The following is a 57,671-nucleotide window of genomic DNA, read 5'->3' on the forward strand; positions in this document are numbered from 1 at the left end:
AATTTCCCGTTTATAATCTTCTCCGTAGACAATTTGGACAACGCCAAGGCGGAGAATTAAAACTGAAAATAACAAGAACACAACAAAAAACAACATATTCAACCGAAAAGGAACTTGGGTCTTTTTCTTTTTCTTCTTTTTATTATCCAATGTGAAACACACTTCCCTTACTAATCCTTACTCATCGTTCTAATATTAAAAGAAAAACGATTAGAATACCACTAAAAAAGCTATTTCTTCGCGAGGTAATTAATTCAAACAGTAAGCATAAAAAAAAGAGGTCTTAAGCCTCTTTTCTTTGCGGCAGGTTCAGTCGAACACGCCTAATGAACAAATAAATCAGTGAGTGCCCCGCCCCTAAGGCTAGGAAAAGAATTGGAAGTCCTTGCTTTGCGTCCATCATTTTTACCATTAACATAAATAGAAGTATGGAAACAACTCTTCCGGAATTAAGAAAAATTTCTCGAACCACTATGTATTCGATTCTCATTTCCGCTGCTTTCCATCCGCTCCCAATTACATCATATGTAATAGAAAGGTATGGTACAAGGAGCAGCGGATAAGCAATGGCTATTGTAGCTGCATAAATAAGTAATTTTGTATACGTAACATCAAAGGCAATTAGAAAAATAGCTCCGTACAGCATCAACCCACCAAGAAGGATTGATTTTAAACGCTGTTCTTTCTTGATTAACCTTGAAACAGCAAAATAGGCAAGAAAAGACACACCCGAATTAATAAGTCCATAGGTTCCTAACGCCATTTCAGTCCCAGTCGAAAGAAAGACAAGCACTGAAATCATGAAGGCAAATATCCCTTCACGGAGTCCTTGGAAAAAATGCGCATTCGTCACCATTCTCCAATTTATACTGTGTTTTCTCTCAGTGAGAATTCGTTTAAAACAGTATTTTCCATTTGCAGGTCTTCGCTTTAGTGAAAAGCTTAAGAATACAGCCAAGGCAAACAGCCCTAATGAAATTCCAAAAACGATGGAATAGCCGCTGAATTTTTCTAATCTTGAAATGATAAAGCCGGCAGCAAATGGTCCAATCATTCCACCAGCAGACGTAAGTATCCCGAGAAAACCATTAAAAAAGTCTCTCGTTTCAGGTTCTGTAATTTCAAATGTTAAGACATTAAAGGCGAGCCAATAGAATCCATACCCCATTCCTAGTAGTGCACCAAGAATTAATAAATATTTAGATGCAGATGCCCCAAATGCCAAAACACTTAAATAAAAAAGGGCGAGAAAGATGACTCCGATCCTTAATACGATCACTCTGTCTATCTTTTTTGCCCATCTGCCGGCAAGAATAAAGGTAAAAGGCTGCGCTACAGTCACAGCTAAGTTATACAGTCCGATATCAAGCAGCTCTCCTGTCTGCTTCCAGAGAAAGATATTTACAAATGTATTGGACAGGGCTACACTCAAGGAATATAAGCCTCCAATTAACAGCAGAAGGGTTAAATCCTTCGTTAAGTCGATATCACCAATCAAATGTTTTTTTAATGTAGTCATAGAAAAACTCCCTTTTGTATCTAAAGGGTAGTTTTTACAATACGGCTCGAGTTATGCAAAAAACAAAGAAAGACCAGCAAAAGTTTCTTTTTGCTGGTCTTTCTTATTTGATTGCTATTAATTATTTTGCTGCTTCGTAACGTTTTGTAACCTCTTCCCAATTAATAACATTGAAGAATGCATTAATATATTCAGGACGACGGTTTTGATATCTTAAATAGTAAGCATGCTCCCAAACATCAAGGCCAAGGATTGGAGTTTTGCCTTCCATTAATGGAGAATCTTGGTTTGGAGTGCTTGTTACTTCTAGGCTGCCATTGTTAACAACTAACCAAGCCCAGCCTGAACCAAAACGAGTTGTTGCAGCTTTTGCAAATTCATCTTTAAAGCTTTCGTAGCTGCCAAATTTGCTGTTAATTGCTTCAGCAATTGCACCTGTTGGCTCTCCGCCACCATTTGGTGAAAGAATTTGCCAGAATAAAGAGTGGTTAGCATGTCCGCCACCATTATTACGTACAGCAGTACGAGCTGCTTCAGGAACAGCATCTAAATTTGCAATTACTTCTTCTACAGACTTCGAAAGAAGCTCAGTGTTACCTTCTAACGCATTGTTTAAATTTGTAACATATGTGTTATGGTGTTTTGTGTGGTGAATATTCATTGTTTCTTTGTCAATATGAGGCTCTAGAGCATCATATGCATAAGGTAATTGTGGTAATTCAAATGCCATGTTAAAATTCCTCCAAATATCTTTTTTATTTGTCTTTAGTTTGTTCACGAAAAATCCATAAACACTAAAGGTCTACAATTAGATTACCAAATTCATCTAATTTTTATCAAATAATACGACTTCATTTTTGACACAATTTTCTTTTTGTATTCATTAGGCTACCTTTTCCTGCAAATGGATAAAATTCATTAACAAGATATTATCTGACTATAATACCTTTCATAGTAAAAATTCGAAAAATTGTCATGAATCGTCAAATAAGCATCCTGTCAACGATATTAGTCATATCTATCAGTTTTCACTCCCATTAATTACCATACAGTTATTGAACCACACCCTCTTTTTTGATTTAATCAAGTTAGAAGGAAAAAGGGGTGCAGCAGCTATGTTTGAAGTAAAGGAATTAAACATTTCCCTTTATAGTCTATTAATACAGTACTTTATTGACAAAGAGCCCATACAAAGATTCCCTGCAGGCTCCTACTTATTTCAAGAAAAAGAAGAAGTGGAAAATATTTACTTGTTACTTAACGGAAGTGTTTCAGTAGGACGTGTTCATGTTAAAGGAAAAGAATTTATTCTTAAAATATTAAGCGGCGAAGAATTAATCATTGAGTATGAACTATTTAAACGAAAGCCTACTTATCACTTTTTCGCAAAAACATTATCCAATTGTGAAATGCTGGTAATTAAGAAATCGCAACTAGAAGAATATGCGTTAAGAGAACCGGATGTATTAGGCGCACTAACGAATTGGCTGAGTGTCCGCTATATAAAATCGATGATAAAATGTCAGGATTTAATTATGAATGGAAAAAAAGGCGGACTATACTCTATTCTTATTAGACTATGCAATAACTATGGTATTTTAACTGAAAACGGTATTCTCATTGACTTACCTATCACCCATCAGGAGCTGGCAAATTTAACATTTGGAACACGGGAAGTTATCCAAAGAATGCTAAAGGAACTCCGCGAAAAGAATGTTCTAATTTATGAAAACCAACGTTTTACAGTGAAGAATTTGGCCTATTTAAGGCAGGAAGTAGATTGTCAGCACTGTAGTAAGGAAATCTGCGGTATTAACTAGCATTCAAACAAAAACCGAGGGTGTAATAAGCACCCTCGCTGCTTTTTGTTATTAAATCACCCAAATAAAGTAAAGAATCATTACAAGCTGGATGATCCCTTTCGTCACCACACTGCTGATAAATCCTATTACAGACCCAAACCCAATTTTCACGGCTTCCTTCACAGTAGTTCTATGTACAACCAGCTCGGCAATCACAGCACCAATAAACGGACCAAGAATAATCCCAAGAAACGGAATGATAAAAGGACCTATAAGCAATCCGATTGTACTTCCCCACACTCCTGCTTTTGAGCCGCCAAATTTTTTTACTCCAATCATATTAGTGATATAATCTGCCCCGAATAATAGTAATACAAATAAACCTTGGATCACCCAGAAAATCCAGTTAAAAACATCAAACGAGAACAAAAAACCATACAATAGAAAACCAACAAAGATGAATAAAACACTAGGTATGATTGGATAGATTAATCCAACAAATGCCACAACAAATAAAAGGACTATTAATCCCCAATAAACATATTCCATATACGACCTCCTGCAAAAATACGACTCCTGTTTGTATACGATTAGAAAATGAAAATGATCTCATATTTTCACATTTTTTCTTTAAATTGTACATTTATAATGGGGAAGGTTACAATAAGAGGTGAATTTTTACCAGGGGTGTGCCAAAATGAATATATTTAAACAACTAATCATGAGTCTATACTCTCCAAAGGATATTGCAGCGTTTCGCCTGCAAGGGATTGGAAAAACAATCTTATTTGTATTTTTTTTAACTCTTCTTTCTGTGTTGCCTAGCATTTATTACTTTAGCACTTCCTTAATGACTGGATTAGATGCGATTGAAGAGACAGTTCAAAGTGAAATTCCTACGTTTTCAATCAATAATGGAGAATTAATAATGAAGGAAAACGCACCAATTACTATCAAAAACACAAATATGACAATCATTTTTGATAGTACAGGTACTCTTGATCAAACGGATGTGTCGCGATCTGAAAATACAATCTTTTTCTTAAAGAATGAATTAACATACAACTTCACAGGTCAAACACAAGCATTTCCGTATTCCATGCTTGGAGATACTGCAATCACGAAAGAGGATTTCTTATCAATGATAAACTCATTAGATTCTCTTTTACCAGTAATGATTCCTATAACTGTGATTGTTATTTACCTCATTTCAGCAGCCATCAAATTTATTGAGATAACTGTCTTAGCTCTCTTTGGACTTGCCCTAAAAAACCTGCTTGGAAAAGATATTCAGTACAATCATTTATTTCGAATGGCGGCTTACTCTGTAACACTGCCTACTATCTTCTTTACAATTATGGACAGCCTACATACGATTGTTCCTAGCGGATTTATCATCCATTGGTTTGTCGCTATTATGATGCTAATGCTCTCTATTAGGGAAATCCACTCCGTTCATGTAGAAAAAGACTAAACGAGTATGTAAAAAAAGAAACTCATCATAGCATATCTGACTAGGATAAGTTTCTTTTTTTTGCTCTATTTTTATTATGATGCTATCGTGACTAATAGGAACTCCACCTTTACTATCGAAAGCAAAGCGTCCTTTTTACTCTCCTGCTGGAACTTTTGCCTTTAATTTATCTGGTTTTCTTTTAATTACCGTTTTTCTAATTTCCTCATCCCATGAAATTTTAATATCTCCATTCGTTACGAATGTTTGACAGCCTAAACGATATCCCTGCTCGAGCAGCTCATCACCTAATTTTCTTCTTTCCTGCACTTTTACATTATCTAAAAACTCAGCGCCTTCTTCGATTTTACAAACACAATTACCGCAAATTCCTCCGCCGCATCGATTTGGCAGCTCCCCATCATAACGCAGGGACATTCTTAGAACACTGGAGTTTTCAGGTACTTCTATTGTTTTCTCGCTTGTCATAAAGTGAATTTTTGGCATAATGTATTTCCTCCCATTTATCAAGTAGAATACTTATTTTAATTTTCAGAAAAATTAACGCATAAAATCAGACTATTTTTTTAGTCTTTCTTTCAAATTATTCATATAGCTTGTGTAGGCCTTTTTTGAATTCTCTATATGAATTTTCATGAGATATTCTGCCATTTCTGCTTCTTGATTCCGTAACGCTGTCATGATGTTAATATGTTCTTTTAATGATTCTTTTCTTCTGCCTGGAGTTTCATAGCCCATATTGGCAGACATATGAATATAGTCAATCAGACCTGATAAGATCTCATACAGTTTTGGACTTTTGGAAGCTTTATTAATAAGATGGTTCATTTGGATATGTTCAAGATTGAAATTATCTTCATTTTTTTCTTCAATTACCTTTAATTCTTGGATTTTTAAATCCAAAACTTTTTGCGTTTTACTATCCATTCTTTGTGCTGCCAGCTTTACAGCAAGCACCTCTAAAGAGGATAGTATCGTAAAAACCTCAATCACTTGCTCCTCGGAAATATTGGATACCACCACACCTTTCCTTGGAACCGTTTTGACGTACCCCTGGGATTCTAAGCGAAACAAGGCCTCCCTAATCGGTGTGCGGCTGATGTTTAACTTTGCAGCAAGTTCTCTTTCAATCAATCTGTCCCCCGCTTTATATGTACCTTCAAGAATTAAGTCCTTCAGATACAGATAGGCATGTTCACGAACAGATAGGAGGCTGTTTTCTTTCCACTGTACTTCCATTCACTCCCCCCCTTACTATTGTGTTCCTAATCAGCTGCCTGATAGAAACACTCCGCCATATATTAGAGCACCCATTATTACTAAAGAAGGATGGATCTTCCATTTGATCAATGTCAAGAAGCTTAGCACTGTTAACAATAATAAATGAATAATTCCGCTGCTTTGAAAAGCTGTTAGAAAGAATTGATAGGCCATTACTGCAAGAAGTACAGCAATAATAGGTTGAACAGATTTTGTCATTAACTTAACTTCTGCTGAATCTTTAAATAAATCAACAAACTTAAATAGAATAATGACCGCAATCGCTGATGGTAAAATTGTTCCTGCAAGTGCAATAATCGCTCCTAGTACTCCACCTATCTCATAGCCAATGAACCCAGCAAGCTTTGTTGCGATTGGACCTGGTAATGCATTAGCAATGGCTAATAAATCTCCGAATTCTGATAAAGACATCCAGCCATAATTATTCACTACTTCATTTTGGATTAACGGTATCGTTGCGGGGCCACCGCCATAGCCTAATAAATTTGATATTAAAAATGCCAGAAAAAGATCCCAATACATCATAAGCTTTTTTCCTTTCTCTCAATAATGACTTCCGTTGTCTTAGCAGCCTTTTTCTTCTGTCGTGCAATGAAAAACGCTGAAAGTAAGAAGGCTCCTATTAAGATCCCTGGATGAATTCCGATGATTTGCATCGTAACAAAGGAAATAACCGTAAAGATGATCATTTTTGACAAACCTAAACCCTTATGCCCTTTTTTATAAAAGCTATAAGCCATTTCCGCTAACATAAAGCCGATGACAGGAGTAACACCTAGAACCATACCACTGACAATTGGTGAATGACGATAGGCATAAAGTACTCCTAATAATCCAATTAAAGCAATAATTGATGGCAAAATATGAGCAAGAATGGCAACGATCGCCCCTAGGCCTCCTTTAACTTTGTAACCAATATATGCAGCCATTTTCGTCGCAATTGGTCCCGGTAAAGTATTTGCCAGCGCCAACACATCACCAAACTCATCTTCTGACATCCATTTGTATTTTTTTACAACCTCATATTCTATTAATGGAATGGTTGAAGGTCCTCCTCCAAATCCTGTTAAACCTGTACGGGCAAATCCAATAGATAATTCAACGTAAGGATTCAACCTCATCTCCTCTTTTCTTAAAAAAAAATAACAGTCTTTCTAACGCTCTATTTAATAAGGACCTCATTTCACCATAAGAGATAGAATGAATGAGGTCCCAGCTATTCTTATTTCTTTATATCTGCATCAGTAATAACTTCATAGCCTTTGTCTGCCACTAAATCTTGTAATGCTTTTAGTGCAGCTGTACCTACTGCAGTATCCTGCTCGCCGTTACCACCGCTTATGCCTACTCCACCTACTACCTCACCGTTAACAACGATCGGGAAACCGCCAACGAAAATAGCAAATTTGCCGTCAAGCATATGTTGAATTCCAAATGCTTCATTACCAGGCAATGCTGGTCCATTTGGCTCTTTGTTAAATAAATGTGTGGAACGTTTGTGACCCGCAGCTGTAAATGCTTTGGCAATCGCAATTTCAGGACCAGTGATACGTGCTCCGTTCATTCTTTCTAGCGCAATGACATAGCCACCATCGTCAACAATAGCGATTGTTTCTAACACATTGATTTCTTCTGATTTCTTTATAGCAGCCTCAATCATTACTTTTGCTTCTTCTAATTCTAATTTTAAAGCTGTCTTCATTTTTGTATTCTCCTCTATCTGTTTTCTTATTAGAACTTAGTAATTGATTTCCGTTCAAGAAACTTCGCGCACCTTAGGGCGACCGCCGAGCCTCCTCGACACTACGTGTCTGCGGGGTCTCGACTGTCTCGCTTCTCCCGCAGGAGTCTTCGTGCCTTCCACTTCAATCAACCTTATTAATAAACAATTTGCTTTAACAATAACCTTCTTAATTAGTAGCCAACATAGACTGTTTTTACTTGTGTGAAAAATTCCAATCCAACTCTTCCGGATTCACGGAATGTTGAAGTACTTGATCTTTTCACTCCGCCAAATGGAGCATTCATTAGATTACCAGTTGTCGTACGGTTTACTTTAACCGTTCCAGCTTGTATATCTTTTGTAAATTGATGTGCAGTCTTTAGGTTATTTGTAATAATAGAAGCAGATAAGCCGTATTCTACATCATTAGCAATCTCAATCGCTTCCTCGTACGAATTTACTTCAATAATGGCAATGACAGGACCAAAGATCTCTTCTTTAGCAATTCTCATACTTGGACGAACATCGGTAAAAATAGCTGGTTTAACAAAGTATCCTTTACTATACTCACCGTCTGTCAGCTGCTCACCGCCATATACAAGTGTAGCTCCGTCTTCTTTACCAATTTCAATATAGTTCAGAACATTCTTCAGCTGCTTTGCATTTGCTAACGGGCCAATTTTTACACCTGCTTCAAAGCCATTGCCTACTTTTAGTGCTTTTGTTTTTTCTATTAATTTTTCAACATATGCATTTTTTACTTCCTTCAGTACAATCACGCGGCTCGTTCCAGTACAAGCCTGACCTGTTAAAGAAAAACCACCGTTAACAGTCAATGTAGCAGCCTGCTCTACATCTGCATCATCCATGACAATAATAGGGTTTTTGCCGCCTAATTCCATTTGTGTTCTAGTTGTAAATGAAGATTTACTATGAATATCTTCACCTGCTGCTGTTGAACCAGTAAAGGTTACAGCCTTAATCGCTGGATGGGTAACCAATAAATCCCCTACATCAGAAGCTTTCCCCGTTACTAGATTAATAACGCCTTTTGGTATACCTGCATTATGTAATGCCTCAACAAGACGTACTGCTATAAGAGGGGTATCTGATGAAGGTTTAAAAACAACAGTGTTACCTGTAATTAATGCTGGAGCAATCTTACGAGAAGGAATCGAAATAGGAAAATTCCAAGGAGTAATGACACTTATAACCCCAAGTGGTTCTCTCTCAGTTGAAACTTTCATATTTGGATCATCATTTGGAAAGGTTTCTCCAGTAAAGGTTTGCCCTTCTACTGCGTAAAATCGTAGTGTTTGAGCTGAACGGATCACTTCATTCTTAGCATCTGAAACATGCTTTCCTTCTTCTCTAGTTAATTCTTCAGCAAGAGCGTCTGCATTCTCTTCAAGGATAGCAGCAGCTTTATTTAAGATAGCAGCACGTTTAGAAGGAGACGTAGCAGCCCAGCTTGGAAAAGCTTCAATTGCTGCATCAATAGCTTGCTTTACATCTTCTTCATTAGAGGCTTGAAAATTCCCAACAATATCTTCCGTATTAGCTGGATTAATATTGGCAAATGTTTTTTGACTTACAGATTCTGTCCATTCACCATTAATATAGTTGCTGAATGTTTCTACTTTTGTTGTAAGCACTCTATCACCTATTCCCTATTTATTATCATTTCGCAAAATTTATAAAAATGGGCCGTCATGTAGAATCTCGGTTAGAAGATTATATTTGACGGCCCAGAAGGGGAAGCTGTTAATCCCCCTCCTTAGTCATGACATTATTATTTATTTTCTACTAATGCACCAAGATCTTGTTCTAAGTACTCTCTATATAAACCATCCATGTACATTCTTCTCATGTTTGCACCTACACGAACAATTTCAATACAACGTTGTTGTAATTCTGGAGTATTCGCATGATCTAGAACGATTTTATAACCACGCTCACCGTGAATTTCATCTGATACGATGTGAAGATCAAAGAATTCGATTTCTTCATCTGTAAATCCGTATTGCTCACGTAGTGCTGGAGTTTGCTTACGGTAGATATCTGGTACTTGAGATTCTAATCCTACTACTAGTGCTGCAGTTGCTACAACAAAGTGTTCACGTGCTGCAACTGAGTAGCACCAGCTTTGAAGACCTAATGTTGTAGCTGCCATGTTTTTAGGGTCCTGAACTCGTTCACGAGTTGTGCCACATGCTTCAGCAAAACGGATTAATAGATCTGTATGACGGTCTGCAGCAATTTCTTCCTCATACATATTTTGTAGAGTGAAGTCTTTTGCTGACTCATACTCAGCGATATCTGGAGTATTGTGATAGATATAAGCTAGGTAGTTTGCGAAAGGTCCTACATAGTGGTAGTGGTTTTCAGCCCATTTAGCAAAGTGCTTTCTTTCTAATTTTCCTTCAGCCCAAGCAACTGTAAATGGAGCCTTTTGGCTGTGATTTCCCTTAATCGCTTCCTCTAATTCTCTACGAAATTCGTCTTTTGATAATAATTCAGTCATTATTGTTTCCTCCTTAATGTTTACCAAAATTATGAGTTAGTATAAGTTGGTATTTGATATTTTGTATACCATATACTCTAAAAACAAAAGGTAGTTCTTTATTTTATCCTTCTATTCTTTTGTTTTTTGGTATTTGGTATACCGTTAAGTAGATATTAAACTATATTTTATAATTTGTAAATAGTGTTTTCTAAATTTTTTAAAAATTTTAAAGATTGTTTTAAATGCCTTTATTTAGAGACAGCAACTTCTATGTTTAACAATGTATGGAGTTCCCTTGATAGATTTTCCAATGCCTCTTCTACAATTTGTTCTCCTATTTCCAAGCTGGCTTTTGTCGCATCGCCAATGCAGCCATTTTCAGTCATTTCTTCATAGGCATAGTACCCTTGGATCGCCTTTCCTGGTCTTAGCTGCTTCCATCTGCCTTCTTCCTGGATAGCGCCTTTTACAATTTTTTCTTTACGAACGAGTTCAGGCGCTAAATATAATGCCTCTGATACTTCACGTTCACAGCTATGTCCAAAAAGCTTTGATTCAACTAGTCTGCCAATTGCATTCTTAGCAGATGCAGTTGTTTTTGCATAGTATACTTCTACATTTAATTCATTTGACAGTGTCAATGATGCTACGTTTAATGTTGGTTGGTTACCGCCATGAGAATTTAATAGTAGAAACTTTTCGATTCCATGGTGTTTTAAAGATGAGATCATATCCTTAAGAATGGCAATCAGCGTAGTTGGCTGAAGCGATATCGTACCAGGGAAATTTAAATGATGCTGTGAAACTCCCATATTAATTGTTGGTGTAACAAGTGCATATGGATACATCTTTTCACCTAGTTTTTTTGCCATTCTTTCAGCTAGTACAGCATCACAGCTTTCAGCCATATGTGGGCCATGCTGTTCATGTGCACCAATCGGGATAATAGCAAACTTAACATCTTTCAATGATTCCTTAACTTCTTCCCAAGTCATAGCTGTTAGATCATAACAAGCCATTTCATCACCTGCTTTTTCTCTTATTCATTAAATCTTAGTTTCTTTCATGTTACTTTTATAATCAAAACGGTATTTTGTATACCTAAAAATAAACGATTAAATAGTTGAAGATAATTTTTTCTTCGGAGGATCAATTTTGATATTATCCTGAGAAATTTCAATATCCTTTTGCACTGTCATTTGACATGTTAAACGATAGCCTTCACTTAATTTGTCACCAAGCATCTTTTCTTCCTTCCAATTAGGTGGTGTTACCCCATCAGCTCCATCAATCACCTGGCATACACATTTCGTACATCTTCCCATTCCACAACCATATTTTATTTCTGGAAATTGGAGGGTTCCAGCTAAAACTACTAGATTAGCATTATCTTTCACTTCTTTTTCAACAATTTTTCCATCTACATGAAGAATGACCTTTGGCATACAATCGCCCCTTTGCTATATTTTTCTAAGTTTTTTGAAAACTAAGTTAATTATACAAGAACTTTGCTAGAAAAGCAAAAACAACATTTATATAGTGTTATTTAAAAATTTAGAAAATTGTGTTGAATATTTAGATATCATCATATAAACTAGTAAATAAGGATTTTGGTATACAATATCCCAAATGCAAATTTACCTGTTAACATGTTCAATGTACCGCTTATGTACAATCAATACTAAAGGAGTGATGGATTTATGGAAAAGTATGCTGTCTTTACAAATAAAGACACTTTCCAAACTGTGCTGGAGAATGATGCTTTAGAAATAATCGAAACGTATCAATTTTATTTTTTCGACAGCCTTAAAGCGACTTATACGATTGCAAAGATTGTGGATGACAATGCAAAAATTAAATTATATGAAAAATATGATGGCAAAGAATATGTTAACAACATCCATGTTAAGTTCTTTGAAACCTTCCCAACAATTGAAGGAGCACGTGAAGAACTAAATGAAATCGTAAAGGCATCTGGTAATAGTGAGGATTCCCAGCATTCAAAATTAATTAAGTCTGAAAATGCTGCTGTATGATTTATACTAATCCCGGAGAGAATACTTATCTCTCCGGGATTAGTATTTTATAAAGTAAACCACGATCCTAAATTGACAAAAAAATAAACCGTCATTCAGTAGTGACGGTTATAATATGCATATATGTTAAAACTTTAGTAATTTTCTAAGGATTGCTAACTTCTTTTCAGACTTTTCTGCCGCTTTTTGAGAACCGAATAAAAAGTTTAACATAGTTCTAACCTCCGGGAATTCTTATTATTTCTTACAATTTGATTATACAATGTTTTTATTAAATTGTATACCAAATACCGAAATTTATGGTAAATTTATTAATATTTGATATAAAAATCGATCTTTGGTATACCAGAAAAGCAACTGAACTTATTTTGAAAAGGTTAGGGTGATGTCATGTTAAGATTTCTATTTTTATCCGCTATACTGCTATATTTACTTGCAACCTTGCTTCCTCAGCTTGGTATCGATCCGTACATTTCGATTCTATGTTTAGTGATTGTGATATGTACATTTGGAATTGTAAAGCGTTTTGTAAGGGTCTTAGGCAGTATCTTTTTATTACTTGGTTTAGTATTGCTTTGGACTAGTGGAGCAGACTGGAAGCAATATATCTCTTCATTTGGCTCCATGCTCGATTTACTTACGTTATTTTCGTTAGTACCTATTTTAGGAATTCCTATTAAATTAGGTGATTACAGTGAAAGCATCAAGACGGTAATTCATAAAAAGGTGAAATCAACCGGAAAATTATATATGCTGACATCTGGGATATCATACTTTTTTAGTATTTTTATGAATCTAGCCACACTGCCTATGACTTACTTTTCCATAAGACCAGCATTGGACAGCTTTCCGATTAAAGAAGAAAATCGCTTTTTAAGCAGAGCCATTACTCGAGGATTTGCCATGCCGTTATTGTGGGCACCGGTCACTCCAATTGTTGGGATAGTCGTTGGCATGACCGGAGTGAACTGGCTTTCCATTCTTCCGTTTGTTTTACCATTAAGCATTTTTGGACTATTATTAGATTGGTTTCTGGGTAGACAGAAATCTACTATGAAAATTGAAAATCAACAGGCTGTCACAGCCTCAGAATTGGCAGCAGCAAAAGAAAGCAACGGAAAGGATTCTCCCTTTAGGGTATTGCAGATCTTACTGGCTATTGTCCTGTTCATCGTTGTTATATCGACTTTAGAGGCAACTTTTGACTTTTCTTTTATCATTCTTGTTTCTTTATTGGTTATTCCATTTTCTTTAATCTGGGCGTTACTATTAAGAAGAGGTAATGAATTTTTCACTCAACTGATTGAACATTTTAAATCCTTTACAGTCGGTATGAAGGATCAATTCTTTATTTTTCTATCAGCAGGCTTTTTAATTTCAACGATACAGGTTTCCCATACGAATGAGCTTATTAATAAGCAGACAATTAACATGATACATGTTATGGGAGCAGAATTCTTTTTAATACTATTACCTTTGATTCCATTAGCGCTAGCCTTTGTAGGTCTTCACCCTGCAGTCAGTCTATCTTTAGTAGCTGGTGCATTAAATCCAAGTGTACTTGGTATTTCTCCATATGTTCTAACGGTGGCCATGTTAACTGGAGCAGTAGCTTCTTTCTTAGTCGGACCATACAATGCAACCATTGGGCTTATGTCAAACATCATAAAGGAAAGCTCATTTAAAGTTTCCAACTGGAATTTAGCATTTACAGGATTATATGTAGGTTTAGCGATGGTGTATTTAATCGCTTTAGAAATGATCATTGGATAGTCTCTAAATAGAAAAAACCTGAGAAAATTAAAATCTTCTCAGGCTTTTTCTATTATTACTGCCCCTCCTATTTACTCCACTTTTGAACCTTTCAGCTCCTTAACGATTTCCTTTGCAAAATGCCCCAGTGTTCCGTTACTATATGAGCGAATCACTTCCGGTGCAATGGACGTTAATGCTCTTGTTGCATACTCTGAAGACAATCCTTTTTCAGCAAAGGCAGACTCTATTTCAATTGCCGCTTTTGCTGCATAATAGGTTGCTAATTTATTTACTTGAATTAGGCGTTCCTCAGAATCGTTTTTTATTTTTCCAATACTCTCGAAATACCCTTTAATTTGACCAGACAGTTTTGTCTCTGAAATAAAAAGAGCTTCGCCATTTTCAAAAAGATCCCTTGAATGCCCCATATATTTAACACCAATGACATTTAGTGAAGGAAACTTTTGTTGTATGTCTCTAGTCGATAATGCTGTTGCCATATTCACAACTTGTGTATTCTTTAATGAAATATTTTCTTCTAATAGATTCGAAATAAAAGGAATGATGTCTGATGCAGAAAGAGCTAGAATGATGACATCCAAATTACCCAGTTCACTTTTAGTCACTGGGTAACTATTTTTATATGAAGAGCTAAATTGTTCCAGCTTAGTTGTATTTGGATGATACAGACCTATTGCTTTACTCTTTTGATTCCACTGTCTCACAAGTGCTGTCCCTAATTTTCCTATTCCTACTAATCCAACTTTTATTCCTTGCATATATTGCACTCCTTCAAAAAACAAATTATTATACATTCATACAGCATACTTATGTGTAGTAAAAAAAACAGGGAATAACCCTGTTTTCTTTACCATATTAAAATAGCTACAAGTGTTGCAATACTTAGTCCCAAAATAACAGGTACAAAGTTCTTTCTCGCAAGCTCCATCGGTGATAGCTGTAGGAAGCCGGCAATGGCAACAAGTGATGACCAAGCAATAATTGTTCCTCCACCTGACCATACAGAACCCATTTGACCAATAGCAGCAAGGGTTGCCGCATCAATTCCACCGTTAGCTAACGCACCCGATAAAGCTCCTGTTAATGGAAGTCCTGCAAAGCCTGATCCATCAATACCAGTAATTAATCCAATAATTAAGATTCCAAATCCAGCAATATATGGATTTTGTGGTATATAATCCTGTCCTGCCTGAATTAAATCAAATAGAAATCCTGGGGCAACAGCATCTGCATCTAAAGAAAGGATAGCTGGTGAAAAGTCTGAGCTGCCCATGAAGAAATATCCAGCGATTGGAATAACCGGCGCCATCGCCCTGAATGAGAATAAAAATCCTTCTGTCAGATGCTCACTAATCTTTTCGAATGCATGTAAGCGGTTAAATGCAATGGTAGCCAAGATCAATAGGATTACTGCAACGCCTCCTATTAATGCTGCACCATTACCACCCTCTAAACCAGATCCGCCGCTGATTTTTGCCTGGAACATGAAAACCATGATAGCAAGCATTGATAATGGAACAAGAACAGCAAAAATGCTTCCCCATCTTTGTTTATCTTTAGTCAATGTTGGACTTTCTTCTGCAGCCGCAGCCATTTCACTAGCTGCATCTAGGAAAGCTTGTCCTTCTGAAGAAACTTCGTTTGTTGAAGAAGTGGATTTAATTGACTTTCGTTCCTTTAAGTAAACGATTACAAGTGCACTAAACCCTGTGATTAAAGAAAGGATTAATACTTTATCAGATACAGCAGCAGTTTCGATTCCTGCAGCCTTTGCACTAATCATTGGAGCTACCTGCATAATATAATCAGATGAAAGCGCCATCCCTTGACCGGAGATACAGACGACCATGGCTGCAGTCATGACAGGTAATCCTGCTTTTACTGCTGCGGGTACTAATAATGCACAGACTAGCGGTACAGCTGGAGTTGGCCAGAAGAAGAGTGAAATGATATAGGTTACGGCCATTAAAATGATATAGGATACATGCCCGTTTACCATTATTTTTTGTAAAGGAGCTACCATTTTGTTGTCTGCTCCCAAATCTTTTAAAGAATTAAGTAGTGCAATCATGATTGAGATAATCAGGAATATATTGAATAACTCTTTAGCTGCTACTAGATTAGCATTAAATACTGCTTGAAAGCCCGATATTATACTGCCATTGTAAGCTGCAGCAACTATAAAAGTTCCAATGAGTGTTGGTAATACAACGCCTTTTCGCAAAAGCATTGTCAAAATAACAGAAACCGTGACCACTACATACAACCAATGTGCTAATGTTAGTTCCATATATTCCCTCCAAAGTCTAATTTGTTAATTGCTGACTACTGTAAAAGATCCCTATTTTTAAAGTTGTATTTAGCATTTCGTATTTTGTATACCAATAATAAAAATAAGATCTTTTGATTCCGGGCATTTTTGCCGTTTTTTCCTTTTATCTTTAGGCCCTCACATCCCTCTATCATATTTATAAACTATATAGTTCATCCATCCTCCCTTTTCACTATAGACGTGTTGAAAATAATATATCATTAATCTAAAGTGTTGTGCAACAATTTTGAAAATTTTATAAATTAAATATTTTGAAAATTATCATTTACTATTACTCTCTCTTTTTGTTACTATTCTAGCTATGCTTGTCATAAGGGTATGAGAGTCATTTCTCCCTCCCTCCGGGTGATTCTTATACCCTGCTTTTATACCAATAATTTGTAATATTATGAATTAATTTCTTTAAGTATATGACAATAGGAATAACCTGTATACTCTCTTGTTAGATTTCCTTACACTTATTTTTCAACACTAGTAAAATATCCAAGGACTTATTTCTTAAGCTGTGTATTATTCAGGAAAAACAAAAAAAGAAGAGCTACAATGCTCTTCTTTTTTTGTTTACTATTCACTTTTATCATGATTGACTGCGTCAATATACGCCTTCTTTGAATTTTCAATATGGATTTTCGTAAGATATTCAGCCATTTCTGCTTCTTGATTCATTATTGCCTTCATGATTTCTACATGTTCCTTCATGGACTGCTCTGGTCTGCCTTCATTTCTATAACCAGTTTTTGCAAAGGCTCGAATATAATCAGATAGTCCACTTAGCATGTCAAACAGCTTCGTATTCTTAGCAGAACGATACAGTAAATCATTCAGTTCATTATGTAATGAAGCATAATCCGTACTATTTTGATCCGTTAAATAATTTTCGACTTTTATTATACTTGCTTGAAACCTCTTTTTTGTATCTTCATCTAATTTTTGAGCTGCTAATTTTGCTGCTAAAACCTCTAAAGAAGAAAGTATGGTAAAAACCTCAAGAATTTCTTTTTCGGTAATATCTGCAACGATTACACCTTTACGTGGAACTGTTTTCACAAATCCAAGAGATTCCAATCGAAACAAGGCTTCCCGAATCGGGGTCCGACTTATATTTAATTTTTCTGCCAATTCTCTTTCTACTAAACGGTCTCCTGTTTTTAGCTCCCCTTCTAGAATAAGATCTTTCAAGTGCAAGTAAGCTCTTTCCCGTATCGAGATTAGATTTTCCTCCGACCAATTGTTTGCCAATTGTCTCCCCTCTTCCAGTTATATACATTATTCAAATTATAGCTTACTGACCAGTTTTGTTCAATCATATTTCCAAATGTTAAGTCTATTCTAGGTTCTTTCTATCAGACTTTTATCTAAAACTATTAATTGTTCTATTTAGTCTAATTCATGCATATAGATGATAATAATTAACATGAGGGGGAAGTAATGTTGAAGCGCTTAGTCACAGTAATAATCACCATTATTATCTTATATGCTATCTATTACGACTTAAGCAAAGGTACTCTTCCTGCTAGTTTTACAAAGGAAACAGCTGTTTCTAAGATGAACTCCAATTCGGAAAATAACACAGGAGAAGAACGATCATACTTTGAAGAAAAAGTAGATGCCGGTGATACTGTTATATCTATCATTGAGGAACATCTAAATGATTCCATTTCAGTTCCAATAACAGAGGTAATAGCGGATTTCAAGGAGTTAAATCATGGTATTTCTCCTCAAGAGATTCAACAAGGAAAGGTTTACAAGTTTCCAAGTTACCCCAAAGAGCAGTAATATTAGTATTGCTCGTGAAGAGATAACCTATCAACTTCCTTGTCAATTTCCTATGTTCATTGCTACAATAAATATAGTGCTGTAAAATAATGAGTGGCGGCGGTTAGAATGTCCCACATTTTTATTTTCCAAAAATCTAATCTACATTCATACTTTTGAACATTGATTATTAAAGGAGCGAATCACCATTGAGTGAGATTATACATCGTACCAAAACCCGTCCCGTAAAAGTCGGAAACTTGACTATTGGGGGAAGTAATGAATTATTTATCCAAAGCATGACAACAACCAAAACACATGATGTGGACGCAACGGTTGCTCAAATTCATCAGCTTGAAGAAGCAGGCTGTCAGATTGTACGGGTAGCCTGCCCTGACGAAAGAGCAGCAAATGCAATATCAGAAATCAAAAAGCGCATTAATATCCCGCTTGTTGTTGATATCCATTTTGACTATAAGCTTGCCTTAAAGGCTATTGAAGGCGGTGCAGATAAGATACGGATCAATCCTGGTAATATTGGCAAACGAGAAAAGGTTGAAGCCGTTGTCAATGCTGCCAAAGCAAAAGGGATCCCAATTCGAATCGGAGTTAATGCAGGTTCATTAGAAAAGAGAATATTAGAAAAATATGGTTATCCAACTGCAGATGGTATGGTTGAGAGCGCACTTCATCATATAAAGATCCTCGAGGATTTAGACTTTCACGATATAATTGTATCGATGAAAGCATCTGATGTACCGTTAGCCATTGAGGCATATGAAAAGGCCGCACAGGCATTTGACTATCCTCTACACCTAGGTATTACGGAATCTGGAACATTATTTGCTGGGACAGTGAAAAGTGCTGCCGGATTAGGTGCAATTTTGAGCAAGGGAATAGGAAATACACTTCGGATTTCATTAAGTGCCGATCCTGTGGAAGAGGTAAAGGTTGCTAGAGAATTGTTAAAAGTGTTCGGTCTTTCTTCCAATGCAGCAACACTTATTTCATGCCCAACCTGCGGAAGAATTGAAATTGATTTAATCAGTATTGCCAATGAAGTGGAAGAGTACATTCAAAAAATTAAAGCACCAATCAAAGTGGCTGTACTTGGCTGTGCTGTTAACGGTCCTGGAGAGGCCCGTGAAGCTGATATTGGTATTGCAGGTGCACGCGGTGAGGGTCTGCTCTTCCGCAAGGGAGAAATTGTCCGTAAAGTTCCAGAAGCTACCCTTGTAGAGGAATTAAAAAAGGAAATAGACCAAATCGCTGAAGAATACTTTGCTAAACAAGCTGATCAGAAAAACTAATCACTAATGATAAAGAAAGAAGCCTCGTACTGATTGTACAAGGCTTCTTCTTTTTTTGTTAATCAAAGCGCTAGCCGCTTATTAAAAAAACGGGAGGATGAACATACCGAGAATAAGAGAAATCGCTCCTATGGTAATAGCCCAAGTACCTGTTTTTGCTCCTCTAGCTCGAGCAATAAAGCCTAGAACAATACCAGCAGCTCCAAAGAGAACTGGAAATACGAACAACGATAAAATTGAAAGAGCAATTGCAGCTAAACCAATTCCAGTACCGCCTTCTGCTTTTGCTTCATTCTTTTCATTGGTATTGGTACCCTGATTTAGCCTAATCGGTGTCGGAGCAGCAATTTCAGCTGCCGTTTCTTCCCGATAGTTCTCTTCTCCAAAATTATCAACACCATATAGCTGGCCGTCATTTTGTTCTTTTTGATATTGATTTTTCTCTACATCTTTTGGGTCTAGATCTGCCATTATGATCCCCCGCTCTCTAATGCTTTGTGTGTCCAAGTTGAAGCATTGGACTGTCTTATCTAAATGACCCGTTTAGAGGTTTCATTGATAAGACATTTACTATTGTGTACTAAAAAAGCATTTTAACTATAACAATGTTTGCCTTCGCTGGTTTTTTCAGACAAAAAAAAACAAGCATCACGCAGGATTCTACACGTGTTATGCCTGTTTCTTAATTAAGCTAAACAATCTGGACAACGGCCATATATTTCAAATTTATGTCCAGAAATATCATACCCTTTTAAGTTATCTGTAAGAATGTTCATAGGACATGTCTCAATTTCCTTTGTTTTCCCACAATCAAGACAAATAAAATGATGATGATGCTGATGATGTGAACAGGTTAGCCGAAAATGCTTTTCCCCCGACAGTTCAGTCATTTCAACTATTCCCAGTTCAACAAATAGTGATAAATTACGATAAATGGTGTCAAAGCTTAACCCAGGATATTGGTCTTTAAGTTTATCTAATACGTCCTTTGCTGTTAAATATTTATTATTGTCAGCAAATAATTGGAGCATTTCTTCTCTTTTTCCGGTATGCTTATAACCCTTTTCCTTCATTATCGTCATGGCTTGATCAACATTCATCCTTCTTCACCCCTTTATACCGCACTTTTCACAATCCATTTTTTTACTAGTATTGACAGGATTAAAATAATGATTGAAATCATGACAATCGTTCCACCAGGTGCCAAATCAAGATAATAGGAAATAAATAAACCACCCAGTACCGAAGCCTCACCGAATAGAATGGAATAAATGATCGTTTGTTTAAAGCCGTTTGCAAGACGAATGGCTGCTGCGACTGGCAATGTCATTAATGCTGACACAAGAAGAATTCCAACCACTCTCATGGAAGCAGCTATCACGAGTGCAACCATAATAATGAACAGTAAGTGAAGTCCTTTAGTTGGAAGTCCGGAAGCTTTTGCATGTTCCTCATCAAATGAAATTAAAAATAATTCCTTATATAATAGAAAAATAATCGTAATAACAAAAATGCTGATGATTAAAATCAGCCATAAATCAGTTCTGCTTACCGCTGAAACACTTCCGAATAAATAACTGAAAAGATCTGTATTAAATCCATCCGCAAGAGAAATAAAAATAACACTTAAACCGATACCGCCAGACAGTATGATTGGAATAGCCAGCTCCTGATAATGCTTATAAACGGTTCGGAGTTTCTCAATAAACAAAGAGCCCACAACAGAAAAAACCATTCCCATATATATGGGACTGAGTGAGCCTGCTGCCAAAAATTTCTTTTCAATTAAAAGACTTGCTGCAATCCCTGCAAGTGTAACATGGCTTAGTGCATCTGCGATCAAGGAAAGCCTTCTGACCACAACAAATACGCCAATAAGCGGGGCAATAACCCCGATAATGATACCCGTTAAGAATGCATTTTGTAAAAATTCATATTGAAACATTCCTGCCATCATGAGAATTTCCCTCCATGGTTGTGATCATGTCCATGGTCATGAGAGTGGTCATGGTTTAACAAGTGGAGATCATATCCATAAAAAGCAGCTAAACCATTCTTATTCTGTTCCTCAAATTCATGAGTATTTCCATGAAAATGCAGATGTTTATTTAAACAAGCTACATGTGTCACTTTATCCGTAATGGTTCCGATATCATGTGTAACCAGCATTAAAGTAATCCCTAGTCTCTTATTTAAATCACCAAGCATTTCATAGAAGGAACGGACATTTTGTGCATCAACGCCAACAGTCGGTTCATCAAGAATTAAAAGCTCAGGCTTGCTGACAAGTGATCTGGCAATAAAAACGCGCTGCTGTTGACCACCAGACAGCTCACCTATATTGCGTTTTAAATAAGGAAGTAGTCCAACTGAGTCAATTGCTTCTAGAACGGTTGTTTGATCCTCTTTTTTAAACGAACGGAATAAGCCGATTTTTTTCGTTAATCCGCTCTTTACTACTTCATATACGGTTGCCGGAAATCCCGTATTAAAGGAGTTTGCTTTTTGTGAAACAAACCCTATCCGTTCCCAATCTTTAAATCGGCTAATATCTTCGTCAAATAGCTTAATCTCTCCCTGTTGCGCTTTTAGGAGCCCAAGAATGAGCTTTAACAGGGTTGATTTTCCGGAACCATTTGGCCCGACAATTCCAAGGAAAGAACCTTTTTTCACGGAAAGGTTAATATCTTCTAGTACATATTCCTTTTCATAGCGGTATGAAAGTCCGCTTATCTGAATAATAAAACTCATTACATCACCCGAATTCCGAAATCATTCCGATTTAGAGTATACAAGAAGCACGTAAAAATGTAAAGCTGGAATCTTTATTATTCAACAGCCATAATCAGTCACTCTTCATTCGCACCAAACATATTTTATCAATGGAGGAGTGATGACATGAAAATATTTGCTAACATCATTAATCATAAAATCAATACCATTACACCAGAAGAATTATTGAGATATGCTAATATTTTTAAAATCTCAATTACTAACTCACAAGCAGTCCAAATAGCCAAATATTTAAGAGGCAGACAAGTAAATATATTTGATGATAGAGAGAGAGCTACTCTGATTAAGGAAATTGCCAGAGCAACTGATATTGAAACAGCAAAGGAAGTCAATCGTCTGCTTGTAGAATTAATGAAATAAAAAAAGCGCAAGCGCCTGACCAGCCGGTACTTGACGCTTGTGCAATCATATATAAGACCAGGCACACGATGAGTAAGGTGCCTGGCTGCCTGTTTTAGGCTTCATTTACGATATCACGGAGTAATTGTTCATTAAAGGTTTTATTTCTTAGCATGGCAATTTCATGTCTATACGGCGGTTTCTTATTATCTTTGTCTTCACCGACAAAAGGCGTTTCAAGAATTTTAGGAACCTCTGTTAACTGAGGATGATGAACAACATAATTTAACGCCTTAAAGCCTATATGACCAAACCCAATATTTTCATGACGGTCTTTTCTCGAGCCCTGTACGTTTTTACTGTCATTGATATGAAGAACCTTTAACCGATCAATTCCAATAATATGATCAAAATCATTCAATACACCATCAAAATCTTCTACAATGTTATAACCAGCATCATGAGTATGACAAGTATCAAAACAAATGGATAATTTATCATTATGTGTAACACCGTCAATGATCATAGCTAATTCCTCAAAGGATTTTCCGCACTCAGATCCTTTTCCTGCCATTGTCTCAAGGGCAATCTGAACCTTTTCATTTCCGGTTAATACTTCATTTAATCCTTCAATAATCTTCTTAATTCCTACTTCTGTTCCTTCCTTTACATGGGCACCAGGGTGAAGAACAATTTGACTTGCCCCAATTGCCTCTGTTCGCTCTATTTCAGTACGCAGGAAGTTTACACCAAGTTCAAATGTAGCAGGATTTACCGCATTACCAATATTAATAATATATGGAGCATGGACAATAATTTCATGTATGCCATTCTCTTCCATATGTTTTCTTCCAGCTTCAATATTTAGATCTTCAATTTTTTTTCTTCTTGTATTTTGCGGGGCACCCGTATAGATCATTAACGTGTTAGAGCCGTAGGAAACAGCTTCTTCACTTGCTGCCAACAGCATCTTTTTTCCACTCATTGATACATGTGAACCAATTTTTAACATTCATCTCTCCCCTTGCTCTTACTTTTTCTTTTGCAATCTTTTTGCTCTCTTTTTAAAGTTTTCTGTTTCGTGTTGAATTTTCTTTTTATAGCCCGGCTTGACCTTTTTCGGCTTTTGGAAAAGGGATTTAGCCTTTACGTCAATTTCATCAACCTGTTTTTTTCGATTTCTTCGTTTGTTTCTGTCTTCCAATTCAACCCATTCTTTATTTTGAAAATCGGCATTTTTAAATTCAATACCCATTTTTTCTAGACGGTTTAACGCATCCTCATCGGAATCCTCGTAAATCGTTAACGCAATACCAGAATAACCGGCGCGAGCAGTTCTCCCCACTCTATGGATGTAAAAATCAAGATCGGTAGGAAGTTCAAAGTTAATTACATGACTTATTCCTTGAATGTCAATTCCACGTGCTGCTAAATCAGTTGCCACAATGTATTGAAACTCCAAATCGACAATTTGCTTCATCATTTTTTTTCGCTCACGCGGTGATAAATCTCCGTGAATACGGCCTACCTTTAAACCCTTAGCCATTAAACCGTCTGCAACCTCATCTGCCTTTTTCTTTGTATTGGTAAAAACAATGGCTAAATATGGGTTAAAATGGAGCAATGCCTGATGAACCAACCCTACTTTATTGCGGTGTTTTGCTGGCAGTAAATAATGCTCAATTTTAGCAGCTGTCACCTGCTTTGGCTCAACATTAATATATTTCGGGTTCTCTAAATATTTCTTCATAAACGGCTTTAACTTTTCCGGAATGGTTGCTGAGAAAATCAACATTTGCAGATTCTGTGGCATCCTGGCTGCAATATAATCAACATCAGTGAGAAATCCCATATCAAGCATAATATCAGCTTCATCAATCACAAGCATAGGTGCTGTATGTACAACCAGTGCTTGTTCCTTTACTAAATCACTAATCCTGCCTGGTGTCCCAACAACTATTTGCGGCTGTGTCTTTAGCTTATCGATTGTTCTCTGCTTATCAGTACCCCCGATAAATAAACGAACAGATATCTCCTGGCCCTCCGGACAATGCTGAACAATCTTTAATGTTTCCTGATAGATTTGCGTGGCTAATTCCCTTGTAGGAGCTGTAAAAATGGCCTGAACCTCCTGGCGTTCAGGATCGATACCATGAACAACCGGTAGTACATATGCATGCGTCTTACCCGTACCGGTTTGCGATTGTCCAATGGCACTTTCTCGTTTTAGTACTGTAGGTATAATTCGCTCTTGAATTTCAGTTGGCTTATAAAAGCCAAGTTCTTTTACAGCTTCTATAATAAACGGTTTCAAGTTGAAACGTTCAAATTTTGTCTCATTCATCTAATTAAACTCCTTTATATTAAAGGCTATACATCATTATGATTGCCAAAATGCTGTAAAAATAGCCTGTTATAACCATCATTATATTATAATCAATTTCAGGCAGAATAGCCACCCCCCGAGTTTAGAGTTTATAGGTTGTATTTCCGCAAATACCCCAAACATAATGAGCAGATATGAATATGATATAAGTGGTTTATAAGAATTAATCGTAATTGGGATGAATGATAGATGATAATGACCAGAAGGGAGGCACTGCAATATGATGCCTAGATATCGATTTCCATCGCAAGGGATGCCCCCCCATTACTATAATCCTTACGGAAGGCCGCCGATGAACCCAATGAGGGGTATGTATCCGCAGATGCGACAAAGAGGAGGGATTCTATCAAAGCTGCTGGGAAAGGGAGCGAGGACAGGAGTTAACAGCAGAGCTATGTTCGGTGGTCCTCAGCTGCAGGCAGGTGGAGGTGGAGGGTCTTTTCTTAAAACACTAACAAACCCTTCTTCGATAAACGGCTTTTTATCAAATACACAAAAAATTTTAAATACTGCACAACAGGTGGGACCAATGGTTCAACAATACGGGCCGATTGTCAAGAATCTCCCATCATTGTGGAGGCTATATCGCGGGCTAAAGGATGCTCCGGAATTCAGTAATTCAGAAACAAGTTCTACTGATAAGAAAACAACAAGCATTAATAAAAAGGACTTTGACTCTGATCAGGAATCGGAAGCAAAGGCGGAAGCAACTAATCGTACTCCACTGCCGTCTACTCCTAAACTGTATATATAAAGAGAATGCTGGAAACGGCATTCTTTTTTTTGAGAAATTTACATTGGATCACACCTAAGACTGGATAAATCAATTATACACAAGACTAACTGTTTGATTTTGGTTTTGCTATAATATTCATTGTTTACTATAATGAATGAGAATGAAGCGACTGGGAGGAACGGAGATGAATGTAATAAAAATTGCTCCGCGCGGTTATTGCTATGGTGTAGTGGATGCTATGGTAATCGCCCGCAATGCGGCCTTAGATAAAACATTACCACGTCCTATTTATATATTAGGCATGATTGTCCATAATAAACATATTACAGATGCATTTGAAGAAGAAGGCATCATCACATTAGACGGAAAAAATCGCAGAGAGATTCTTGAAAAGGTTGATGGCGGGACAGTCATTTTCACTGCACACGGTGTATCACCTGAGGTCAGGGAGCTTGCTAAACAAAAGGGACTTGTCAGCATTGATGCAACATGTCCAGATGTAACGAAAACACATGACCTCATTCGAGAAAAAGAGAAAGAGGGCTATACCGTTATTTATATCGGGAAAAAAAACCATCCTGAACCAGAAGGAGCTATTGGGATCGCTCCACATATTGTTCATTTAGTTGAAAATGTACAGGATGTTGAAAATTTAACACTTGATGCAGAAAAGATTATTGTTACAAACCAAACAACCATGAGTCAATGGGATGTCAAACATGTGATGGATAAAATTAGAGAAAAATATCCGCATGCAGAATTTCATAACGAAATTTGTCTTGCGACACAGATTAGACAAGAGGCTGTTGCCGAGCAGGCTGTTGAAGCTGATGTCTTAATTGTCGTTGGGGACCCGCGAAGCAATAATTCAAATCGTCTTGCCCAAGTTTCTGAAGAGATTGCCCATACAAAGGCATACCGGATTGCCGATATTACCGAGCTTGACCTTGATTGGATTAAAGATGCAAAAGCAGTGGCCGTTACTGCAGGTGCTTCTACACCAACACCCATTACAAAAGAAGTCATAACCTTCTTAGAAAAATTCGACCCAACAGATTCATCTACTTGGGTAACAGAAAATAAAGTTCCATTAAATAAGATTCTTCCGAAGGTAAAAAAGAGTTAACTTTATATGAAATAAAAAGCAGCGGAATAGTTTTACCGCTGCTTTTTTGATTCAATTAGATAAACTGAAAGGGCTCTGTTACCTTCTCAGATGGAAAAATCGTTACATCAAATCCTTTTTCCTGGCATTTATTCATCAAATAACGTGTTACACCCTGTTTCATCACTTTCTCCACATTATGTCCAGGGTCAATCACATTTAACCCCATCATCATCGCATCATGTGCCACATGGTAATATAAATCACCTGTTATATAGACATCTGCCCCTTTATATTTTGCAGATGAAATATATTTATTTCCATCCCCGCCAAGGACTGCAACTTTTTTCACCTTCGCTGACAAGTCTCCAACAACACGAAGTGCCGGCACATCGAGTGCTTGTTTAACAAACTTAGCAAAATCCTCTAATGTTGTTTCTTCTATTTCACCGATTCTACCAAGGCCCAGTTCTTCCCCCTTGTTGTCTAACGGGTAAATATCATAGGCAACCTCCTCGTATGGATGTGCCTTTAGCATTGATTGGACTATTTTTCTCTCCAAAAAATCCGGAAAAATGGTTTCAATTCTCTCTTCGTTCACCACTTCAAGCTGTCCATTACGCCCAATAAAAGGAGTTGCAGCTTCTCCCGGGAGAAATTGCCCAATTCCAGATGATGTATACAGACAATGACTATAGTTCCCTATTGCCCCTGCACCCGCATTGCCGAGGGCCTCCTTCACTTTCCCGCTATTCTCCTTAGGAACAAAAACAACAAGCTTCTTTAACTTTACTTCATAGGTGGGAGAAAGAACTTTCGTATTAGTCAACTGCAGCGCTTCTGCTAATAAGTCATTTACCCCGCCCTTTGCCACATCAAGATTCGTATGTGCAGCATATACCGCTATTTCATGTTTCAACAGCTTTTCAATTATTCTTCCTTGTGGTTTATCGGTAGTAAGAGTTTGTAACGGTCTGTATATAAGCGGGTGATGTGCAATAATGAGATCCACTTCTTTCTCAATCGCTTCATCCACCACATCTTCCAATACATCCAGCGCGATCATGACGCGTTGTACAGGCCTATTTAATCGGCCGACCTGCAATCCTATTTTATCTCCCTCCATTGCTAATTGCTTCGGAGCAAATGATTCAAACAACTGGATTATTTCATGTCCATTAATCTTTTTCATCTTCCAAAACCTCCTCAGCCATTTTTATCTTTTTCATTAGCTCCTCTTTTTTCTTCCTATTCTCAACTGTGTTTGATGCTTGTTCGAGCTTTTCAGCAATAGTTAACCAATTAATCTTCTCACCTTCCCACTTTTTAAGGAAAGTAGGGTTATGTTCCCGCAGCAAAAAAGGACCGAATAATAAACCTTTTTCAAGGTCGTCGTGATACGCCTGTTTTTCCTTTCCCTTTTCAGCAACAAGGATTTCGTATATTTTTCCATCTTCCTCGATAATTTCTTCACCTATCAGTCCCCAGCCATTCTCCAGTAACCAGGTTCGAATGGATATGGCACTTATATTTGGCTGGAGAATAAGCCTTTTAACATGTTCAAGCTTATCCTTGCCTTTTTCAAGTATGCTTGCAATAAGTGCCCCTCCCATCCCAGCGATCGTGATACAATCTACTTCACCTTTTTTGATAACCTCTAACCCGTCTCCTTTACGCACTGAAATCTTATCAGTTAATCCTTCTTCCTCTACCTGTCTTCTAGCCGACTGAAAGGGTCCTTCTACGACTTCTCCTGCTACAGCCCAAGGCACAATGCCATTTTGAATAACATAGCACGGCAAATAGGCATGATCTGAACCAATATCAGCTAATTTGTAATCCTGAGGTATGTATTTTGTCACAGTCTCTAAACGGTATGATAATTTCTCACTATTCATTCCTTCACCACTTAACCTTCATTTTTTCATTTTTCATCGGCAGTCTGTTGCATCTATCCTGTTTAAGTATAAAAAAAGTCCCTTGCATATGCAAAGGACAAGACGAATTTAAATATAAACAAATTATAACTGATTAAACTTGCATAGGTGTCTAGCTCTAGCACCTAGCCCCTCGAGATTAAAGGTGCTGGAGCTTTTCTGTGTAACTGAATGCGTTTTCTTCTATCATCTTATTTAAGACCAGCTAGCCATTCAGCCATTTCGCCGGCTTTTTCAGCTGGGACTAAGCCTGGAGGCATAGCATTTCTACCATTTGTAACAACGTCTGCAATTTGATCTTTAGATAATCTGTCGCCAACACCTTTTAAGGAAGGCCCCACTCCTCCTTGGTATTGATCACCGTGACAGCTGATACAGTTTTGCTTATAGATATCCTCAGGATTTGCAGCCACTTCTTCTGTTTTCGCTTCTCCGCCGCCTTCAAGTTCAGCTGCTAATTCCTTTGAATCGCCAATACCTTTGAATGACAGAAGAAACATGGCTAATACTCCGATAACCATAATTGTAACAAAAGGTATAATCGGATTACGTTTCATAACAATTACCCTCCCCTATGTAGAAACTTTTTAACTAATTAATATATTTAAACAATTCCTATTTTACTCGAAAACCTACAGAAGTGAAAGACCTTATATCAAACTTTGTCACATTTAGTTTCTAAAAAAAACAAATCTTCACCCTTTTGGATGAAGATTAATCATTAGTATTGAACGTACCTACCTTTTGTCTTGTTAACAGCCTATTGACCGTGCAATGACAAGATGCTGAATCTCTGAAGTTCCTTCTCCTATTTCCGTCAATTTCGCATCACGCATATATCGTTCTACATGATAATCCTTCATATATCCGTAGCCGCCATGGATTTGCACAGCCTGGTCAGTAACTTCCATGCAGATTTGGGAAGCATATAATTTACATATTGCTGCTTCTTTTGCAAATGGCCTGCCTTCATCCTTCAGCCATGCCGCTTTATAGACACTGTTTCTTGCTAACTCAATTTTCATGGCCATTTCGGCAAGTTTGAACTGGATTGCTTGAAAAGAGGTTAAGGATTGACCAAATTGCTTTCTTTCTTTTGCATAGCTTAACGCTTTCTCATATGCAGCCTGAGCAATTCCTACAGCCATTGCACCAATTCCAATACGTCCGCCATCAAGTGTCGCTAAAAATTGCTTAAAGCCTTCACCCTTTTTTCCAAGCAGATGCTCAGTCGGTACATGTACGTCCTGCAGTATCAGCTCTGTTGTATTTGAAGAATGGAGTCCCATCTTTTCATACTGATCAAGGATAGTAAAGCCGGGAGAACTAGTTGGAACAATAATAGCACTTATTTCATTTTTATTTTGCTTTTTCCCTGTCACAGCTGTAATTGCTATGTGCTTAGCATAGCTTGCATTGGTAATAAAGCACTTATTTCCATTAATAATAAATTCCCCATTTTGTTCGACTGCCCTTGTCTCTGTTCCGCCTGCATCTGAGCCTGCACCAGGCTCCGTTAATCCAAAAGCACCTAAGCTTTCCCCCGTACAAATTGGAATCAAATATTTTTGTTTTTGTTCCTCTGTTCCAAAATAAAAAAGTGGAGCCCCACCTAAAGATATATGTGCAGAATATGTGATTCCCGTTGACCCGCAGGCACGGCTTAGCTCTTCCGTTACAATAGCAAAACTGACTGTGTCTGCACCTGCACCGCCGTACTTTTCCGGAAAAGGCAGACCCATCATTCCAAGCTTTGATAATTTTTGAAACACATCAAGCGGAAATTTTTTTTGCCTGTCTCTCTCCAGCGCACCCGGCGCTACCTCCTCATCGGCAAATTCCTTTATCATCTTTTTAATCATAGACTGTTCAGTGGACAAATCAAAATTCATTACCATCCCCCCATGTAAATGAATTTTATATCTCCATTCAATTTTATGTTTAAAAAAAGGATGTAATGATTTAAAAGAGTTTATCACTAAAAAACGAGAGGCCCAATAAAATAATTCCCAATAAGCCTGAAAGAGTAAAATGCAGCTGTTTAAATTTCCAACCTCCAGCAAGCCATACGAAACAATTAAATCCTAATACCGTATATAGACCGATAATATTATCAGGAAATAAAGTTAACGTTATTTTCACAGAAGCAAATAATAAACTCAGTGCCGTCACAATTAGTGGAATCTGAAATAATAACCCTTTCTTTTTATAAAAAGCTGTAAGATAAATACCAAGTAATATCAAAATGATTACAATGACCAATTGCAAAATGAGAGATAATTCAGTAAAATATAATAAAACCATCATAATAGGGATAATTAGAAGCAAAAACAGCTCTTTTCTCAGCCATTGTAATTTAATTTTTTGTTCTTCCTGCAGGCCATTCCCTTCAGTATAAATAGCTAACAAAAAGTCACAATAATGTTCAGGAAGTAAGCGATTTTTCTTCCAATATGTAATTTCATTAATAATTATTTGTCTTCTGTTTTCTTTCATTGGTTCACATCCTAATATCTGTAGACTGCATAGATTTTCTTTTGCAAAAAAAAATAGTTCACTTCTATTGTAAGAAGTAAACTATTTTATGGCTAGCCTATTCTAAAAAGTCTTTCAATCTTTTGCTTCGGCTAGGATGTCTTAGCTTTCTTAATGCTTTTGCTTCAATTTGACGAATTCGTTCACGTGTAACGCCAAATACCTTTCCTACTTCTTCAAGTGTACGTGTCCGGCCATCATCAAGTCCAAATCGAAGACGTAATACATTTTCTTCACGATCTGTCAACGTATCCAATACATCTTCCAGCTGTTCTTTTAATAATTCATATGCTGCATGTTCTGATGGTGATGTCGCTTCATGATCTTCAATAAAATCTCCAAGATGCGAATCATCTTCTTCACCAATTGGTGTTTCAAGCGAAACAGGCTCTTGAGCGATTTTCAAGATTTCTCTTACCTTTTCTGGTGGCAGATCCATATCTTCACCAATTTCTTCTGGTGTTGGTTCGCGGCCTAGGTCCTGCAGCAGCTGCCTTTGTACACGAACAAGCTTATTGATTGTTTCTACCATGTGAACCGGAATCCGGATTGTTCTGGCCTGATCAGCGATTGCTCTTGTAATAGCTTGGCGAATCCACCAGGTTGCATACGTACTGAATTTAAACCCTTTTCGGTAATCAAATTTTTCTACAGCCTTAATTAAGCCCATATTTCCTTCTTGGATTAGATCTAAGAACAACATGCCACGACCAACATATCTTTTGGCAATACTAACTACAAGACGAAGATTCGCTTCCGCTAACCGCCTCTTTGCTTCTTCATCACCCTGTTCAATCCGGAGTGCTAAATTTACTTCTTCCTCAGCAGATAAAAGGTCAACACGGCCTATTTCCTTTAAATACATACGTACAGGGTCATTTATTTTAACTCCAGGGGGAACACTTAAATCATTTAAATCAAACTCTTCTTCATTTTTTGATAAATCCTTAACATTAGGGTCTTCTTCCTCGCTGTCACCAACAAGCTCTACACCATTGTCACCAAGGAGTTCATAAAATTCATCCATTTGATGAGAATCTAATTCAAAGGACGCCAATTTTTCTGCGATATCATCATAGGCAAGGACACCTGTCTTTTTTCCTAATAATGTTAACTGTTCTTTCACCTGCTCTAGGGTCAATTCTGATTCAACCTCTTTTGAACGAGCCGATTTTTCAGCCATTTGTCCCCCTCCTTCCAAAAATCAAAGAAACCATTATAAAGTTTTACGTATTTGTTGAATTTCTGCTAAAAGAGCGACAGCCCTATTAATATCCTTTTGACGGTCTGCTTCTCTCAGTTCAGCCTCTTTTTCCTTTATCTTTAACATTTTTTGATATTTCAACACCTGTTTGATATAATCATTTAATTCCTGATCAGAAATCTCTTCATTTATTGACATCATCTCAATATCAACAATAATTCTCCTCAGCTTCTCATCATTGATATAATCCAAAAATGAATTAAGATCAGGCTGATGATTTTTTTCATAAAAACCATATAAATAGGTTATGATTGCCTGGTGTTCATCAATATTAAAGGTATTTCCTTTCATCAGTTCTTGCACCTTATAGGTTACATCAATACTTCGCAGCATATGTGCAATCAGAAATCTTTCCGCATTATGGTAAGCAGGCTTTATTCTCTCTACTTTCCTTTGTAAGACTGGCGGCTGTTGAATATCCCTGTTTTGCTGCTGCTTCTGCTTTTGCTCCGTTTGAGAGGTATTCTTAGAATACTGCCCTTCCTGCTCTTTCAACGCCTCGAGAGAAAGATTAAATTCATCAGACAGCTGTCGTATATAAAGATCTTTTTCAACAGGGTTCTCAAGACGACTGACTTCCTCTAATACTTTTTCGATATAAAGGAGGCGATCTCCTTCATTTTGCAGGTTTCTACCTTTGCGGTAATAGAGCATTTTGAAGCCCATTAAGGTCATGCTTGAATGAATGATATCATTTCGGAATTTTTCTTCCCCGTACCTTTTTACGTAATCATCAGGATCCATTCCATCCGGCATTATGGCTACATTCACTTGCAAATTCTGTCCATGAAGCATATTGCCTGCCCTGAACGCAGCCTCAATTCCAGCAGAATCTGAATCATAGCAAATGGTTACGGTTTGAACATTTTTCTTTAAAATAGATACATGCTCTTCAGTTAAAGATGTTCCCATCGTGGCTATACCGTTTTCAACGCCAGATCGATCCGCAGCAATGACGTCTGCGAACCCTTCAAACAAAATGGCTTGCTGCAGCTTTCTCATTGTAGGTCTTGCCAGATGGTAGTTATATAAAATTTTACTTTTATTAAAGATTGCTGTCTCGGGACTATTTAAATATTTGGGCGACTGTGCCCCTAATGACCTCCCAGAAAAAGCAATCGTTTCACCATATCTGTTAGAGATAGGAAACATAATTCGATCCCGAAAGCGGTCAAAATAGCTTCCATCCTGCTCTCTTTTAATAATGAGCCCTGCCTTTTCCATTAATGCGGGTTGAAAATTCTTATTAGTTAAGAATTTATAAACAAAGTCCCATGAATCAAGTGCATATCCAATTTGAAACTTATCAATCGATTCATGAGTAAAGCCTCTCGCGAGCAAATACTCCAGCGCATGCTGACCTTCCTTTGTGTTTACTAGCAAATGATGATAAAATTTACATAATAAATTATGTGCTTCAATCATTTGCTTGCCTTCAGGGGAAAGCTGATCAGTTTTGCTTGATGTAGATATGTGCGTTCCAACTTCAATATTTGCATTTTGTGCAAGTTTTACTGCAGCTTCTTGAAAAGAAAGACCTTCAATTTGCATTAAAAAAGAAAATACATTTCCTCCTGCACCGCAGCCAAAGCAATGATACACTTGTTTATCGACTGAAACAGAAAAGGATGGAGAATTTTCATTATGAAAAGGACAGAGACCTATATAATTTCGACCCTGCTTTTTTAGCTGTACAAACTCACTGATGACATCCACAATATCTGATGCCTGCCTAATCTGATTAAGCTTATCTTCGGCAATTCGATCTGACATGTGAACACCTCCGTTTACTTTATGAGGTATTCGTCAAAAATTATTAAATTCCTGCAAATTTAGACAAAATCTTCGATAATTCTTTCATGAACTAGAATAAATCCTAAATTGCATATGATTTTTTGGATTTTTTTCATGAATACCTCTTCTTCGAGCTTTTGCCAAGATGGATGATTTCGACAATTACTTGTTTAACAGGACAATAATCAGCGTCAATTAGAATTGCTGGTTTACCTAATGTACTAATTATTCTACATCACTCTGCATATTCCTTCTTTAGTGGAATAACTTTTCTAATGATAACTTGTCGAAATTTTTAAGACAGCAGACTTGACTTCTCACCCTAAATAGTTTATTCCTCTAAGTGAAAGTCTAAACCTAAAATTGATACATTTTTATCACAATTTTTTATTATAGTATAAAAGGTTGATAATTGCATTAGTTTTTTTATAAAAAACTTAAAAAAATAAAAAATAGCACATAAGCTGTATGTGCTACTCAGAAATATTATTTTTTTGAAACAGATGATGAATAATATTAGCTGTTTCTTCTACCGCTTTATTTGTTACATCAATTACAGGACAGCCAATTCTGTCTACAAGATTTTCAAAGTATTGTAGTTCTTCCTTGATTCTATCCATATTTGCATATGTTGCATTATCATTTAAGCCCAAAGACCGTAACCGTTCTTTGCGTATTCCGTTTAATTTATCCGGACTAATCTTTAATCCAAAACATTTCGTTGGAGAAATCTTAAATAATTCATCAGGAGGGTCAACCTCTGGAACGATGGGGACATTTGCCACTTTTATTCTTCTGTGTGCTAAATATTGTGATAAAGGGGTCTTTGAGGTTCTTGAAACGCCAACAAGAACTAAATCTGCTTTCATAATCCCTCTAGGATCCCTTCCATCATCATATTTAACGGCAAACTCAATTGCTTCTACCTTTTTAAAATACTCCTCATCCAGTTTATGAATAAGACCTGGCTCAAATAAAGGTGTCTTTCCAGTCAATCTTTGTATTTGATCGATCAGTGGACCAAAAATATCATAGGCCACAATTCCTGCCTTTTCTGCAGACTCTCGCATATACTTTCGAATTTCCGGTCTGACAAGTGTAAACACGATCATACCATTCTCATATTTGGTTAAAGAAATAACATCGTCAACATTTGATTCATCTTCCACAAATGGAAAACGTTTAATAATATTATCACTGCCGCTAAATTGGCTAAGTGCAGCTTTTGTGACGAGTTCAGCCGTTTCTCCCACTGAGTCTGATACCACATAGATGACCGGCATCTTGCTCATCCATTTTTCATCCCCTCTTTATATCAGTCATATATAGTATAGCCTACCGATCCTCTGCTAAAGCAACTAATGCTTTGGCAATATTTGTTTTTGTTATTCTACCGATTACTTCAAAGCCATTGTCTGCCTCTTTCACAACTGGCATGGCATCGATCTGCCTTTCAATTAGTTTTTTCGCCACCTCAATTAAGTGATCTTCACGTAAGCACATGGCAATATTAGGCATTCTTGTCATAATGATATTTACCGGAAGACTTGATAATTCCTGCTTTCCAAGACTTGCTCTTAATAAATCCTTCCTTGATAATACCCCAACTAGTAATGAATGCTGGTCCACAACAAATAATGTTCCTACGTCTTCTAAAAACATCGTTACAATCGCATCATATACGGAAACACTCTCATTGATCACAACGGGAATGGATTGGTAATCTTTCACGTATAACTTTTGTAAATTCTCCGTTAGAAGCTGGACACCTGTTTTCCCAGTATAAAAATATCCCACACGTGGTCTTGCATCTAAATAACCAGCCATAGTTAAGATGGCAAGATCTGGTCTTAAGGTTGCTCTCGTTAGATTTAACTGATCAGCAATATGTTCTCCTGTTATCGGACCATTTTCTTTCACAATTTCTAATATTTGTTCTTGACGTTTGTTCAGTTCTATTGTTCACACCACCTAACATGCCCAATTAATCATGAATAATGTTATACTATTACATAATTATTATATACTATTTTTCGAAAATGAAAAGCTATCAATCCTATTCACATGAAAGGTTACAATTATTAGATAAATGTAAAATGACAAAAGAGCCAATACAAAAGGCTCTTTTGTCCATATCATTGTCCAAAAAAAGGGAATCTATTACTTCACAATTATTTCATTAACATTTGCGAACTTTTTAATCAGCTGCGCAAGCTTCGCCATTTGATTGAGGCGATTATGTTTAACTTCTTCATTGTCAGCCATAACCATCGTATGATCAAAATATTGATTAATCTCAGGTCTTAACGAAACAAGTGAATCAAAGTATTCATCCTCTGCAATACTTCTGTCTAATTGTGCCTTTACAGCCAGATATTTCTCATATAATTTATGTTCATCATTATTTTCGAACAAGCTTTCTTGAATTTCACCAATCACTTCAGCCTTAGCAGCAATATTTAATACCCTGCTTAAAGCTTCCATATTTTCTTTAAAATCAGCATCTGTTCTCTTCTCCTCAAGAACCTGAGCTCTTGTGATAAGCGAGCTCACTACGCCAATTTCATTACCAAGTACTGCATCAATTAAATCATAACGGATTCCTTTTTCCTGCAGCAGATGTTTCAAGCGAAGTTTAAAGAACGAGATTAGTTCCTGCTTGATCGTTTCAAGTTCTGCTTTTAATACTCCGTCAGCTTCAAGTAAGGATAATGACTGTGATAATATTTCCTCAAGATTAATTTGCCAATTTTTTTGAAGAAGGATTTGAACAATTCCAGTCGCTTGCCTTCTCAATGCATACGGATCCTGTGACCCACTTGGAATGGAGCCAATCACAAAGAAGGATGAAATGGTGTCCACCTTTTCGGCGATAGAAAGCACTGCTCCAATTTCCGTTGACGGCACATCATCATCTGCATTACGAGGCATATAATGTTCGTTAATAGCATGTGAGACAGCTTCTGCTTCACCTTTTTGACGAGCATATTTTTCTCCCATAAAGCCTTGTAATTCAGGAAATTCATATACCATATTGCTTACTAAATCAAACTTGCAAATTTCAGCAGCACGATCAGCATATGCTTTTTCATCAGCTGAAAAATGAAGCTTATCGCTTAAAATAGTAGTCAAACGGCGCACGCGCGCAACTTTTTCTGCTAATGTTCCAATTTCCTCATGGTAAACAATGGACTTCAATTTAGTTAATGCGTGATCAATTTCCATTTTTTGATCTTCTCGGTAGAAGAATGCTGCATCCGAAAGTCTTGCACGAAGCACTTTTTCATTTCCTCTTGCCACGTTTTCCAAAAACTCTGCTCCACCATTTCGAACAGTCACAAAATACGGTAGAAGCTCTCCTGTTTTGGATTTAACCGGAAAATAGCGTTGATGTTCCTTCATTGACGTAATCAACACTTCTTCAGGCAGCTCTAAGAATTCTTCCTCAAACTTTCCATATAATGCAGTAGGATACTCTACGAGATTATTAACCTCTTCGAGAAGTTCCTGATCAACCGGGATGTCCCAGCCGTTTTCTTCTTCAAGCTTTTTCAATTGCTCAAGGATGGTATGTTTCCGTTTTACCGGATCAACCATTACATATTGCTTGCCCATTTCGATTTCATAGTCAGCAGGCTCGGTAAATTCAAGCTCGCTTCCAAGAAAACGGTGCCCCTTACTATGTCTAGCTGTCTCCACATTGGTAATTGCAAATGGAATTACCTCTTGTCCAAATAAAGCTGCGATCCATTTAATTGGTCTTATATAGCGGAGCTCATTATCTGCCCAGCGCATGTTTTTTGGAAAGGATAAGCTGACAATAATGTCCTTTAATTCAGGGAGTAATGTAAATGTCTCCTGTCCTTCGACAAATTTTTTGACATGCGCATACTCTACTCCATTTATTTCCTTAAAATAAATATCCTCAACCGTCATTCCTTGACCGCGGCTGAATCCAATTGCCGCTTTTGTCCATTCGCCTGCTTCATTTTGGGCAATCTTTTTCGCTGGTCCCTTTGCTTCCTCATGGATATCCTTCTGCGTTTCAGCTGCCTCCTTCACAAGAACCGTTAAACGGCGAGGCGTTGAGAATGCTCGTAGTTCTTTAAATTGGATTTGCTTTCCTTCTAGCCATGATCGTACTTTATCAGCCAGTTGGTTCATAGAATTTGTTACAAAACGAGCCGGCATTTCTTCTAAACCAATTTCAAGCAAAATATCTTTAGCCACGGGCTTTTTCCTCCTTTACCTTTAAGATTGGAAAACCAAGCTTTTCACGTTCTTCATAAAAGGTTTTAGCAATTTTACGAGCAAGACTACGGCAGCGCGCTAAATAACCGGTTCTTTCAGTAACAGAAATAGCACCTCTCGCATCAAGTAAATTAAATGTATGTGAGCACTTTAGCACATAATCATATGCCGGGTGAACCAGTCCCTCTTCCATTTGTCGATGTGCTTCTTTTTCATAAATAGTAAATAAATTAAATAGCATCTCTTGATCAGATGTTTCAAATGTATATTTAGAATGCTCATACTCCGGCTGACCAAATATATCACGAACCGTAAACCCATCAGTCCATTCAAGATCAAATACATTTTCCTTATCTTGTATGTAGGATGCTAAACGTTCGATTCCATAGGTAATTTCTACAGAAACAGGCTTGCAGTCAAGGCCTCCTACTTGCTGGAAATAAGTAAATTGTGTAATTTCCATCCCATCAAGCCAAACCTCCCAGCCTAATCCTGCACAGCCAAGTGAAGGATTTTCCCAGTTATCCTCAACAAAACGGATATCATGCTGTAATGGGTCAATGCCTAGTGCCTTTAAAGAATCTAAATAGAGCTCTTGAATATTGTCAGGCGAAGGCTTCATAATGACTTGAAATTGATGGTGCTGATAAAGACGATTGGGATTTTCGCCATATCGACCATCCGCCGGACGGCGTGACGGTTCCACATAGGCTACATTCCATGGCTCCGGACCAATCGCACGCAGGAATGTGTAAGGGCTCATTGTTCCTGCACCCTTTTCAGTATCATACGCCTGCATTAAAATACATCCCTGTTCAGACCAATGCTTTTGCAACGTTAAAATCATGTTTTGAATATTCATTGGACACCTCCAAAAAATTAATACTACTGATTTCCTTTTTCCAACACAAAAAACTCCCGTCTCTATGCTGGAAATAGCATAGGGACGAGAGTTTTACCCGCGGTTCCACCCTATTTGCTCACCTTTGGCAAGCCACTTTTATTCGTGTCAGCAGACACATTCATATCGCTCAGGAATGCCCTTCCTTAACCATCTATATCCGGCTTGCACTGTCCCGAATTCGCTTAAATAGACAAGAGTTAAGTACTCCTTTCCCTCATAGCAATGTATTTGTAATGATTTTCTAAGAAGAATGATAGCTGAAACAAAATCAGTTGTCAACTTTCAAACGATCAAGCTGATCAAGAAATTTTTTCGATTTCAGGTATAAGCCTGAATATTCATCATAATAACTGTCAATGACTCTCTTAAGTTCAATTTTTGTTTCCGGCTTAACTGAGATATTACCTAAACGGCTTATGTCCAAATAATAAAAGGTTAAGAGCAGCTTTACTGTAGATGCAGAAATGGGTAAATGGTAGGGATCCTTTTCAAGACACCGATGACAAAGAATTCCTCCTTCTCTTATAGAAAAAGAAAACTTTCCTTCCTTGCTGCCACATACCACGCAATGATTTAAAGTTGGATACAGACCCAAGCTGTTCAACATTTTCATTTCATAGATATTCTTAATGATGTCAGGGTCATATCCTTCATTAATATAATTCAAAACTTGGTACAAAAGCTCAAATAAATAGGGATTTGTCTTTTTGTCCTCTGTACATTTATCCGTTAATTCAACAATAAAACTAGCATAGGCCGTTAGAAAAATATCTTCTTTGATAGACCGTAAAGAAGCAATCATTTCACCCTGCTGCAAACTTCCAAGTCCGTGACCCTTCTGTACTAAAAAATATCCATATGTAAAAGGCTGGGTGATGGCAGCCAGCCTGCTTTTTGGTTTCTTAGCTCCATTTGCCATCACGCCTATTTTTCCCCATTCACGTGTATAGAGAGTCACAATTTTATTTGTTTCACCATAATCGGTTGTTCGAAGGATAATCCCTTCGCATTTTTGCAGCATCTGTACACCACACCATCCCAGTAATGAGACAAACCTACATAATTGGAAAATCTAATTCAACTAGCTCTTCGTCCTGACTTCCGGGTATTTCTTGGTTCTCCTTTTCTAGCTCCTTAAAAAGAAGATATGTGTCAATATTACCTGTTTGTGAAAAAACCTTCCAAGTAAAATCTAACATTGAAATCCCACCTTTCAATTGTTGGACTAGCTATTATTCATTTATTCCAATCCTTACATTTATAGTTGCCTATCTTACGCAAAATCATTAGACGAAAATTTTGTAAATCAAATGGATGAATAATCCATGTAACTTTTTAATAATTTAGTTAGGGCTCACTTAATACTCATCTTCCCGAAATCCGTAGTCACGCAGCTGCGACGCCTTATTCCGCCAGTCCTTTTGTACCTTTACCCATAATTCTAAGAACACCTTGGACCCAAGTAAGTTTTCAATATCAGCTCTAGCTCGTTTACCAATCTCTTTCAACATCTTACCTTGCTTACCAATGATAATACCCTTTTGTGAATCTCGTTCAATGATGATTGTCGCCATTACGTGAACCATTTCCTGATCCTGTCTTCGCTCCATTTTTTCAATTACGACAGCAAGCGAATGCGGAATCTCTTCTCTTGTGAGATGCAAAGCCTTTTCCCTGATGAGCTCAGCCACAATAAATCTTTCTGGATGGTCTGTTACTTGATCGGCCGGATAATACATCGGACCTTCAGGAAGATATTTTTTCACCTGTTCTAATAATGTCTCGACATTATTTCCTTCAAGAGCTGAAATCGGAATAATTTCAGCAAAATGGTATTTTTCCTTATATGATTCAATCACTGTTAAAAGCTTGTCAGGATGAATGCGATCAATTTTATTGATAATTAAAAATATAGGAGTTTTTACAGTTTGGAATTTCTCTAAAATAAATTCCTCGCCGCGGCCAAAGCCTTCTTCTGCATTTACCATAAAGAGGATGAGGTCTACTTCCTTCAGCGTATTCTGAGCTACCTTCATCATAAAGTCGCCTAATTTGTGCTTCGGCTTATGGATTCCCGGTGTATCAATAAAAATGTATTGTGTATCATTCGTAGTTAGAACACCTTGGACCTTATTCCTTGTTGTCTGCGGTTTATCGCTCATAATGGCTATCTTTTGACCGATAACTCGATTAATAAAAGTGGACTTTCCTACATTCGGTCTTCCAATGATGGATATAAATCCTGATTTAAAAACTGGTTCTTTCATTTCTTTATTCATGTATGTCCTCCGATGAAAATGCTCCTGACTGTAAATCCTCAATAAAACCCTTTGCTTTTAACGCTTCAGCAATTATTTCTTCAATCTTCACCTGAATCAACCTTTCTCTTGAAGACCATCGCTTCTTTTTATTTTACCCTATTTAATTTAAAATTTCATTGTTTATCAGGAATTCACTGTTAATAAATTTGAATTTTCTAAAAATATTATTATTCTACGTCACTCACTTCTTGACACACAAAAACGCGGGATACGAATCAAATGCTCGTTCGTTAGCCCGCATTAGAACATCTTTGGTAAAAAAATGATGCCGCCTACTACAACTGACATAACAGCATAGATAAATACCGCTCCGGCAGCAATATCCTTTGCTTGTTTTGCAAGCGGGTGGTCCTTGGAAGTGACTAAATCGACAACTCTCTCAACGGCTGTATTCATCAGCTCAAAAGAAAGCATCCCGCCAATTGCCAAAATAATCAGCAGCCACTCCAAGCTTGAAATATTGTAAAGGAATCCAAGAAAGACGACGACGAGTGCCACTACCATATGAATTTTTATATTTCGTTCAAATTTGATTGCATGAATAATTCCTTCAATGGCAAAAGCGAATGAACGCACTAGCCCCCCTCTTCTTCTACCGTTGAAGTCCGAATTCATCCAAAAGATCCTTTTGTCTTGAAAACATTTTCTTCTCATCATCTTCTGTTTCATGATCATACCCTAGGAGATGCAGAAAACCATGTACAGCTAGAAAACCAAGTTCCCTGATAAAGGAGTGCCCATATTCATCTGCCTGCTCTCTAGCCTTCGCTAATGAAATAATGATATCACCCAGGACTCGCGGCATATCTCCCCCGACTAATGGAATCTCTCCTTCACCAAGCTCCTCCATCGCAAATGAAATGACATCTGTTGGACGATCCTTATCTCTATATTCACGGTTAATTTCCTGTATCCGGTCGTTTGTGACAAACGTAACGGATAACTCACTGTTCTCTCCAACATTTTCCTTTTCAGCTGCGAAAGCGAGTAGTTTCTCGACCAAATCCTGTTCTTTTTCAGATAATTCATTTGTTTCATCAATAAAATCAATCATGATACTCATGCATGCTTCACCTTCTGCTTTGTCATTTCTGGATATTCAATCCTTGAGTGGAAGATGCCTTTAAGTGTCTCACATAGAGCATTAGCCACCTTATCCAACTCCTTCAGTGTTAAATCACATTCATTAAGCTGGTTATCCTGGAGTCTGTCAGCAATGATTTTCCTAACAAGTTCTTCAATTTGTTCAGGGGTCGGCTGTGACATGGAACGTACAGCAGCCTCTACACTGTCAGCAATTCCAACAATAGCTGATTCCTTCGTCTGAGCTTTCGGCCCCGGATACCGATAGTCCTCTTCATTTACCTCTGCACCACTTTGCTTTACCTTATAATAAAAATACTTTAATAAGGTTGTGCCATGATGCTGTTCAGCAATATCAATGATTTCCTTTGGCATATGATAGGCCCTTAGCATTTCAGCACCATCTGTTGCATGAGCAATAATAATATTTTTGCTCATATTTGGCTGGATTCGGTCATGTGGGTTTTCAATATTCAGCTGATTTTCGATAAAAAACTGAGGTCTTTTTGTCTTACCGATATCATGATAATAGGCACCTACCCTTGCAAGTAAACCATTTGCGCCAATTGTCTCACAAGCACTTTCAGCCAGATTTGCAACCATTACACTGTGGTGGTACGTTCCCGGTGTTTCGGTAAGGATTTTTTTTAATAAAGGATGATTCGGATTCGAAAGCTCGATTAATCTCATCGTTGACAATATTCCGAAACCCGCTTCAAAGAATGGAAGCAAGCCAATTGTCAGGACTGCAGATAAAATACCGGAAATCAAGCCAATTACGACCGTTATGATATAATCCTGTAGATCATATTGTCCATTTCTTAAAAACACAAGTGATAGGATCACCACTACATTTGCAACGGCAACAAATAATCCTGCCTTAAAGATGTTAGAGCGGCGTTGATTGCTTAAAAATATGATACCCGCTAGACCGCTGCACAGGATGTAGATACCAATTGACGTATTCAGAGAGCCTGTTACACCCTCATTGAACATAACGCTTCCACAAATGGCCAAAATCATTGTGACGACGATTGCCAGTCTTTCATCGATTAATATTTTAATCATTAACGCACCCATTGCTGCAGGGAAAATAAAGGCAATATCAGAGAACTCAAGAACATGTAGTAAGCTCACCATCTTCATAAGAAAAATAGAGAGCAAAAAAATCATACTGAAAAGCAGCAAATACGTTTGCTTTTGTTCCTTTTTATCCTCTAAATGATAAAAGTAAAAATATAATACGGTTAAGAAAACCATAATAAGAAGAGCTAAACCAATAAAAGGTGCGTTTGAGCGATTATTATCAAGCATCCCAGCAAGATCTAATTGTCGATAAACATCTCGATTAATCAATTGGTTTTCTTCAACGATGATTTGACCTTCTAATATTTTAACTGGTTCAACATTTTCTACTGCCTGCTGGCGCATTTCCTCCGTTGCTTCCGGATCATAGAACTCATTGGGTATAATAGCATACCTGCCAAGCTGGATAACAGCATTTTTTAACTCAAGATTTAAGTCTGTATATTTCAATTCTTCTTCAAGCTTTTTCTTTGCATTTTCCACTTCATGTGTCGGTATCCGATTATTCATAATCATATTGATAGCCGTTATGGATAGATCCCTTGCAATAATTAATTCATCTCTTGTAGACATAACAAGACTGGTTAGCACAGAATCTGGTATATCCTTTGTAACATCAGCCGTTAACTTATCCTTTACCCTCTTTAATTTTTCATCCTTCGAAGGAGGATTTTCTTCATCCAGCACCCCTGCCTTTTGCTCCTTCTTTATTTCACTGTTTACTTCAAGCGCAGAATCAAATATAGATGTAATCAAATCAATACGATTCTCCGAAATGGACTTATTTAACACATAAACATCCTGAACCTGCTCTTGTGCTTCTTTTTTCTTCGCCTCAGTGCTCTCTTTATCCTCAATTGTTATAGGTGATCGTATTGTCTGATTAGCTATCGAAAATAAACGAATATCTAACTTCTCAGGTTTAACATTGCTGTACATAGATATATAAAGGACAACACCCAGTAATACAAACAAGAGGATCCGGAAAAACTTCATATTTAATAGACTTCTGATTTTGATTAAGTACTGCTGCATTGTCTTCTTTGCTCCTCCTTTGCATACATATACACTAATTCAATCGGGATCCATTATTATCTATGACTATGTAAAAATGATAACAGTTTTTTACTCCTCTTTCACCTTTTTCTAAAAATCATACAAGAACAACAATGGAATTATTCATCATTTTATCCATTATTATCCTATTGTAAGCTATTTTCAATATTTTATTGCCTACAAAGTGGAAAAAATAGCCGTCCGGTTATCCGAACGGCAGGTTGACAAATGGGCTTTCATGATAACAATGTTATTCTTTCGTTTCATATGCTTGTATGATTTTTGCAACAAGCGGGTGACGAACAACATCGCTTTGTTCAAGATAAATAAATTGCATACCTGAAATATCCTGTAGTACTTCTTCAGCAATCTTCAGCCCTGAAGTCACGCCTTTCGGAAGATCAATCTGTGTTTTATCACCGGTAATCACCATTTTTGAACCAAAGCCGAGACGTGTTAAGAACATTTTCATTTGAGCCATTGTTGTATTTTGAGCCTCATCTAGAATCACGTAGGCATCATCAAGTGTTCTTCCCCTCATATAGGCAAGGGGAGCAATTTCAATTATTCCGCGCTCCATTAATCTTTGCGTATGCTCAGTGCCAAGAACATCATGTAACGCATCATAAAGCGGTCTTAAATATGGATCCACTTTTTCTTTTAAATCACCTGGCAGGAAACCTAAGCTTTCACCGGCCTCTACTGCAGGCCGAGTTAGGATAATTCTTTTTACTTGTCCGCTTTTTAGAGCATTGATAGCCATAACTACAGCTAAATAGGTTTTACCAGTTCCTGCTGGACCAATACCGAAAACAAGATCCTTTTTCTTCATCGCTGTAATATAATAACGCTGTCCAATTGTTTTTACTCGAATTGATTTTCCTTTTGCGTTTTTGGCGATTTCTTCTTCGAATAAATCTTTAAAATAATCTAGTGTCCCTTTCTTCGCCATCTGTATGGCATAAGTAACATCCCGTTGACTAATAGTGATTCCCTTTCGAATTACATACAATAAAGCTTCAAGGATATTGCTTACCAGTTCAACATGTTCAAGGTTACCGGAAACATAAACAGTCTCACCTCTAGTAACGATTGACACATCGAGTTCTTGCTCTAAGACTTTAAGATTCGCATCTGCATTCCCAATTAAGGTTACTGCTTCATTAGAATTCTTTAATTGAACATTCATCGTTTTTAAATCTTCTGTCATTCTGACTCTCCTTGGATAATTGGTTGTCCTTCTGCTATATTTTCGATTATTTGGAAATGTATTGATAAGGATACTTTACCATTGTCTAATGATTGGCGCAAAATTTTTTCTCCTTTTATCTTAGCATCCTCAGATAAACGATTTTTTATATCTAATTTAGCCATTTCTTTTGCAACTTGAAAGGCTTCTTCTTTCGAATATATTCTTGTTTCCTCCTCTTTGTCGCGATGAGTTTCGCTAATAAATGACAATGGAAGCTTCCACTTTATAAATTGAATCGTTTTTTCAGTGGCTTCTGTCTCATAATTCTTATATTCAATTTTGCCAAACCCCCAAATAGGAATACGAAAATTAGCAACTTCCAAATAGTATTTTCTTTTCTCATTTCCATTAAAAACCTGAAAGGTACTTTTTAAAGGAAGCTCAACATCGGATCGGTACCATGTTTCTCCCAGTACTTCACCTTTAGCCGGAACTTGTACATTTTGACCTTCTTTCCCAATCAATCCTGAAACAAGCAGCTGTCCTTCCTCCACACTATCATGAATATCCACTACTGCCTGCCCTTCTTCAACAAACATGTCCACAATAACAGCCTTTTTCTTTGCAATTAGATTCTGCGGACTTAAATATTCAGGCGGTTTTGGTTCGTTTTTCTCGACAACCTGAAGATGATAGGTTGTCCCTTGCAATTCAACACCGACCCACGTAATTTCCTCCACATTATTTGTTAATTGGCGCTGTATCCCCTCAACATTATCAACGAAGAATTGCAGCTTGCCGACCTTGACTCCCATTTTATCTAATTCTTTTTGAATCTTATATTCAGTGGCAGGCTCTGCCCCTTTTATTTGTATGCCCCAAATCATGTTGGACAGGATTAGAATGACAAAGAAAAATAGAATGGCACCTATAAGAAAGCCGCTATTATGTAGAAGTCTTATCAGCAGGAAAGGAAATCCCTCTCTTTTAAAGAATTTCACTTTACAACCGCTGCCTCTTACATACTTTCTAAATGCCTTTACATCGCTTAATTTCATTTTAAATGTGATGGATTCAACACCTTGACGCCTAACCTGCCAAATAGACAGACCATTTCGGATTAATGTATTTAATAATCGCTCAAGACCTTTTCCACTTATTTTAACCGTAATAATTCCAGAGAAAAATATCATCCATCGGTTCTTCATGCCTGTCCTCCCTAAAATTTACTTGCGATAGAAGGAGGCACTTTGACTAGTGCCCGCTCCCTTCTAGTTGCTTATTCCTGAAGATAAATTACTTGATCTATTTTTCCTTCCAATAAAATCTCTTCGGGCATGATTGCCTTGATGACAAATGCTTTTCCTTTTATTAATAGCTGACCTTGCTTTAACAGCAGTCTAAGCTCTTTATCTGAAAAAGTAATTAATCCACGATGGTTTTCAATATATATATGTATATGTCCAATCATCGTAATCCGGGGTAGATCCATCATGACATCCTGAGGAAGCTCCATATTTTTTGTAACCCAATTGCGGAGGTATTGTCCCCACTTTTTCGCCATAAAAAAAGAACCCCCTTTCATCTCATATGTATGAAATGAAATAGAGTTCTAGCACCTTTTTTTATCTTAGACTACCTTCAGAGCTTATCGGTTTCGATATGGATTTTTTGCACGGGGCGGACCAAGGATCTCAGCCCAAATAACGGCTTCCACTAGTTTGGATTCGTCAACTTTTAACGCTGATTCCTTGTTCTCAGCACTTTTTGTTTGTGAAACTGGAGCCAGCGGTGTGCCTGTTTTTATATACTCCATATTTCTCTTCACAGCAGATGTTTGATTGGATGTTTCTTTTTCGTATTCTGCCTTTCGCTTCTTTTCCTGAAAAACCTCTTCAATCTTTTTTGCAGGAGCTCGACTTTCTTCTGACAAAGGACGTGTTACTTCCTTGAATATTTCCTTGACCTCATCAAACGGACTGCGGATTGGTTTGTGTATCGGCGGAAGGACCGTACCCCTCTTCTGACCCTCCGCCGCTTTTTTCTTGTTTTTAAACAAAGAAGAAATAATGGCAATTAAGATGATGATGATAAAAGGATTGTCAAAGAGTATTTCCAATGGCGAAACCTCCTTCCTGCTGGTTTATATTCATCAAACCCTATTCCTTTTTAGTCTTATTGTCTTTAGGTCCAGACATTTTTCCGATTGACTCTCTCATATCCGTATCAGCTGTGATATTTTGCAGATTCATATAATCCATTACACCTAAATTTCCTGAACGAAGCGCCTCTGCCATTGCAAGCGGAACCGTTGCTTCTGATTCAACAACCTTTGCTCTCATCTCTTCGACTCGAGCTCTCATTTCCTGCTCCTTCGCAACCGCCATAGCACGACGTTCTTCCGCTTTGGCCTGTGCAATATTTTTATCAGCATCCGCCTGTTCCATTTGCAGATGTGCACCAATATTTTTACCGATATCTACATCAGCAATATCAATCGATAAAATTTCAAATGCTGTACCTGAGTCCAAGCCTTTTGCGAGCACTGTTTGCGAAATCATATCAGGATTTTCTAATACTTTCGTATGATGCTCAGAAGAACCTATAGTTGAAATAACCCCTTCACCTACACGGGCAATGATCGTCTCTTCACCGGCACCACCGACAAGCCGGTCGATATTTGCTCGAACTGTAATTCTTGCTTTAGCTTTTACTTCAATACCATTCATAGCCATACCTGCAATAAACGGCGTTTCAATGACTTTTGGATTAACACTCATTTGTACGGCTTCTAGAACGTCCCTGCCTGCTAAGTCAATCGCTGCACAACGTTCAAACATTAGCTCAATATTCGCACGATGTGCGGCAATTAACGCATTAACCACTCTGTCAACATTCCCACCTGCTAAATAATGACTTTCAAGTTGATTGGTTGTTACATTAATTCCTGCCTTATGCGCTTTAATTAGTGGATTAATAACCCGGCTTGGTATTACCCTTCTTAACCGCATTCCAATTAACGTGAATATACTTACTCTTACACCAGCAGCAAGGGCTGAAATCCAAAGCATAACAGGAACAAATGTAAAAAATACTGCCAATAAAATAACTCCTATTACTACAGCTACAATAATAAAAGCTGAACCAGCCGTAATTGCCATAATAATCCTCCTTATGAATCCTTTTCTTTATTTTCTAATTCCCTAACAACAATTCTTGATCCTTCTACTTTAATAATTTTTACTTGTGATCCTTTTGAGATAAAGCTGCCTTCAGTCACTACATCTATCCGTTCCTCGTCAATGACAACCGTACCTGAAGGACGTAAATCCGTTAAACATATCCCGATCTTTCCAATCAACTCTGTCCGGTTTTGATTTGAAACATATCCCAATTCCGTACTTGTTGAATCACTAAGGATTAATTTTTTAAAGAATTTCATTTTTTTATCATACACCTTTATCATAACCACGCAGGCTAAAATAGAAATTGAAAATGCAATCAACAGGGAAATTCCGATATGAATAAAATTTTCTCCAGCCATAAAAAAACTGGCAAGGAACGCACCAAACCCAAAAATCCCGATAATTCCTCCCGGTAAAACTAATTCTAATAAAATGAGGACAATTCCAACTGCAAATAAAAGAACGGTACTAACATTTGCCAGACCAGTGGCTAAGTGTCCGTAAAAAAACAAAAGGAATGCTGAAACACCAATAATTCCTGGGAGCCCAATTCTCGGAGTAAACAATTCAACAACAAAACCTAAAAAACCGATTGTCAGTAAAATAGTGATAACAATTGGATGGGTGATAAACAAGGCAAGCTGATCCAAAAAACTAAGATTTGTCTGATCAATTCCTTTTATCGCAGAAGCACCTACATCAACTGAAAAAGAAATCAGATTGAAAGATAAAGCTCCTGCAAATGCAGCGGTACGCCAAACCATGATGCTACCCTCCTTTCATCATAACACCCTTATGCTATTTACGCTTTAGCTTGTGAAAAGTTTCATCTTTATGTAAAAGATTAAGGAATACAGAATTTTCGATTGAAATTAAAAAGACTGCAGATATCTGCAGTCTTTTAAACATCATAATGTAAATTGTCTGTTATGAAAGGTGTTGTTGTACAAGTTTATTTACAAGTGATCCATCTGCTCGACCTTTTACTTTCGGCATAACAGCTGACATCACTTTTCCCATTTCTGCTTTTGATGAAGCTCCCGTTTCTGAAATAGCTTGTTTCACAATTTCAGTCACTTCTTCCTCAGATAGCTGCTCAGGCATATATAATTCTACGTACTGTAATTCAGCACGAATTTTATCTACGAGATCTTCACGACCAGCTTTTTCAAATTCATGGAGGGAGTCCTTGCGTTGTTTTACTTCACGTGAAAGGACGGTTACTTCTTCTTCTTCAGACAAATCATGACCAAGCTTGATTGCTTCATTTTGAATAGAAGCTTTAATCATGCGGATAGTCGTTAGCTTATCTTTTTCTTTGTTTTTCATCGCCTGTTTTATATCGGAATTTAAACGTTCGAGAAGATTCATGAATTACACCCTCTCTTAAAACTTGCGTTTTCTTGCAGCTTCAGACTTCTTCTTACGTTTTACGCTAGGTTTTTCATAAAATTCGCGCTTTCTAGCTTCTTGAATAGTACCTGATTTAGAAACAGTACGTTTGAAGCGTCGAAGAGCATCTTCAAGCGATTCGTTTTTACGAACGACAGTTTTAGACATTCTCTTTCCCTCCCTCCGAGCACAACACACTTACATCAATCCATGGAATCCCATGTACTTTGCAATTATAATATATCAGAGAAACAAGGTCAACTGTAATTCGTCTCGACTTGTATCTATATGTTTATTTTCCAATCAAAAAATTGATTTTCTGGTTTAAAAGTCGATCAATTATCCGTTTTCCCCTACTATTTTCTTCTGACAGTTATTATACTGCCTCATTTTTCAGCTCTGAATTCTCAATAACTCGAACAAATTCCCCTTCATTGTACGGATAACCGGCCTTGTCAATTTTGACTTTTACAATTTCACCGACCATCTCTTCCGAAGCCGGAAATACAACCTTTAAATAATTGTCCGTATAACCGACGTATAAGCCTTTATTCTCTTCTTCTTTAAATTCCTCTTCAGGGATGACTTCTAATACATCTCCTTCAAATTTCGAGGCATATTCCTTGGCCAATTGATCAGATAAGGCAATCAGACGATGAACTCGCTCATTTTTCACCTCTTCGTCAACCTGGTCTTCCATTCTTGCAGCAGGTGTACCTGTCCGTTTTGAATATGGGAAGACGTGAAGCTCGGAGAATTGATGGTCCTTAATAAATTGATAGGTTTCCATAAATTCCTCTTCTGTTTCTCCTGGGAATCCGACAATAACATCAGATGTAACAGCTAAGTCAGGCATGATTTCTCTTAATTTCCTTAATCTTTCTGCAAAGGAAGCCATCGTATATTTTCTTCTCATTCTCTTTAATACTGTATCCGATCCGGATTGAAGCGGAATATGCAAGTGTCTAACAATCACATTCGAATTCTTGATGACTTCAATTACATCATCAGAAATTTGACTTGCTTCAATCGAAGAGATTCTAAGGCGCTTTAAGCCCTTTACATTTGCTTCTAACTCACTTAGAAGCAAAGCAAGGTTATAATCCTTTAAATCCTCTCCATACCCGCCTGTATGAATTCCTGTAAGGACTATTTCCTTATAGCCTGCATCAACAAGCTGCTGTGCCTGATGGATGACTTCCTTTGGATCACGAGAACGCATTAATCCTCTTGCCCATGGAATAATACAAAACGTACAGAAATTGTTGCAGCCTTCTTGGATTTTCAAAGAGGCACGTGTACGATCTGTAAAAGAAGGTACGTCTAATTCTTCATAGACACGGCTCTTCATAATGTTTCCAACGGCATTTATCGGCTGACGCTCTTCTTTATACTGATTAATATATTCAAGCATTTTAACGCGATCCTGTGTTCCAATTACAATGTCTACGCCAGGAATGGCCATAATCTCGGCCGGTGATGTTTGTGCATAGCACCCTGTTACACAAATGACTGCATCAGGATTTTTTCTAATGGCTCTGCGAATGACCTGACGACTTTTCTTATCACCTGTATTGGTTACTGTACAAGTATTAATAATATATACATCTGATCTTGATTCAAAATCAACACGCTCATAGCCTTCTTGTTTAAATAACTGCCAAATAGCTTCTGTTTCATAGTGGTTTACTTTACAACCAAGTGTATGAAATGCAACTGTTTGCATGATTAATTCACCTCGAGTAGTTCTAAATGATATGACACTGCAGATAATAGGTACAACGGAGCTGTTTCTGTTCGTAGAATTCTTGGCCCTAGTCCACAGGCACGAAAACCGCCAGCTGACAGCCTTTCGACTTCACCACTGGTTAAGCCGCCCTCAGGTCCGAACACAATAAGTAATGAACCGCCTTTTTCCAGTTCTTTCAAATGAGAAACAAGCACCTTATCCTCGCCAAGCCTAGCCTCTTCCTCATAGGCAACTAATTTTACATCGTAACCTTCTGCATATTTTAGAAGCGAAGGAAGATCTACAGGCTGGGTAATTTCAGGGATAATGGTTCGATGGGATTGCTCTGCAGCCTCTTTTGCAATCTTTTGCCATCTCATTAATTTTTTATCGGCCTTTTTCCCATCCCATTTTACGACAGAACGATCTGCAGTAAAAGGGATAAACTTCGATGCACCAAGTTCTGTTCCCTTTTGAATAATCCATTCGAACTTATCCCCTTTAGGCAGGCCGCTCACAATAGTTACTGTGACAGGCAATTCAACTGACTCTTCCATCCATTGTATAACGTCAGCAGTAACCTGGTCAGTGGAAATTTCTGCAATTGAACAGAGAGCTGTTTTTTGATTTTCACTTACACAGATGATTTCATCCTTTTCTTTCATCCTCATTACTTTTGAAATATGATGATAATCCTCACCGGTGATAAAAAAACAATTATCTTCTGGAGAAAAAGTAGCAAAATAACGCTGCATCCTACGCACCAACCCTTAGTTAAAATGGAAGCGGCTTAGTTCAAATTGTGTATTCTACCGCTGCAACAAAATAATTTTACTCTAGAACAAATCAAATTCGCTCGTCGAATTTGCGCCTGGATTTTTATCGAGCTTGCTCGATAAATTTCCTTTGAAAATCCATGGCATCCGCTGGAGGCTTAACTTCAGAATGAAGTTAAAAAGGGCGTGTGGAAAATAACACTTAGCCCTTTTTTATGATCTATTTTCTTTTCGCAATATAGGCTACCCAGTCCTCCATATAAAGAGTCTCTTCTATCTCAAAGCCTGCCTCTTCAATGGAATCCCTAACTTGATCCTTCTTTTGTTTAATGATACCGGCAGTGATAAAATAGCCGCCCTCTTTCACACACTTAGCTGCATCATTTGTAAAGCGCAAAATCACCTCTGCAAGAATGTTGGCCACAATGACATCTGCCTTTGTCTCAATTCCTTCAAGTAGATTGTTTTGTGCTACCTCAACGACCTGATTTACCTTATTCAGCTTTAAATTTAATCTGGCTGATTGTACTGCTACCTCATCTAAATCTAAGGCCGTTACCTTTTCAGCCCCTAACATAGCGGCTGCAATGCTCAATACTCCTGATCCTGTTCCAACATCAATTACCGTGTCACCTTTTTTTACAGTCCGTTCAAGTGCTTGAATGCTCATGACCGTTGTTGGGTGTGTTCCTGTACCAAAGGCCATACCCGGATCTAATTCAATAATCAGTTCGTCACTGTTTACCGGCGTATATTCTTCCCATGTCGGAACAATCGTAAAATATTTAGAAATTTTCACTGGATGATAGTACTTTTTCCAAGCGGTTGCCCATTCTTCTTCATGAACCTCTGAGAGAGAAACACTGTTCTTTCCGATATCAATATCATAAATAATCAGGTTGTTGATTGCCTCTTTGATTTCTTCAACGGTCTCACCTAAAAAGCTGTTTATTGGCAAATACGCTTTTATTATAACGCCTTCTTCAGGATAATCTTTCGGATTAAGTTGGTAGATTTCGCCGAAACGATCTTCCCTTTCCTTTACAAGTTCTTCCGGATCTTCTATGACCACACCACTAGCCCCTGCTTCATGCAGGATATTGGAAATCGGTTCTATTGCTTCATTTGTCGTATGGATACTGATTTCTGACCATTTCAACTCTGCCAACTCCTAATTCTTATTCACCTTTAAACGCTCTTTTTACTTTTCCAAAAAAGCCTTCTTCTTCTCCATCCTTTGGAACAGATCCACTAATTTCAGCAAATTCATGCAGCAATTGCTTCTGTTTTTCCGTTAACTTCGTCGGAGTAATAACCTTCACAATAATATGCTGATCTCCTGTCCCGCGTCCACGAACATTCGGTATCCCCTTTCCTCTCAAGCGGAATTTTGTGCCTGTTTGTGTTCCACTAGGAACTTTCAGCTTTACTTTTCCATGAAGGGTTGGTACTTCAATTTCATCACCAAGTGCTGCCTGCGCAAAGGTAATTGGCATCTCACAATATACATCATCACCGTCACGTTCAAAAAATTCATGTGAACGGATATGGAAGACAACATATAAATCCCCTGCCGGACCGCCGTTTACACCAGGTTCTCCTTGTCCGGAAACACGTAATTGCTGACCATCATCAATACCAGCAGGTATTTTAATCGCAATTTTACGACGCTTCTTCACTGTTCCAGTGCCACCGCAGGTTGAGCATTTATGCTTAATTTCTTTACCAGTACCATGACAGTAATTACATACACGTCTATTGACAATTCTGCCAAAAGGAGTATTCTGTTCAATATTTAATTGACCAGTTCCATGACAATGAGAACATGTTTCAGGCTGAGTCCCTTTTTTAGCACCAGATCCATTACATGTTTCACATGTTTCTTCCCTTGGAATCTCAATTTCCGTTTCTTTTCCAAAAACTGCATCCTCAAAATTTAACGTCATCGTGTATTGTAAATCGGCACCCTGTCTTGGTGCATTAGGGTCTCGACGTCTTGTACCGCCGCCGCCAAAAAAGGTACTGAATATATCTTCAAATCCGCCAAAGCCGCCGAAATCACCGCCACCACCAAAGCCTTGATTTGGATCGGTATGACCAAATTGATCATAGTGGGAGCGTTTTTGTTCATCACTTAATACCTCATAGGCTTCTTTTACTTCTTTAAATTTTTCATCTGCATCTGGTTCTTTGTTAATATCCGGATGATATTGTTTTGAAAGCTTACGATATGCTTTTTTGATTTCATCCTTTGATGCACTTTTACTTACGCCAAGCACCTCATAGTAATCCCTTTTATCCATTATTGCCACTCCCCGAGTTTTCACATAAAAATTATTGTAGCATTTCTATATTGGTTATCGCAATTATTTTTAGATGAGTAAAAATAAAAGTCAAAGCCAAGTATGACCTGACTTTGACTTTTAGTTCATCATATTAAAAATATAACTATCTGTTAACTTGTTAAACATAGTTGTTGATTTCCGTTCCAGGCACTTCGCGCACCTTAGGGCGACCGCCGAGCCTCCACGACACTTCGTGTCTGTGGGGTCTCGACTGTCTCGCTTCTCCCGCAGGAGTCTTCGTGCTTTCCACTACAATCAACCTGCAAAACAAAATCAGTATTACACTTTAACAGAGCTACATTATTTATCGTCTTTTACTTCTTCAAACTCTGCATCTACTACATTGTCATCTTTAGGGGCGCTTGTGCCTTCTGCTCCTTGTGCAGCCTGTGCTTGTTTTGCTGCTTCTTCGTATAGTTTTACAGAAAGGTTTTGCACAATTTCTTGCAAGGCATCTTTCTTTGTACGAATTTCTTCAAGTTCATTTTTCTCAATTGCTGCCTTCAATTCATCTTTTGCAGTATTGGCTTTTTGAACTTCAGCTTCGTCTACTTTGCCTTCAAGATCTTTTAATGTTTTTTCTGTTTGGAAGACAAGCTGATCTGCTTCATTGCGCAGTTCTACTTCTTCTTTACGCTTTTTATCTGCTTCAGCGTTTAATTCAGCTTCTCTTACCATTTTATCAATTTCTTCATCTGTTAAACCTGTAGAAGACTTGATTGTGATTGTTTGCTCTTTATTTGTACCAAGGTCTTTGGCACGAACATTAACGATACCATTTTTATCAATATCAAATGTTACTTCGATTTGAGGAATTCCTCTTGGAGCTGGCGGAATATCGCTTAATTGGAAACGTCCCAGCGTTTTGTTGTCGTTAGCCATTGGGCGTTCGCCTTGTAACACATGGATATCAACAGCCGTTTGATTATCCGCAGCAGTTGAGAACACCTGTGATTTTGAAGTAGGAATGGTTGTATTACGATCAATCAGCTTCGTGAATACACCGCCCATTGTTTCAATACCTAGTGAAAGTGGTGTTACGTCTAAAAGTACAACATCCTTAACATCACCTGTAATAACGCCACCTTGAACAGCAGCACCCATTGCAACTACTTCATCAGGGTTTACACCTTTATGAGGTTCTTTGCCTGTTGCTTTTTTAATTGCTTCTTGAACCGCTGGGATACGAGTTGAGCCTCCAACTAGGATTACTTTGTCAATTTCTGACGTTGAAAGACCAGCATCACTTAATGCCTGACGAGTTGGTCCCATAGTACGTTCAACTAAGTGTGCAGAAAGCTCATCAAATTTTGCACGAGTTAACGTTACCTCTAAGTGCAATGGACCAGCTTCACCAGCTGTAATGAATGGTAATGAGATTTGTGTACTTGTTACACCTGATAAATCCTTTTTCGCCTTTTCTGCAGCATCCTTCAGACGCTGTACAGCCATTTTATCTTTAGAAAGATCAATTCCATTTTCTTTGCGGAATTCATCAACTAAATAATCAATAATTACTTGGTCGAAGTCATCACCACCAAGACGGTTGTCACCAGCAGTAGCTTTTACTTCAAATACACCATCACCAAGTTCAAGGATGGATACGTCAAACGTACCGCCACCTAAGTCAAAAACAAGGATCGTTTGATCTTCTTCTGTTTTATCCAAACCATAAGCAAGTGCAGCCGCTGTCGGCTCGTTAATGATACGTTCAACTTCAAGTCCGGCGATTTTACCAGCATCTTTTGTTGCTTGACGTTCTGCATCATTAAAATAAGCTGGAACAGTAATAACCGCTTTTGTTACTTCTTCACCAAGATAGGCTTCTGCAGTTGCCTTTAAATTTTGAAGGATAATAGCTGAAATCTCTTGTGGACTATATTCTTTTCCTTCTATTTCCTCTTTATGATTTGTTCCCATATGACGTTTGATTGAAATAATCGTATTT

General features: G+C 37.5%; 60 protein-coding genes, 1 pseudogene and 1 other annotated feature (2 of these 62 only partly in view). Of the genes and pseudogenes, 9 read left to right on the plus strand and 52 right to left on the minus strand.

Translation table 11 applies throughout. From position 1 onward, the window contains the following. The 3 genes from ACHUFV_RS07510 to ACHUFV_RS07520 form a co-directional block, all read right to left on the minus strand. Positions 1–96, minus strand: the beginning of a protein-coding gene (locus ACHUFV_RS07510) for a peptidoglycan D,D-transpeptidase FtsI family protein (RefSeq protein WP_394233424.1). The gene continues 2,010 nt to the left of window position 1, outside the view; the window shows 96 of its 2,106 coding nt (coding positions 1–96); it begins with the start codon at positions 94–96; its stop codon lies beyond the left edge, outside the window. Between the two features lie 187 nt (positions 97–283). After that, a complete protein-coding gene (locus tag ACHUFV_RS07515; protein WP_394232963.1) occupies positions 284–1,519 on the minus strand; it encodes an MFS transporter in 1,236 nt (411 codons plus the stop codon). A 121-nt stretch (positions 1,520–1,640) separates the two neighbouring features. After that, a complete protein-coding gene (locus tag ACHUFV_RS07520) occupies positions 1,641–2,249 on the minus strand; it encodes a superoxide dismutase (RefSeq protein ID WP_394232964.1) in 609 nt (202 codons plus the stop codon). 385 nt (positions 2,250–2,634) lie between these two features. Between ACHUFV_RS07520 and ACHUFV_RS07525 the strand changes: the two genes are divergently transcribed. Continuing rightward, positions 2,635–3,339, plus strand: coding sequence for a Crp/Fnr family transcriptional regulator (locus ACHUFV_RS07525; RefSeq protein WP_394232965.1), 705 nt, complete (start codon positions 2,635–2,637; stop codon positions 3,337–3,339). Positions 3,340–3,390: 51 nt separating this feature from the next. On the opposite strand, the gene ACHUFV_RS07530 is transcribed toward ACHUFV_RS07525, so the two are convergent. Beyond that, entirely contained in the window at positions 3,391–3,870 is a 480-nt protein-coding gene (locus tag ACHUFV_RS07530) for a DUF456 domain-containing protein (RefSeq protein WP_394232966.1), read from the minus strand. A 148-nt stretch (positions 3,871–4,018) separates the two neighbouring features. Between ACHUFV_RS07530 and ACHUFV_RS07535 the strand changes: the two genes are divergently transcribed. Further along, a complete protein-coding gene (locus ACHUFV_RS07535; RefSeq protein ID WP_394232967.1) occupies positions 4,019–4,795 on the plus strand; it encodes a DUF1189 domain-containing protein in 777 nt (258 codons plus the stop codon). A gap of 135 nt (positions 4,796–4,930) precedes the next feature. Here ACHUFV_RS07535 and ACHUFV_RS07540 read toward each other — a convergent pair whose 3' ends face one another. From ACHUFV_RS07540 to ACHUFV_RS07580, 9 genes are all read right to left on the minus strand, one after another. Further along, positions 4,931–5,281 (minus strand): 2Fe-2S iron-sulfur cluster-binding protein, encoded by a 351-nt coding sequence (locus ACHUFV_RS07540; protein ID WP_394232968.1) that lies wholly within the window; start codon positions 5,279–5,281, stop codon positions 4,931–4,933. A gap of 72 nt (positions 5,282–5,353) precedes the next feature. Then, a complete protein-coding gene (locus ACHUFV_RS07545; RefSeq protein WP_394232969.1) occupies positions 5,354–6,034 on the minus strand; it encodes a GntR family transcriptional regulator in 681 nt (226 codons plus the stop codon). Between the two features lie 30 nt (positions 6,035–6,064). After that, positions 6,065–6,601, minus strand: coding sequence for a chromate transporter (locus ACHUFV_RS07550; RefSeq protein ID WP_394232970.1), 537 nt, complete (start codon positions 6,599–6,601; stop codon positions 6,065–6,067). Next, positions 6,598–7,197, minus strand: a complete 600-nt coding sequence (locus ACHUFV_RS07555) for a chromate transporter (protein ID WP_394232971.1) — start codon at positions 7,195–7,197, stop codon at positions 6,598–6,600. The genes ACHUFV_RS07550 and ACHUFV_RS07555 overlap by 4 nt, the downstream gene beginning before the upstream one ends. Before the next feature lie 101 nt (positions 7,198–7,298). After that, positions 7,299–7,778 (minus strand): GlcG/HbpS family heme-binding protein, encoded by a 480-nt coding sequence (locus ACHUFV_RS07560; protein ID WP_394232972.1) that lies wholly within the window; start codon positions 7,776–7,778, stop codon positions 7,299–7,301. 212 nt (positions 7,779–7,990) lie between these two features. Then, a complete protein-coding gene (locus tag ACHUFV_RS07565) occupies positions 7,991–9,454 on the minus strand; it encodes an aldehyde dehydrogenase family protein (RefSeq protein WP_394232973.1) in 1,464 nt (487 codons plus the stop codon). A gap of 137 nt (positions 9,455–9,591) precedes the next feature. Further along, a complete protein-coding gene (locus ACHUFV_RS07570; protein WP_394232974.1) occupies positions 9,592–10,323 on the minus strand; it encodes a TenA family transcriptional regulator in 732 nt (243 codons plus the stop codon). Between the two features lie 230 nt (positions 10,324–10,553). Further along, positions 10,554–11,324, minus strand: coding sequence for a creatininase family protein (locus ACHUFV_RS07575; RefSeq protein ID WP_394232975.1), 771 nt, complete (start codon positions 11,322–11,324; stop codon positions 10,554–10,556). Between the two features lie 96 nt (positions 11,325–11,420). Next, positions 11,421–11,750 carry a 2Fe-2S iron-sulfur cluster-binding protein gene (locus ACHUFV_RS07580; protein ID WP_394232976.1) on the minus strand — a complete coding sequence of 110 codons (330 nt, stop codon included), beginning with the start codon at positions 11,748–11,750 and terminating at the stop codon, positions 11,421–11,423. A 255-nt stretch (positions 11,751–12,005) separates the two neighbouring features. On the opposite strand from ACHUFV_RS07580, the gene ACHUFV_RS07585 reads away from it, so the two are divergent. Both ACHUFV_RS07585 and ACHUFV_RS07590 read left to right on the plus strand, forming a co-directional pair. Next, on the plus strand, positions 12,006–12,341 hold the full coding sequence (locus ACHUFV_RS07585) for a hypothetical protein (RefSeq protein ID WP_394232977.1): 336 nt from the start codon (positions 12,006–12,008) through the stop codon (positions 12,339–12,341). Positions 12,342–12,731: 390 nt separating this feature from the next. Next, positions 12,732–14,114, plus strand: a complete 1,383-nt coding sequence (locus tag ACHUFV_RS07590; protein ID WP_394232978.1) for a hypothetical protein — start codon at positions 12,732–12,734, stop codon at positions 14,112–14,114. 71 nt (positions 14,115–14,185) lie between these two features. Here ACHUFV_RS07590 and ACHUFV_RS07595 read toward each other — a convergent pair whose 3' ends face one another. The 3 genes from ACHUFV_RS07595 to ACHUFV_RS07605 form a co-directional block, all read right to left on the minus strand. Next, positions 14,186–14,875, minus strand: a complete 690-nt coding sequence (locus ACHUFV_RS07595) for an NAD(P)-binding domain-containing protein (protein ID WP_394232979.1) — start codon at positions 14,873–14,875, stop codon at positions 14,186–14,188. Positions 14,876–14,964: 89 nt separating this feature from the next. After that, positions 14,965–16,407 carry a hypothetical protein gene (locus tag ACHUFV_RS07600; protein ID WP_394232980.1) on the minus strand — a complete coding sequence of 481 codons (1,443 nt, stop codon included), beginning with the start codon at positions 16,405–16,407 and terminating at the stop codon, positions 14,965–14,967. Between the two features lie 606 nt (positions 16,408–17,013). Continuing rightward, the gene (locus ACHUFV_RS07605; RefSeq protein ID WP_394232981.1) at positions 17,014–17,688 is read right to left on the minus strand and encodes a GntR family transcriptional regulator; all 675 of its coding nucleotides are present in this window, start codon (positions 17,686–17,688) and stop codon (positions 17,014–17,016) included. Between the two features lie 192 nt (positions 17,689–17,880). Between ACHUFV_RS07605 and ACHUFV_RS07610 the strand changes: the two genes are divergently transcribed. Both ACHUFV_RS07610 and ispG read left to right on the plus strand, forming a co-directional pair. Next, entirely contained in the window at positions 17,881–18,225 is a 345-nt protein-coding gene (locus ACHUFV_RS07610) for a hypothetical protein (RefSeq protein WP_394232982.1), read from the plus strand. A 197-nt stretch (positions 18,226–18,422) separates the two neighbouring features. Beyond that, entirely contained in the window at positions 18,423–19,514 is a 1,092-nt protein-coding gene (ispG, locus tag ACHUFV_RS07615; RefSeq protein ID WP_394233426.1) for a flavodoxin-dependent (E)-4-hydroxy-3-methylbut-2-enyl-diphosphate synthase, read from the plus strand. A gap of 81 nt (positions 19,515–19,595) precedes the next feature. Here ispG and ACHUFV_RS07620 read toward each other — a convergent pair whose 3' ends face one another. The 4 genes from ACHUFV_RS07620 to ACHUFV_RS07635 form a co-directional block, all read right to left on the minus strand. Then, positions 19,596–19,985, minus strand: coding sequence for a hypothetical protein (locus ACHUFV_RS07620; RefSeq protein WP_394232983.1), 390 nt, complete (start codon positions 19,983–19,985; stop codon positions 19,596–19,598). Between the two features lie 215 nt (positions 19,986–20,200). Continuing rightward, positions 20,201–20,614 carry a Fur family transcriptional regulator gene (locus tag ACHUFV_RS07625; protein ID WP_394232984.1) on the minus strand — a complete coding sequence of 138 codons (414 nt, stop codon included), beginning with the start codon at positions 20,612–20,614 and terminating at the stop codon, positions 20,201–20,203. A 14-nt stretch (positions 20,615–20,628) separates the two neighbouring features. Then, positions 20,629–21,471, minus strand: coding sequence for a metal ABC transporter permease (locus ACHUFV_RS07630; RefSeq protein ID WP_394232985.1), 843 nt, complete (start codon positions 21,469–21,471; stop codon positions 20,629–20,631). After that, a complete protein-coding gene (locus ACHUFV_RS07635; RefSeq protein WP_394232986.1) occupies positions 21,468–22,265 on the minus strand; it encodes a metal ABC transporter ATP-binding protein in 798 nt (265 codons plus the stop codon). Before ACHUFV_RS07635 ends, ACHUFV_RS07630 begins: the two co-directional genes overlap by 4 nt. Positions 22,266–22,412: 147 nt before the next feature. On the opposite strand from ACHUFV_RS07635, the gene ACHUFV_RS07640 reads away from it, so the two are divergent. Next, positions 22,413–22,667, plus strand: coding sequence for a DUF2624 domain-containing protein (locus ACHUFV_RS07640; RefSeq protein WP_394232987.1), 255 nt, complete (start codon positions 22,413–22,415; stop codon positions 22,665–22,667). 94 nt (positions 22,668–22,761) lie between these two features. Here ACHUFV_RS07640 and ACHUFV_RS07645 read toward each other — a convergent pair whose 3' ends face one another. After that, the gene (locus ACHUFV_RS07645) at positions 22,762–23,658 is read right to left on the minus strand and encodes a deoxyribonuclease IV (protein WP_394232988.1); all 897 of its coding nucleotides are present in this window, start codon (positions 23,656–23,658) and stop codon (positions 22,762–22,764) included. Positions 23,659–23,676: 18 nt separating this feature from the next. After that, a complete protein-coding gene (locus ACHUFV_RS07650) occupies positions 23,677–24,990 on the minus strand; it encodes a DEAD/DEAH box helicase (protein WP_394232989.1) in 1,314 nt (437 codons plus the stop codon). Positions 24,991–25,252: 262 nt separating this feature from the next. On the opposite strand from ACHUFV_RS07650, the gene vrrA reads away from it, so the two are divergent. Beyond that, complete coding sequence (gene vrrA / locus ACHUFV_RS07655) at positions 25,253–25,786, plus strand: VrrA/YqfQ family protein (RefSeq protein ID WP_394232990.1); 534 nt, start codon at positions 25,253–25,255, stop codon at positions 25,784–25,786. A 166-nt stretch (positions 25,787–25,952) separates the two neighbouring features. Beyond that, a complete protein-coding gene (locus ACHUFV_RS07660) occupies positions 25,953–26,894 on the plus strand; it encodes a 4-hydroxy-3-methylbut-2-enyl diphosphate reductase (RefSeq protein ID WP_394232991.1) in 942 nt (313 codons plus the stop codon). 55 nt (positions 26,895–26,949) lie between these two features. Here the strand turns inward: ACHUFV_RS07660 and ACHUFV_RS07665 are convergent, their stop codons facing one another. From ACHUFV_RS07665 to dnaK, 30 genes and pseudogenes are all read right to left on the minus strand, one after another. Continuing rightward, positions 26,950–28,065 carry a Nif3-like dinuclear metal center hexameric protein gene (locus ACHUFV_RS07665; RefSeq protein ID WP_394232992.1) on the minus strand — a complete coding sequence of 372 codons (1,116 nt, stop codon included), beginning with the start codon at positions 28,063–28,065 and terminating at the stop codon, positions 26,950–26,952. After that, on the minus strand, positions 28,052–28,771 hold the full coding sequence (locus ACHUFV_RS07670; RefSeq protein WP_394232993.1) for a tRNA (adenine(22)-N(1))-methyltransferase: 720 nt from the start codon (positions 28,769–28,771) through the stop codon (positions 28,052–28,054). The genes ACHUFV_RS07665 and ACHUFV_RS07670 overlap by 14 nt, the downstream gene beginning before the upstream one ends. A 230-nt stretch (positions 28,772–29,001) precedes the next feature. After that, a complete protein-coding gene (gene cccA, locus ACHUFV_RS07675) occupies positions 29,002–29,367 on the minus strand; it encodes a cytochrome c550 (protein WP_394232994.1) in 366 nt (121 codons plus the stop codon). 195 nt (positions 29,368–29,562) lie between these two features. Next, on the minus strand, positions 29,563–30,702 hold the full coding sequence (locus ACHUFV_RS07680) for an acyl-CoA dehydrogenase family protein (RefSeq protein ID WP_394232995.1): 1,140 nt from the start codon (positions 30,700–30,702) through the stop codon (positions 29,563–29,565). A 70-nt stretch (positions 30,703–30,772) separates the two neighbouring features. Then, positions 30,773–31,306 carry a hypothetical protein gene (locus tag ACHUFV_RS07685; RefSeq protein ID WP_394232996.1) on the minus strand — a complete coding sequence of 178 codons (534 nt, stop codon included), beginning with the start codon at positions 31,304–31,306 and terminating at the stop codon, positions 30,773–30,775. Positions 31,307–31,403: 97 nt separating this feature from the next. Then, a complete protein-coding gene (gene rpoD / locus ACHUFV_RS07690) occupies positions 31,404–32,528 on the minus strand; it encodes an RNA polymerase sigma factor RpoD (protein WP_394232997.1) in 1,125 nt (374 codons plus the stop codon). Positions 32,529–32,561: 33 nt separating this feature from the next. Continuing rightward, the gene (gene dnaG / locus ACHUFV_RS07695) at positions 32,562–34,382 is read right to left on the minus strand and encodes a DNA primase (protein ID WP_394232998.1); all 1,821 of its coding nucleotides are present in this window, start codon (positions 34,380–34,382) and stop codon (positions 32,562–32,564) included. Between the two features lie 494 nt (positions 34,383–34,876). Continuing rightward, positions 34,877–35,695 carry a pyruvate, water dikinase regulatory protein gene (locus ACHUFV_RS07700; RefSeq protein WP_394232999.1) on the minus strand — a complete coding sequence of 273 codons (819 nt, stop codon included), beginning with the start codon at positions 35,693–35,695 and terminating at the stop codon, positions 34,877–34,879. A 43-nt stretch (positions 35,696–35,738) separates the two neighbouring features. Then, on the minus strand, positions 35,739–36,362 hold the full coding sequence (locus ACHUFV_RS07705; RefSeq protein ID WP_394233428.1) for a helix-turn-helix transcriptional regulator: 624 nt from the start codon (positions 36,360–36,362) through the stop codon (positions 35,739–35,741). A gap of 201 nt (positions 36,363–36,563) precedes the next feature. Continuing rightward, the gene (gene glyS / locus ACHUFV_RS07710) at positions 36,564–38,594 is read right to left on the minus strand and encodes a glycine--tRNA ligase subunit beta (RefSeq protein ID WP_394233430.1); all 2,031 of its coding nucleotides are present in this window, start codon (positions 38,592–38,594) and stop codon (positions 36,564–36,566) included. Between the two features lie 31 nt (positions 38,595–38,625). Continuing rightward, positions 38,626–39,516: a glycine--tRNA ligase subunit alpha gene (glyQ, locus tag ACHUFV_RS07715; RefSeq protein WP_394233000.1), complete on the minus strand. Its 891-nt coding sequence runs from the start codon at positions 39,514–39,516 to the stop codon at positions 38,626–38,628. 77 nt (positions 39,517–39,593) lie between these two features. Beyond that, positions 39,594–39,785, minus strand: a binding site (T-box leader). Positions 39,786–39,826: 41 nt separating this feature from the next. Further along, positions 39,827–40,579 (minus strand): DNA repair protein RecO, encoded by a 753-nt coding sequence (gene recO / locus ACHUFV_RS07720; protein WP_394233001.1) that lies wholly within the window; start codon positions 40,577–40,579, stop codon positions 39,827–39,829. Between the two features lie 34 nt (positions 40,580–40,613). Beyond that, positions 40,614–40,757, minus strand: a complete 144-nt coding sequence (locus tag ACHUFV_RS07725) for a YqzL family protein (RefSeq protein WP_150439994.1) — start codon at positions 40,755–40,757, stop codon at positions 40,614–40,616. 159 nt (positions 40,758–40,916) lie between these two features. Next, positions 40,917–41,837 (minus strand): GTPase Era, encoded by a 921-nt coding sequence (gene era, locus ACHUFV_RS07730; protein ID WP_394233002.1) that lies wholly within the window; start codon positions 41,835–41,837, stop codon positions 40,917–40,919. A 282-nt stretch (positions 41,838–42,119) separates the two neighbouring features. Next, positions 42,120–42,455 (minus strand): diacylglycerol kinase family protein, encoded by a 336-nt coding sequence (locus ACHUFV_RS07735; RefSeq protein WP_394233003.1) that lies wholly within the window; start codon positions 42,453–42,455, stop codon positions 42,120–42,122. 16 nt (positions 42,456–42,471) lie between these two features. Continuing rightward, positions 42,472–42,942, minus strand: coding sequence for an rRNA maturation RNase YbeY (ybeY, locus tag ACHUFV_RS07740; RefSeq protein ID WP_394233004.1), 471 nt, complete (start codon positions 42,940–42,942; stop codon positions 42,472–42,474). Beyond that, positions 42,939–45,083 carry an HD family phosphohydrolase gene (locus tag ACHUFV_RS07745; RefSeq protein WP_394233005.1) on the minus strand — a complete coding sequence of 715 codons (2,145 nt, stop codon included), beginning with the start codon at positions 45,081–45,083 and terminating at the stop codon, positions 42,939–42,941. The genes ybeY and ACHUFV_RS07745 overlap by 4 nt, the downstream gene beginning before the upstream one ends. A gap of 271 nt (positions 45,084–45,354) precedes the next feature. Beyond that, positions 45,355–46,314 carry a PhoH family protein gene (locus tag ACHUFV_RS07750; protein WP_394233006.1) on the minus strand — a complete coding sequence of 320 codons (960 nt, stop codon included), beginning with the start codon at positions 46,312–46,314 and terminating at the stop codon, positions 45,355–45,357. Next, entirely contained in the window at positions 46,311–47,504 is a 1,194-nt protein-coding gene (gene yqfD / locus ACHUFV_RS07755; protein WP_394233007.1) for a sporulation protein YqfD, read from the minus strand. Before yqfD ends, ACHUFV_RS07750 begins: the two co-directional genes overlap by 4 nt. A gap of 71 nt (positions 47,505–47,575) precedes the next feature. Continuing rightward, complete coding sequence (gene yqfC, locus ACHUFV_RS07760; protein ID WP_338451573.1) at positions 47,576–47,860, minus strand: sporulation protein YqfC; 285 nt, start codon at positions 47,858–47,860, stop codon at positions 47,576–47,578. Between the two features lie 84 nt (positions 47,861–47,944). Further along, a complete protein-coding gene (locus ACHUFV_RS07765) occupies positions 47,945–48,415 on the minus strand; it encodes a hypothetical protein (protein ID WP_394233008.1) in 471 nt (156 codons plus the stop codon). A gap of 40 nt (positions 48,416–48,455) precedes the next feature. After that, positions 48,456–49,457: a flotillin-like protein FloA gene (floA, locus tag ACHUFV_RS07770; RefSeq protein ID WP_394233009.1), complete on the minus strand. Its 1,002-nt coding sequence runs from the start codon at positions 49,455–49,457 to the stop codon at positions 48,456–48,458. 11 nt (positions 49,458–49,468) lie between these two features. Then, a pseudogene (locus ACHUFV_RS07775) lies at positions 49,469–50,137 on the minus strand (NfeD family protein); the annotation flags it as partial. 271 nt (positions 50,138–50,408) lie between these two features. Beyond that, entirely contained in the window at positions 50,409–50,852 is a 444-nt protein-coding gene (locus ACHUFV_RS07780; protein ID WP_394233010.1) for a GatB/YqeY domain-containing protein, read from the minus strand. A gap of 15 nt (positions 50,853–50,867) precedes the next feature. Then, positions 50,868–51,041, minus strand: coding sequence for a 30S ribosomal protein S21 (gene rpsU / locus ACHUFV_RS07785; RefSeq protein ID WP_015595024.1), 174 nt, complete (start codon positions 51,039–51,041; stop codon positions 50,868–50,870). Between the two features lie 208 nt (positions 51,042–51,249). Continuing rightward, positions 51,250–52,599: a tRNA (N(6)-L-threonylcarbamoyladenosine(37)-C(2))-methylthiotransferase MtaB gene (gene mtaB / locus ACHUFV_RS07790; RefSeq protein WP_394233011.1), complete on the minus strand. Its 1,350-nt coding sequence runs from the start codon at positions 52,597–52,599 to the stop codon at positions 51,250–51,252. Positions 52,600–52,601: 2 nt separating this feature from the next. Further along, on the minus strand, positions 52,602–53,357 hold the full coding sequence (locus ACHUFV_RS07795) for a 16S rRNA (uracil(1498)-N(3))-methyltransferase (protein ID WP_394233012.1): 756 nt from the start codon (positions 53,355–53,357) through the stop codon (positions 52,602–52,604). 241 nt (positions 53,358–53,598) lie between these two features. Next, on the minus strand, positions 53,599–54,537 hold the full coding sequence (prmA, locus tag ACHUFV_RS07800; RefSeq protein ID WP_394233013.1) for a 50S ribosomal protein L11 methyltransferase: 939 nt from the start codon (positions 54,535–54,537) through the stop codon (positions 53,599–53,601). Positions 54,538–54,556: 19 nt separating this feature from the next. After that, entirely contained in the window at positions 54,557–55,681 is a 1,125-nt protein-coding gene (gene dnaJ / locus ACHUFV_RS07805) for a molecular chaperone DnaJ (protein ID WP_394233014.1), read from the minus strand. A gap of 342 nt (positions 55,682–56,023) precedes the next feature. After that, positions 56,024–57,671 carry the 3' portion of a molecular chaperone DnaK gene (gene dnaK, locus ACHUFV_RS07810; protein ID WP_394233015.1) on the minus strand. Its footprint extends 182 nt past the window's final position, so 1,648 of the gene's 1,830 nt are visible here — the last part of the coding sequence; its start codon lies off the right edge, out of view; it ends in the stop codon at positions 56,024–56,026.

The sequence above is a fragment of the Niallia oryzisoli genome, from assembly GCF_043641075.1.
GTDB classification, from domain to species: domain Bacteria; phylum Bacillota; class Bacilli; order Bacillales; family Cytobacillaceae; genus Bacillus_BD; species Bacillus_BD oryzisoli_A.

Excerpts from the sequence above, each read along its gene's own strand:
- ACHUFV_RS07540 (WP_394232968.1), bottom strand. The coding sequence starts at position 5,281 with ATGCCAAAAATTCACTTTATGACAAGCGAGAAAACAATAGAAGTACCT.
- ACHUFV_RS07530 (WP_394232966.1), bottom strand. The coding sequence starts at position 3,870 with ATGGAATATGTTTATTGGGGATTAATAGTCCTTTTATTTGTTGTGGCA.
- ybeY (WP_394233004.1), bottom strand. The coding sequence starts at position 42,942 with ATGAGTATCATGATTGATTTTATTGATGAAACAAATGAATTATCTGAA.
- ACHUFV_RS07625 (WP_394232984.1), bottom strand. The coding sequence starts at position 20,614 with ATGAATGTTGATCAAGCCATGACGATAATGAAGGAAAAGGGTTATAAG.
- ACHUFV_RS07550 (WP_394232970.1), bottom strand. The coding sequence starts at position 6,601 with ATGATGTATTGGGATCTTTTTCTGGCATTTTTAATATCAAATTTATTA.
- ACHUFV_RS07595 (WP_394232979.1), bottom strand. The coding sequence starts at position 14,875 with ATGCAAGGAATAAAAGTTGGATTAGTAGGAATAGGAAAATTAGGGACA.
- ACHUFV_RS07570 (WP_394232974.1), bottom strand. The coding sequence starts at position 10,323 with ATGACTGAATTATTATCAAAAGACGAATTTCGTAGAGAATTAGAGGAA.
- ACHUFV_RS07590 (WP_394232978.1), top strand. The coding sequence starts at position 12,732 with ATGTTAAGATTTCTATTTTTATCCGCTATACTGCTATATTTACTTGCA.
- ACHUFV_RS07560 (WP_394232972.1), bottom strand. The coding sequence starts at position 7,778 with ATGAAGACAGCTTTAAAATTAGAATTAGAAGAAGCAAAAGTAATGATT.
- ACHUFV_RS07555 (WP_394232971.1), bottom strand. The coding sequence starts at position 7,197 with ATGAGGTTGAATCCTTACGTTGAATTATCTATTGGATTTGCCCGTACA.
- mtaB (WP_394233011.1), bottom strand. The coding sequence starts at position 52,599 with ATGCAAACAGTTGCATTTCATACACTTGGTTGTAAAGTAAACCACTAT.
- ACHUFV_RS07700 (WP_394232999.1), bottom strand. The coding sequence starts at position 35,695 with ATGAGCAAGATGCCGGTCATCTATGTGGTATCAGACTCAGTGGGAGAA.
- recO (WP_394233001.1), bottom strand. The coding sequence starts at position 40,579 with ATGCTGCAAAAATGCGAAGGGATTATCCTTCGAACAACCGATTATGGT.
- ACHUFV_RS07685 (WP_394232996.1), bottom strand. The coding sequence starts at position 31,306 with ATGAAAGAAAACAGAAGACAAATAATTATTAATGAAATTACATATTGG.
- ACHUFV_RS07525 (WP_394232965.1), top strand. The coding sequence starts at position 2,635 with ATGTTTGAAGTAAAGGAATTAAACATTTCCCTTTATAGTCTATTAATA.
- ACHUFV_RS07580 (WP_394232976.1), bottom strand. The coding sequence starts at position 11,750 with ATGCCAAAGGTCATTCTTCATGTAGATGGAAAAATTGTTGAAAAAGAA.
- ACHUFV_RS07635 (WP_394232986.1), bottom strand. The coding sequence starts at position 22,265 with ATGAGTTTTATTATTCAGATAAGCGGACTTTCATACCGCTATGAAAAG.
- ACHUFV_RS07520 (WP_394232964.1), bottom strand. The coding sequence starts at position 2,249 with ATGGCATTTGAATTACCACAATTACCTTATGCATATGATGCTCTAGAG.
- ACHUFV_RS07650 (WP_394232989.1), bottom strand. The coding sequence starts at position 24,990 with ATGAATGAGACAAAATTTGAACGTTTCAACTTGAAACCGTTTATTATA.
- ACHUFV_RS07680 (WP_394232995.1), bottom strand. The coding sequence starts at position 30,702 with ATGAATTTTGATTTGTCCACTGAACAGTCTATGATTAAAAAGATGATA.
- ACHUFV_RS07780 (WP_394233010.1), bottom strand. The coding sequence starts at position 50,852 with ATGAATCTTCTCGAACGTTTAAATTCCGATATAAAACAGGCGATGAAA.
- ACHUFV_RS07585 (WP_394232977.1), top strand. The coding sequence starts at position 12,006 with ATGGAAAAGTATGCTGTCTTTACAAATAAAGACACTTTCCAAACTGTG.
- floA (WP_394233009.1), bottom strand. The coding sequence starts at position 49,457 with ATGGCAATTACGGCTGGTTCAGCTTTTATTATTGTAGCTGTAGTAATA.
- ACHUFV_RS07745 (WP_394233005.1), bottom strand. The coding sequence starts at position 45,083 with ATGCAGCAGTACTTAATCAAAATCAGAAGTCTATTAAATATGAAGTTT.
- rpsU (WP_015595024.1), bottom strand. The coding sequence starts at position 51,041 with ATGTCTAAAACTGTCGTTCGTAAAAACGAATCGCTTGAAGATGCTCTT.
- glyQ (WP_394233000.1), bottom strand. The coding sequence starts at position 39,516 with ATGAATATTCAAAACATGATTTTAACGTTGCAAAAGCATTGGTCTGAA.
- yqfD (WP_394233007.1), bottom strand. The coding sequence starts at position 47,504 with ATGAAGAACCGATGGATGATATTTTTCTCTGGAATTATTACGGTTAAA.
- dnaG (WP_394232998.1), bottom strand. The coding sequence starts at position 34,382 with ATGTCAGATCGAATTGCCGAAGATAAGCTTAATCAGATTAGGCAGGCA.
- rpoD (WP_394232997.1), bottom strand. The coding sequence starts at position 32,528 with ATGGCTGAAAAATCGGCTCGTTCAAAAGAGGTTGAATCAGAATTGACC.
- ACHUFV_RS07795 (WP_394233012.1), bottom strand. The coding sequence starts at position 53,357 with ATGCAGCGTTATTTTGCTACTTTTTCTCCAGAAGATAATTGTTTTTTT.
- yqfC (WP_338451573.1), bottom strand. The coding sequence starts at position 47,860 with ATGGCGAAAAAGTGGGGACAATACCTCCGCAATTGGGTTACAAAAAAT.
- ACHUFV_RS07725 (WP_150439994.1), bottom strand. The coding sequence starts at position 40,757 with ATGTTAGATTTTACTTGGAAGGTTTTTTCACAAACAGGTAATATTGAC.
- ACHUFV_RS07535 (WP_394232967.1), top strand. The coding sequence starts at position 4,019 with ATGAATATATTTAAACAACTAATCATGAGTCTATACTCTCCAAAGGAT.
- ACHUFV_RS07575 (WP_394232975.1), bottom strand. The coding sequence starts at position 11,324 with ATGGCTTGTTATGATCTAACAGCTATGACTTGGGAAGAAGTTAAGGAA.
- ACHUFV_RS07670 (WP_394232993.1), bottom strand. The coding sequence starts at position 28,771 with ATGAATAGTGAGAAATTATCATACCGTTTAGAGACTGTGACAAAATAC.
- era (WP_394233002.1), bottom strand. The coding sequence starts at position 41,837 with ATGAATAAAGAAATGAAAGAACCAGTTTTTAAATCAGGATTTATATCC.
- glyS (WP_394233430.1), bottom strand. The coding sequence starts at position 38,594 with ATGCCGGCTCGTTTTGTAACAAATTCTATGAACCAACTGGCTGATAAA.
- ACHUFV_RS07620 (WP_394232983.1), bottom strand. The coding sequence starts at position 19,985 with ATGGCAGATCTAGACCCAAAAGATGTAGAGAAAAATCAATATCAAAAA.
- ACHUFV_RS07665 (WP_394232992.1), bottom strand. The coding sequence starts at position 28,065 with ATGAAAAAGATTAATGGACATGAAATAATCCAGTTGTTTGAATCATTT.
- vrrA (WP_394232990.1), top strand. The coding sequence starts at position 25,253 with ATGATGCCTAGATATCGATTTCCATCGCAAGGGATGCCCCCCCATTAC.
- ACHUFV_RS07750 (WP_394233006.1), bottom strand. The coding sequence starts at position 46,314 with ATGACAGAAGATTTAAAAACGATGAATGTTCAATTAAAGAATTCTAAT.
- ACHUFV_RS07645 (WP_394232988.1), bottom strand. The coding sequence starts at position 23,658 with ATGTTAAAAATTGGTTCACATGTATCAATGAGTGGAAAAAAGATGCTG.
- ACHUFV_RS07515 (WP_394232963.1), bottom strand. The coding sequence starts at position 1,519 with ATGACTACATTAAAAAAACATTTGATTGGTGATATCGACTTAACGAAG.
- ACHUFV_RS07660 (WP_394232991.1), top strand. The coding sequence starts at position 25,953 with ATGAATGTAATAAAAATTGCTCCGCGCGGTTATTGCTATGGTGTAGTG.
- ACHUFV_RS07630 (WP_394232985.1), bottom strand. The coding sequence starts at position 21,471 with ATGATGGCAGGAATGTTTCAATATGAATTTTTACAAAATGCATTCTTA.
- ACHUFV_RS07600 (WP_394232980.1), bottom strand. The coding sequence starts at position 16,407 with ATGGAACTAACATTAGCACATTGGTTGTATGTAGTGGTCACGGTTTCT.
- dnaJ (WP_394233014.1), bottom strand. The coding sequence starts at position 55,681 with ATGGATAAAAGGGATTACTATGAGGTGCTTGGCGTAAGTAAAAGTGCA.
- cccA (WP_394232994.1), bottom strand. The coding sequence starts at position 29,367 with ATGAAACGTAATCCGATTATACCTTTTGTTACAATTATGGTTATCGGA.
- ACHUFV_RS07640 (WP_394232987.1), top strand. The coding sequence starts at position 22,413 with ATGAAAATATTTGCTAACATCATTAATCATAAAATCAATACCATTACA.
- ACHUFV_RS07545 (WP_394232969.1), bottom strand. The coding sequence starts at position 6,034 with ATGGAAGTACAGTGGAAAGAAAACAGCCTCCTATCTGTTCGTGAACAT.